The sequence below is a fragment of the Deltaproteobacteria bacterium genome (genome assembly GCA_016210005.1).
Classification (GTDB): Bacteria; Desulfobacterota; Binatia; order HRBIN30; family JACQVA1; genus JACQVA1.
This window is the reverse complement of sequence record JACQVA010000012.1, coordinates 57,672-114,912: the sequence shown is the minus strand read 5'-3', so window position 1 is coordinate 114,912 and position 57,241 is coordinate 57,672. Positions and strand designations below refer to the sequence as shown.

General features: G+C 66.1%; 51 protein-coding genes and 2 pseudogenes (1 of these 53 running past the window's edge). 28 read left to right on the top strand and 25 right to left on the bottom strand.

Annotated elements, in window-relative coordinates:
* Window positions 1-80: 80 nt before the first annotated feature.
* Window positions 81-701: an adenylyl-sulfate kinase gene (gene cysC, locus HY699_02400; GenBank protein MBI4514652.1), complete on the bottom strand. Its 621-nt coding sequence runs from the start codon at window positions 699-701 to the stop codon at window positions 81-83.
* 153 nt (window positions 702-854) lie between these two features.
* Here cysC and HY699_02395 point away from each other — a divergent pair, with 153 nt between their 5' ends.
* The 6 genes from HY699_02395 (at window position 855) to HY699_02370 (ending at window position 5,554) form a co-directional block, all read left to right on the top strand.
* Complete coding sequence (locus HY699_02395; protein MBI4514651.1) at window positions 855-1,430, top strand: peptidyl-prolyl cis-trans isomerase; 576 nt, start codon at window positions 855-857, stop codon at window positions 1,428-1,430.
* 48 nt (window positions 1,431-1,478) lie between these two features.
* Window positions 1,479-2,141, top strand: a complete 663-nt coding sequence (locus HY699_02390; protein ID MBI4514650.1) for an HAD family phosphatase — start codon at window positions 1,479-1,481, stop codon at window positions 2,139-2,141.
* Window positions 2,138-2,593 carry a hypothetical protein gene (locus tag HY699_02385; protein MBI4514649.1) on the top strand — a complete coding sequence of 152 codons (456 nt, stop codon included), beginning with the start codon at window positions 2,138-2,140 and terminating at the stop codon, window positions 2,591-2,593. The genes HY699_02390 and HY699_02385 overlap by 4 nt, the downstream gene beginning before the upstream one ends.
* A gap of 87 nt (window positions 2,594-2,680) precedes the next feature.
* The gene (locus tag HY699_02380) at window positions 2,681-3,448 is read left to right on the top strand and encodes an SDR family oxidoreductase (GenBank protein ID MBI4514648.1); all 768 of its coding nucleotides are present in this window, start codon (window positions 2,681-2,683) and stop codon (window positions 3,446-3,448) included.
* Window positions 3,445-4,785, top strand: coding sequence for a hypothetical protein (locus tag HY699_02375; GenBank protein MBI4514647.1), 1,341 nt, complete (start codon window positions 3,445-3,447; stop codon window positions 4,783-4,785). Before HY699_02380 ends, HY699_02375 begins: the two co-directional genes overlap by 4 nt.
* Window positions 4,786-4,996: 211 nt before the next feature.
* Window positions 4,997-5,554: a four helix bundle protein gene (locus HY699_02370; protein ID MBI4514646.1), complete on the top strand. Its 558-nt coding sequence runs from the start codon at window positions 4,997-4,999 to the stop codon at window positions 5,552-5,554.
* Here HY699_02370 and HY699_02365 read toward each other — a convergent pair.
* The gene (locus HY699_02365) at window positions 5,551-8,226 is read right to left on the bottom strand and encodes a DEAD/DEAH box helicase (protein MBI4514645.1); all 2,676 of its coding nucleotides are present in this window, start codon (window positions 8,224-8,226) and stop codon (window positions 5,551-5,553) included. The genes HY699_02370 and HY699_02365 overlap by 4 nt on opposite strands.
* A gap of 252 nt (window positions 8,227-8,478) precedes the next feature.
* Between HY699_02365 and HY699_02360 the strand changes: the two genes are divergently transcribed.
* The 4 genes from HY699_02360 (at window position 8,479) to HY699_02345 (ending at window position 13,694) form a co-directional block, all read left to right on the top strand.
* On the top strand, window positions 8,479-8,817 hold the full coding sequence (locus HY699_02360; protein ID MBI4514644.1) for a hypothetical protein: 339 nt from the start codon (window positions 8,479-8,481) through the stop codon (window positions 8,815-8,817).
* A gap of 18 nt (window positions 8,818-8,835) precedes the next feature.
* Window positions 8,836-9,390, top strand: coding sequence for an ABC transporter substrate-binding protein (locus HY699_02355; protein MBI4514643.1), 555 nt, complete (start codon window positions 8,836-8,838; stop codon window positions 9,388-9,390).
* Window positions 9,351-10,931, top strand: a complete 1,581-nt coding sequence (locus HY699_02350; protein ID MBI4514642.1) for a PAS domain S-box protein — start codon at window positions 9,351-9,353, stop codon at window positions 10,929-10,931. Before HY699_02355 ends, HY699_02350 begins: the two co-directional genes overlap by 40 nt.
* Window positions 10,932-11,021: 90 nt before the next feature.
* Window positions 11,022-13,694: a cation-translocating P-type ATPase gene (locus HY699_02345; protein MBI4514641.1), complete on the top strand. Its 2,673-nt coding sequence runs from the start codon at window positions 11,022-11,024 to the stop codon at window positions 13,692-13,694.
* Here the strand turns inward: HY699_02345 and HY699_02340 are convergent.
* Window positions 13,676-13,930, bottom strand: a complete 255-nt coding sequence (locus HY699_02340) for a hypothetical protein (GenBank protein MBI4514640.1) — start codon at window positions 13,928-13,930, stop codon at window positions 13,676-13,678. The genes HY699_02345 and HY699_02340 overlap by 19 nt on opposite strands.
* A 341-nt stretch (window positions 13,931-14,271) precedes the next feature.
* Here HY699_02340 and HY699_02335 point away from each other — a divergent pair, with 341 nt between their 5' ends.
* Window positions 14,272-14,724 (top strand): DUF3237 domain-containing protein, encoded by a 453-nt coding sequence (locus HY699_02335; protein ID MBI4514639.1) that lies wholly within the window; start codon window positions 14,272-14,274, stop codon window positions 14,722-14,724.
* A gap of 156 nt (window positions 14,725-14,880) precedes the next feature.
* On the opposite strand, the gene HY699_02330 is transcribed toward HY699_02335, so the two are convergent.
* Together HY699_02330 and HY699_02325 are read right to left on the bottom strand one after the other, a co-directional pair.
* Window positions 14,881-15,336: a universal stress protein gene (locus tag HY699_02330; GenBank protein ID MBI4514638.1), complete on the bottom strand. Its 456-nt coding sequence runs from the start codon at window positions 15,334-15,336 to the stop codon at window positions 14,881-14,883.
* Entirely contained in the window at window positions 15,330-15,968 is a 639-nt protein-coding gene (locus HY699_02325) for a response regulator transcription factor (protein ID MBI4514637.1), read from the bottom strand. Before HY699_02325 ends, HY699_02330 begins: the two co-directional genes overlap by 7 nt.
* A 223-nt stretch (window positions 15,969-16,191) precedes the next feature.
* Here HY699_02325 and HY699_02320 point away from each other — a divergent pair, with 223 nt between their 5' ends.
* Genes HY699_02320 through HY699_02310 form a run of 3 tightly spaced genes read left to right on the top strand, consistent with a single transcriptional unit; the run spans window position 16,192 to window position 21,048 of the window.
* Window positions 16,192-17,805, top strand: coding sequence for a hypothetical protein (locus tag HY699_02320; GenBank protein ID MBI4514636.1), 1,614 nt, complete (start codon window positions 16,192-16,194; stop codon window positions 17,803-17,805).
* 20 nt (window positions 17,806-17,825) lie between these two features.
* On the top strand, window positions 17,826-18,272 hold the full coding sequence (locus HY699_02315; protein MBI4514635.1) for a response regulator: 447 nt from the start codon (window positions 17,826-17,828) through the stop codon (window positions 18,270-18,272).
* 52 nt (window positions 18,273-18,324) lie between these two features.
* Window positions 18,325-21,048, top strand: a complete 2,724-nt coding sequence (locus HY699_02310; GenBank protein ID MBI4514634.1) for a PAS domain S-box protein — start codon at window positions 18,325-18,327, stop codon at window positions 21,046-21,048.
* Here HY699_02310 and HY699_02305 read toward each other — a convergent pair.
* From HY699_02305 to HY699_02270, 8 genes and pseudogenes are all read right to left on the bottom strand, one after another.
* Entirely contained in the window at window positions 21,023-22,213 is a 1,191-nt protein-coding gene (locus HY699_02305; GenBank protein ID MBI4514633.1) for a lipid-transfer protein, read from the bottom strand. The genes HY699_02310 and HY699_02305 overlap by 26 nt on opposite strands.
* 108 nt (window positions 22,214-22,321) lie before the next feature.
* Entirely contained in the window at window positions 22,322-23,323 is a 1,002-nt protein-coding gene (locus HY699_02300) for an aldolase catalytic domain-containing protein (GenBank protein ID MBI4514632.1), read from the bottom strand.
* Between the two features lie 287 nt (window positions 23,324-23,610).
* Window positions 23,611-23,844 (bottom strand): annotated as a pseudogene (locus HY699_02295) (GIY-YIG nuclease family protein).
* A gap of 117 nt (window positions 23,845-23,961) precedes the next feature.
* Complete coding sequence (locus HY699_02290) at window positions 23,962-24,903, bottom strand: alpha/beta hydrolase (GenBank protein ID MBI4514631.1); 942 nt, start codon at window positions 24,901-24,903, stop codon at window positions 23,962-23,964.
* 90 nt (window positions 24,904-24,993) lie between these two features.
* Window positions 24,994-25,710 carry a 3'-5' exonuclease gene (locus HY699_02285; protein MBI4514630.1) on the bottom strand — a complete coding sequence of 239 codons (717 nt, stop codon included), beginning with the start codon at window positions 25,708-25,710 and terminating at the stop codon, window positions 24,994-24,996.
* Window positions 25,707-26,357: a methyltransferase gene (locus HY699_02280; GenBank protein ID MBI4514629.1), complete on the bottom strand. Its 651-nt coding sequence runs from the start codon at window positions 26,355-26,357 to the stop codon at window positions 25,707-25,709. The genes HY699_02285 and HY699_02280 overlap by 4 nt, the downstream gene beginning before the upstream one ends.
* Window positions 26,358-26,365: 8 nt before the next feature.
* Complete coding sequence (locus tag HY699_02275; GenBank protein MBI4514628.1) at window positions 26,366-26,638, bottom strand: hypothetical protein; 273 nt, start codon at window positions 26,636-26,638, stop codon at window positions 26,366-26,368.
* A 15-nt stretch (window positions 26,639-26,653) separates the two neighbouring features.
* A complete protein-coding gene (locus HY699_02270; GenBank protein ID MBI4514627.1) occupies window positions 26,654-27,022 on the bottom strand; it encodes a metallopeptidase family protein in 369 nt (122 codons plus the stop codon).
* Window positions 27,023-27,099: 77 nt separating this feature from the next.
* Between HY699_02270 and HY699_02265 the strand changes: the two genes are divergently transcribed.
* The 3 genes from HY699_02265 (at window position 27,100) to HY699_02255 (ending at window position 30,219) form a co-directional block, all read left to right on the top strand.
* Window positions 27,100-27,870, top strand: a complete 771-nt coding sequence (locus HY699_02265) for a hypothetical protein (GenBank protein MBI4514626.1) — start codon at window positions 27,100-27,102, stop codon at window positions 27,868-27,870.
* A 69-nt stretch (window positions 27,871-27,939) separates the two neighbouring features.
* Window positions 27,940-29,013 (top strand): acyl-CoA dehydrogenase family protein, encoded by a 1,074-nt coding sequence (locus HY699_02260; protein ID MBI4514625.1) that lies wholly within the window; start codon window positions 27,940-27,942, stop codon window positions 29,011-29,013.
* A gap of 57 nt (window positions 29,014-29,070) precedes the next feature.
* Window positions 29,071-30,219, top strand: a complete 1,149-nt coding sequence (locus HY699_02255) for an acyl-CoA dehydrogenase family protein (protein MBI4514624.1) — start codon at window positions 29,071-29,073, stop codon at window positions 30,217-30,219.
* 137 nt (window positions 30,220-30,356) lie between these two features.
* Here the strand turns inward: HY699_02255 and HY699_02250 are convergent, their stop codons facing one another.
* Entirely contained in the window at window positions 30,357-31,868 is a 1,512-nt protein-coding gene (locus tag HY699_02250; protein MBI4514623.1) for an AMP-binding protein, read from the bottom strand.
* A gap of 338 nt (window positions 31,869-32,206) precedes the next feature.
* On the opposite strand from HY699_02250, the gene HY699_02245 reads away from it, so the two are divergent.
* From HY699_02245 to HY699_02195, 11 genes are all read left to right on the top strand, one after another.
* Window positions 32,207-32,611 (top strand): cytochrome c maturation protein CcmE, encoded by a 405-nt coding sequence (locus HY699_02245; GenBank protein MBI4514622.1) that lies wholly within the window; start codon window positions 32,207-32,209, stop codon window positions 32,609-32,611.
* A 78-nt stretch (window positions 32,612-32,689) separates the two neighbouring features.
* Window positions 32,690-34,219, top strand: coding sequence for a HAMP domain-containing protein (locus HY699_02240; GenBank protein ID MBI4514621.1), 1,530 nt, complete (start codon window positions 32,690-32,692; stop codon window positions 34,217-34,219).
* Window positions 34,220-34,225: 6 nt separating this feature from the next.
* Window positions 34,226-35,653, top strand: a complete 1,428-nt coding sequence (locus tag HY699_02235) for a sigma-54-dependent Fis family transcriptional regulator (GenBank protein MBI4514620.1) — start codon at window positions 34,226-34,228, stop codon at window positions 35,651-35,653.
* A gap of 158 nt (window positions 35,654-35,811) precedes the next feature.
* Window positions 35,812-37,059: a c-type cytochrome gene (locus HY699_02230; protein MBI4514619.1), complete on the top strand. Its 1,248-nt coding sequence runs from the start codon at window positions 35,812-35,814 to the stop codon at window positions 37,057-37,059.
* A gap of 129 nt (window positions 37,060-37,188) precedes the next feature.
* Complete coding sequence (locus HY699_02225) at window positions 37,189-37,878, top strand: hypothetical protein (protein ID MBI4514618.1); 690 nt, start codon at window positions 37,189-37,191, stop codon at window positions 37,876-37,878.
* On the top strand, window positions 37,859-38,803 hold the full coding sequence (locus HY699_02220; GenBank protein ID MBI4514617.1) for a 4Fe-4S dicluster domain-containing protein: 945 nt from the start codon (window positions 37,859-37,861) through the stop codon (window positions 38,801-38,803). The genes HY699_02225 and HY699_02220 overlap by 20 nt, the downstream gene beginning before the upstream one ends.
* A 9-nt stretch (window positions 38,804-38,812) precedes the next feature.
* A complete protein-coding gene (gene nrfD, locus HY699_02215) occupies window positions 38,813-40,105 on the top strand; it encodes a polysulfide reductase NrfD (protein ID MBI4514616.1) in 1,293 nt (430 codons plus the stop codon).
* Window positions 40,106-40,238: 133 nt separating this feature from the next.
* Entirely contained in the window at window positions 40,239-40,592 is a 354-nt protein-coding gene (locus tag HY699_02210) for a cytochrome c (protein ID MBI4514615.1), read from the top strand.
* A 131-nt stretch (window positions 40,593-40,723) separates the two neighbouring features.
* Entirely contained in the window at window positions 40,724-41,482 is a 759-nt protein-coding gene (locus tag HY699_02205) for a DNA-binding protein (GenBank protein MBI4514614.1), read from the top strand.
* An 82-nt stretch (window positions 41,483-41,564) separates the two neighbouring features.
* On the top strand, window positions 41,565-42,209 hold the full coding sequence (locus HY699_02200; GenBank protein MBI4514613.1) for a DUF1566 domain-containing protein: 645 nt from the start codon (window positions 41,565-41,567) through the stop codon (window positions 42,207-42,209).
* A gap of 293 nt (window positions 42,210-42,502) precedes the next feature.
* A complete protein-coding gene (locus HY699_02195) occupies window positions 42,503-43,183 on the top strand; it encodes a glycosyltransferase family 2 protein (protein MBI4514612.1) in 681 nt (226 codons plus the stop codon).
* Window positions 43,184-43,227: 44 nt separating this feature from the next.
* On the opposite strand, the gene HY699_02190 is transcribed toward HY699_02195, so the two are convergent.
* The 11 genes and pseudogenes from HY699_02190 to HY699_02140 all read right to left on the bottom strand — a co-directional run.
* A complete protein-coding gene (locus HY699_02190; protein ID MBI4514611.1) occupies window positions 43,228-44,112 on the bottom strand; it encodes a glycosyltransferase family 2 protein in 885 nt (294 codons plus the stop codon).
* A gap of 43 nt (window positions 44,113-44,155) precedes the next feature.
* Window positions 44,156-44,534: pseudogene (locus HY699_02185) on the bottom strand (GIY-YIG nuclease family protein).
* Between the two features lie 456 nt (window positions 44,535-44,990).
* Window positions 44,991-46,943, bottom strand: coding sequence for a hypothetical protein (locus tag HY699_02180; GenBank protein ID MBI4514610.1), 1,953 nt, complete (start codon window positions 46,941-46,943; stop codon window positions 44,991-44,993).
* 10 nt (window positions 46,944-46,953) lie between these two features.
* The gene (locus tag HY699_02175; protein ID MBI4514609.1) at window positions 46,954-48,120 is read right to left on the bottom strand and encodes a glycosyltransferase; all 1,167 of its coding nucleotides are present in this window, start codon (window positions 48,118-48,120) and stop codon (window positions 46,954-46,956) included.
* 24 nt (window positions 48,121-48,144) lie between these two features.
* Window positions 48,145-48,477: a hypothetical protein gene (locus HY699_02170; GenBank protein ID MBI4514608.1), complete on the bottom strand. Its 333-nt coding sequence runs from the start codon at window positions 48,475-48,477 to the stop codon at window positions 48,145-48,147.
* Window positions 48,464-50,302 carry a carbamoyltransferase gene (locus HY699_02165; GenBank protein ID MBI4514607.1) on the bottom strand — a complete coding sequence of 613 codons (1,839 nt, stop codon included), beginning with the start codon at window positions 50,300-50,302 and terminating at the stop codon, window positions 48,464-48,466. The genes HY699_02170 and HY699_02165 overlap by 14 nt, the downstream gene beginning before the upstream one ends.
* Window positions 50,242-51,300, bottom strand: a complete 1,059-nt coding sequence (locus HY699_02160; GenBank protein ID MBI4514606.1) for an SGNH/GDSL hydrolase family protein — start codon at window positions 51,298-51,300, stop codon at window positions 50,242-50,244. Before HY699_02160 ends, HY699_02165 begins: the two co-directional genes overlap by 61 nt.
* 39 nt (window positions 51,301-51,339) lie before the next feature.
* The gene (locus tag HY699_02155) at window positions 51,340-52,632 is read right to left on the bottom strand and encodes a glycosyltransferase family 4 protein (GenBank protein MBI4514605.1); all 1,293 of its coding nucleotides are present in this window, start codon (window positions 52,630-52,632) and stop codon (window positions 51,340-51,342) included.
* A gap of 22 nt (window positions 52,633-52,654) precedes the next feature.
* Window positions 52,655-55,660: an asparagine synthase (glutamine-hydrolyzing) gene (gene asnB, locus HY699_02150; GenBank protein ID MBI4514604.1), complete on the bottom strand. Its 3,006-nt coding sequence runs from the start codon at window positions 55,658-55,660 to the stop codon at window positions 52,655-52,657.
* A gap of 10 nt (window positions 55,661-55,670) precedes the next feature.
* Window positions 55,671-56,843: a hypothetical protein gene (locus HY699_02145; GenBank protein MBI4514603.1), complete on the bottom strand. Its 1,173-nt coding sequence runs from the start codon at window positions 56,841-56,843 to the stop codon at window positions 55,671-55,673.
* A protein-coding gene (locus HY699_02140; protein ID MBI4514602.1) for a glycosyltransferase crosses the window boundary here: on the bottom strand, window positions 56,840-57,241 show its 3' end. The gene runs 633 nt beyond the window's last position; 402 of the gene's 1,035 nt are visible here — the last part of the coding sequence; its start codon lies off the right edge, out of view — the gene reads right to left on this strand; the stop codon is at window positions 56,840-56,842. The genes HY699_02145 and HY699_02140 overlap by 4 nt, the downstream gene beginning before the upstream one ends.

Below are 57,241 nucleotides of genomic sequence, written 5' to 3'. Positions count from 1 at the left end.
GGCTGGGTTGAGAGCGCGGCGGCGGGCGCCGCAAAAGCTGTCGACCGGGCCGAGGTCATCGGCCCGGTCACGGGGCAGGATTAGCTTTGCGCGCCCGGCACGTAGCCGTTGCGCTCGAGGTAGCCGAGAATTACCCGCAGGCTCTCGGCCTCGGTCTGCGTTGCCGTGTTCACCGTGATCTCGGGCTGGAGCGGAGCTTCGTAAGGGGCGGAGATGCCGGTGAACTCGGGGATCTGGCCGGCCCGGGCTTTCTTGTAGAGGCCCTTGGGGTCGCGCTGCTCGCAGACATCCACTGGACAGTCGACGAAGACCTCGATGAAGTCACCGTTGGCCATAAGCTTGCGGGCAAGGTCACGATCGGCGCGGTAGGGAGAAATGAAGGCCGTGACGTTGATGACTCCGGCTTCGGTGAACAGCTTCGCCACCTCGCCGATACGGCGGATGTTCTCGTTGCGGTCCTCGGGTGAAAAGCCGAGATCCTTGTTCAGACCGTGGCGAACGTTGTCGCCATCGAGGACAAAGGTGTGCACGTCGCGATCCCACAGCTCTTTCTCGAGCGCGACGGCGAGGGTGGACTTGCCTGATCCCGACAGGCCGGTCATCCACACGGTACACGACTTGTGACCCAGGATGGTCTCGCGATCAGCCTTCGAGACGTTGCCCTGATGCCAGACGATGTGTTTCGACTTCGGTTCACTCATGTTTGATGGAGGCTCCTTCGTTCGGTTCGGTGACGCGCGCAGAGGCCGCTGTCATAGCGGAGCCGGCGCCGCGGCTCAAGGGCGGGCGGCGGCGGGGCTTGCGCCACTTGCGGGACTTGCTATGCATGCCGGCGAACGAAACGGAGGCTCATGATGAAGCGGTGGTTTCCTGCAATGACCGGGGCCATGTTGCTTGCCCTAATTACGACCGGCGCCTCAGCCGCAGAAGGGAAGAATCCGATGGTTCTCATGTCCACGTCGCTCGGCGACATCAAGATCGAACTGCACGAAGACAAGGCGCCGGCTACGGTGAAGAACTTCCTGGCCTACGTCGCAAGTAAGTTCTACGACGGCACCATTTTCCACCGCGTCATTCCCGGCTTCATGATCCAAGGCGGCGGCTTCGATCAGCAGATGCGCCAAAAGCCCACCAATGCCGCGATCAAGAACGAGGCCGCCAACGGCCTGAAGAACGATACCGGCACCTTGGCGATGGCGCGCACCGGCGACCCCGACAGCGCGACGGCGCAGTTCTTCATCAACGTGGTCGATAACGCCAACCTCAACCGCCCCAACCCCGACGGCCACGGCTATGCCGTGTTTGGTAAGGTGGTCGAGGGCATGGACGTGGTGCGCAAAATCGAAAAGGTCGCCACCACCAGCAAGATGCCGCACCAGAATGTCCCGGTGGAACCGGTCGTGATCAAGAGCGTCACCGTGGCGCAATAGCCCGGCGCGCGCAGCTTCTTGCCGCTGGCTTTGCCTGCCGTCGCCCGCATGTCCGCCGGCATCATCTTCGACCTCGATGGCGTGATCATCGACTCGGAAGGGTTGCAGTACCGTTCGTATTGCCGGGTACTGGAGCCGTACGGCGTGCGCATCTCGCGGGCGGAGTACGGCCGCGAGTGGATCGCGGCCGGCCGCGGTCCGGAGTACGCGGTCAAGACGTACAAGCTGCCGCTCGATGCCGGGGCACTGCGGGCGCTGAAGAATCCCGTCTATCACGAGCTGCTGCGCGCCGAGGTTACGCTCATGCCCGGCGTGGTCGAGGCGCTGGGCCGGCTCAGCGCGGGCTTCCCGCTGGCGCTGGCGACCAATTCATCGGCGCTGGACGTGTCGTTCGTCATGGACCGTTTCGACCTGCGCCGCTTCTTCGCCGCCATCGTCACGCGCGAGGATTACCGGGGCGCCAAGCCCGAGCCCGATGCGTTCCTGGCCGCGGCCGCCTGCTTGCAGTTGCCGCCGGCGCGCTGCGTGGTGATCGAGGACGCTTACAAGGGCGTCGTTGCCGCCCACCGCGCCGGATGCAAGTGCATCGCCGTGCCGCATGACTTCACGCTCGAGAACGACTTCTCCCTGGCGACGCTGGTGGTGGCCTCGCTGGCGGCGGTGACCGGCGACGTGATCGAGGCGTTGTTCAACCCCGGCGACGCGCCGTGAGCGGGCGTCGTACCGCCATAGCTGCCGCTGCCAAGCGGCGGGCGGTTAAGCGGGTTCTCCGCGCCGCTCTCGCCGCGCTGTTGCTGTTCGGTGCGCTGACTGCCGTCGCCTTGGAAGGCCGTGAGGTGGTGGTGTTGCGCACCTTCGACCAGAACGGCACAGCTCGTGACACGCGCACCTGGATCGCCGATGCCGAGGGCGCCGCCTGGGTCGAGGCGGCCAACGCCGAGCGGCCGTTTCTGCTCCAGCTCCGCAGCAATCCGCAGGTCGAGCTGCTGCGCGGCGGCTCCCGCCGGCGCTGTCGCGCCACCGTGCTGGCGAATCCCGACGGGCACCAGCGCATTCGCCGGCTGCTGTCGCAGAAGTACGGCTGGGCCGATTGGTGGATCGGGATGCTCGCCGATACCACGGGATCGCTGGCGCTGCGCCTGGAGTGTGCGGAAGGTGAGTGAGGGCGGGGATAGCGGACGACTGGCGGTTGCGGCGCGGCCGGCGCCACAGTAGAAGGCGCTAGTGCCCTTACCGGCGGGAGGACTCAGATGGGTGTTATTGCAGTGAGCGGATCGGCGTCCGGCATCGGCGCGGCCACGCGTGCGCGACTGGAAGTCGGTGGCGAGACGGTCATCGGTATCGACCTGCGCGATGCCGAGGTCATCGCCGACCTGGCCAGCGCCGCCGGGCGGGTGGCGGCGGTGGCCGCGGTGCTGCAGCTCTGCGGCGGCCGGCTCGACGGCTTGGTGGCCTGCGCCGGCGTCGGGCCCCAGGTCGAGCCGTGGTCGACGATCGTGTCGCTGAACTACTTCGGCGCCATCGCGTTGCTCGACGGCCTGCGCCCGGCGCTGGCCCAGGGGGAGGATCCTGCCGTAGTGGCGGTCTCGTCGAACTCCTCGACCATCCCGGGCGCCGACTCACCACTGGTGGAGGTTTGTCTGGCCGGTGACGAAGCCGAGGCGCGCCGCCTGGCGATGACGCTCGACGGGCACCGCTGCTACGCCGGCTCGAAGTTGGCGCTGGCGCGCTGGGTGCGCCGCAGCGCGCCCGGGGCGGAGTGGGCCGGGGCCGGCATCCGGCTCAACGCCGTTGCTCCCGGTGCGGTCATGACTCCGCTGTTGCAGGAAGGCCTGAATCACCCGGTGTTTGGCCCGGCGATTCAGTCGTTTCCGATCCCCACCGGCGGCTTTGGCGAGCCCGAGGAGATCGCTGCGGCGATCGTGTTCCTGCTCAGCCCGGATGCGTCGTTCTGCTGCGGCAGCGTGCTCTTCGTCGACGGCGGCACCGACGCCATGCTGCGGCCGGATTTCTATTGAGCGCACTGCCCCACAAGCGCCCTGGACGCGGGCGGCGACTGCTAGCCGCTGCGGCTGCGCTCCTGGGCCTGTGGCTGCTGCTCGAAGCCGCCGTCCGCAGCGCGCTCGAATGGCCGCTGGCCACCGATTTTTATAGCTCGATACCGCGCCATTTCGTGCGCCAACGCCAAGCCGGCTTCGGCTTGCAGCTCGCCGGCGGCATCGGCTGGGCCCACCTCGGGTGGATCGCTGATCCCGGGGCCGAGCAATACCGCGTCGAGCGGCGTACGGCGCAGGCCTGGGAACCGATCGGCCGCGCCAAATTCGGCTCGTACCTGCTGCGGCAGAGCGGCAGTTATCGCGTGTGGGCCGAGCCGGCCGATGCCGGCCCGGCGCGCCTGCTCGGCGAAGTCAGCGCCACGGTCGAAGCCGGCCAGGCGCCGGTCTTCGTCCCGCGCATCGCCGGGCCGTGGCAGACCCTGTTCCGGCCGCAGCGGCACGGCCGCTACATCAACGATCACACCGTCTATCAGGATGCCGGCGGTCGTTGGCGGGTGCTCGGCATCACTTCGCAGAGTGACGGCAATTACGCCGAGGAGAAGTATTTCGCCTCCGGCTCCAGTTCCGACTTCCCGCCGGCCGCGGGTATGCGCGAAGAGACGCCGGTGGCCGACTTCGGTGCACTCGCCTGGGCGCCGCATGTGCTCACAGATAGTGGCGGCTACTCGCTGTTCTGGTCGCCCCACCAGTTGCACCGCATGACTTCAGCGGACGGGATCACCTGGGCCGATCACCGCGTCGTCATGCCGGCGCCGATGCATCGGTTCTTTCGCGACGCGATGATCCTCAAGCTCGCGCCCGGGCAGTGGCTGCTCTACAGCACCGCGCGCGGCCGTTACTTCTCGCGCGTTGACCTCTACCAGTCGTTTGACCTCGAGGGCTGGCAATACATCGGTGCGGCCTTAGACAGCGGCTGGGGCAGCGAGCGCAACGCCATCGTAGCCTCGACCGAGTCGCCGGCCGTGGCCCGCTACCGGGGGCGTTACTACTTGGCGCTGACTTACAACAACGACTCGTTCTTCTGGCCGGCGGCGCTGCTGGCGGCCAAGGTCTGGCTCGACCCGCCTTCTTACAATGACACGCTGGTGTTCCATGCGGACAACCCCTACGATTTCGGCACTTACCGCGGCGTGCGGCGCTCGCCGTCGCTGTTGACGCGGCTAGCCGCGCACGCCGCCGAGCTGGTGTATCAGCCGCAGCAGGAGGCTTGGTACATCACTACCGCGGGCTGGCCGTGGGTGGCTACACTCACTAACGGTGAGGTAGCGGTGGCGCCGTTGGTGTGGGAGGCGGACTAGGGGGATGGTGAGGACTGCGAGGACTGCAAGAAGAAAAGGACTGCAAGGACAACAAGGGACTGCAAGGACAACAAGGGACTGCAAGGACAACAAGGACTGCAAGGACACCTTGGCGCCATTCCTGTCTTTGCAGTCCTTGTTGTCCTTGCAGTCCCTTGTTGTCCTTTTCTTCTTGCAGTCCTTTTCTTCGCTTGCTACCAAGGGCTAGCCCATGAGCACCGGCTTCATCCCGCGGCACGGTGGCTACAAGCGCCTGCGCTCTTACCAAAAGGCGGAGATCGTCTACGACGCCACTGTCTACTTCTGCGATCACTTCATCGACCGGCGCAGCCGCACGCATGACCAGATGGTCCAGGCGGCGCGCTCCGGTAAGCAGAACATCATCGAAGGCAGTATGGCGTCGGCCACCTCCAAGGAGACCGAGATCAAGCTGACCAACGTGGCGCGCGCCAGCCTGGAGGAGCTATTGGCTGACTACCGCGACTTCCTGCGCGTGCGCGGCGGGGCGGAGTGGCCGAAAGAGCATGCTTACGCACGCCGCTTGCGCGAGCTGAACCAAATCCCCGACGCCACCTACGAGACCTTCCGCAAGGGCATCGAGAGCGCCGATCCGCTGGTTGCGGCCAACGTTATCATCGGCCTGATCCGTGTGAGCAGTTACCTGCTCGACCGGCAGATTCGGCAATTGGAGCGTGCCTTCATCGAGGAAGGCGGCCTGCGCGAGCGCATGACTCGCGCCCGGCTCGCCGAACGGCGCCGCAGCGGCTAGGCGGCTGCCTGTGCGCGCAGCATGGTGGCCATGCCTTCGAACAGCGCGGCGAGTGTGGCGGCGGCCTCGGGCGGCGCCTCGATGGTGATGCCGCCGCGCTCGCTGCGGCGGATTTCGAGGGCGGCAAAGAGCGACTTCACATCGACCGCAGAAGGGGGCGCGGCACCCACAAGCAGTGTGCTGGCTGCCGCTGCGGTGGCGGCAGCGACGTCCTGCGACTCGTCGGCCGCACCCACCACTCCGTCCGTTTCGCGATCGGCGGCCTCGGTGTCGTCCGCGCCGTCGCGGTTCTCGGGCAGATCGGGCACCTGCACCGGCTCGACGATCTGTTCCAGACGCGCCAAGAACGAACCACTGCGGTCGAAGCGGACCTCGTCGCTGTCGCCGTCGAACAGGCCGGTGAAGAGTGCTCGCTTGCCTGACACCAACGCCGCGATCCGCCCCTCGATGCTGGCTTCGCTCACCAGATTGTAGACGTCGATCGGCTGCTTCTGCCCCATGCGGTAGATGCGTCCGATGCGCTGCTCCAAGACCGCGGGGTTCCAGGGCAGCTCGATGTTGATGCAGCTGCTGGCGGCGCGTTGCAGGTTGAGCCCGACGCCGCCGGCGTCGGTGGCGAACAGCACGCGCGTGTTCGGGTCGTCGTGGAACTCGACGATGTTCTGTGTCCGGCGCTGTTGCCCCTCGTGTCCGGTGAAGAACACCGCGCGCACTCCGCGCTCGCCGAGCAGGCCGGCAACGGCCCAATGGGCGAGTTGCAGCATCCTGCGCCACTGGCTGAAGACAACAACCTTGCGGCCCTGTTCGAGCGCGAGCTGGGTCACGATCTCGCGCAACTCGAGCAGCTTCGGGCTCGATAGGGTTTGCACCAAGGCGGCGTCGGGCTGGCGCACCTGCGAGATCGCCGGCCACACCGTGGCGAATTGCACCTGGCCCAGGCCGTTGGCGATGATGCGCTGGGTCGTCAGCAAACTCATCAGCCGCAGGAACTGGGCTTGCGCCAGCGGCCGGCGCCGGGCAATCGCCACCAGTTGGGCGATTGGCTGGATCAGGGCATCGTGCTCCTCACGCTGGGCCTCGGTGAGTTCGACGGTCACCGTGGTGTCAGTACGCGGCGGCAGCTGGCGCAATACCTCGCTGCGGACGCGCCGGACCATGCTCCCGGACAAACGCTGGCGCAAGGTGTCGAGGTGGCGCGCCCCGCCCACCTCCTTCTTGCCGTCGGTGTAGGTCGAGTGCCACGGCTGTAGCCGCCACTTCGGTTCCAAGGCGAAGTCATCGACCCAGTCGAGCAGCGAGGCCAATTCCTCGATCCGGTTCTCCATCGGGGTGCCGGTCAAAACCAGCCGATATTTCGGCCGCAGCTTCTTTACATAGGCCGCGGTCTTGGTCGCCCAGTTCTTGATGCGCTGGGCCTCATCGAGCACGACGAGGTCCGGTCGCCATCCATACATGTGCTCGAGGTCGCGCAGCACCTGCTCGTAGTTGGCGATCAGGAAACCCTTGGCCTGCTTGCGGTAGGCCGCCCAGCGCTGCGCCGGCCCGCCCTCGACGACGGCGATCGGCGTGTCAGTGAAAAGCTGCCACTCCCGCAGCCACTGCGGCTTGAGACTGGCCGGCACGATGAGCAAGCCGCGCTGCACCTTGCCGGTAGCCCACAATGCGTGACCCGCGGCGATGGCCTGCACGGTCTTGCCCAGGCCCATATCGTCAGCGAGCAAGAGCCGGCCCGCCGTCAGGAAGCGTTCGACGCCCTCGCTTTGGTACGGGTACAGCTTGCGCTTGAGAGAGTGCAAGGCCCGCTGAAACGCCGGCGCCGCAACCTGGTTGCCGATGATACGTTCCAGGCTTTCCTTTTCCGTTGCGAGTAGGAGACGTAGCGCCGGCTCCATAGCCACGCCGTCCCCACTGCGGCGTCGGGGTTGGGATGCTGCCAACGACAGGAGCGCATTCACCAGCCCGAGGCGGCCGCGGGGTGTGCCCGCGTGAGCGGGGTCGGGAATCAGTGCTCCCGTATCGCTGCGACAAAACCACTTGCTGAGATTGGCCGGCAATGAGCCGCCGTCCCCGCCGGCGATCAGGCTGACGCGTTCGAGCCAGTCGCCCTTGCCGGTCAGTGGGCGAACCGGATGCCAGTGCACGCAAGGCCGCTGCGGTGGTGGCGGCGCCGCTTGCCCGTTCGCGAGGCTGTGCCCGCGGCCGGCGAGATCGTCGAGCACGGTGAGCACGTGCTTGCAGATCCCCAGCGAGTTGCGCACGAAGTCGGCACAGTCGCAACTGGCGCGCAACGGTTCGAATCCTGCCAGTAACGTGGTGTACGGGCGCTCGCTCGAACCGGCGCGCTTGGTCTTGTACTGGCCGTACATGCCCTTGCCGGCCGGACGCGAAGCGACCTCGAGGGCGTCCTGCTTGGCGAACTTGCAGCGGCGCAGTAACGCCTCCATCGCCGCCCGTTGCAGCGGCCAGTCCCCCGCGCTGGTTACCGACAGCACGTGAGTGGCAAGTAGCGGTGCGGGAATCAGGCCCGTCTTGCGCTCCGCAAGCGACAGCAGCACCTGGAACGTCTCGCTCTGCCCGACCGGCGAGCTGAGATCCGCCAAGCGGGGAAGACCATCGATTCTACCACCGTTGCCGTGGGCGGAAGACGAAGGCGACAGATCGGATTGCGGCATGATAGCTCCTTGCTCCGAATGATGGCGTTGCCGGGCGTGGACCATAGCATTCAAGACGACCCGAAAGCACGCCCCGGCGGCAGTAAGTCCGACCTGCTGTCGGACTCGGCCGACGGGCATTTCTTCTTAGCTGCTGAATTCGTTCGCAGAACTGCCACTCGCCTAGATTCCTAGCGCGCCAAATCACCAGCCGTGATTGCGCGACCGCAACGGCATGAGTGTTGCGGCAGTCGGCCCCGGCTAGGACGATGCATGCGGGCATTGCCGAAACGCGCGGCGCTGGCCGGGGCGATTCTGACCGTGGTTAGCCGACTGGTGCTCGGGCAAGATGCCGGCTCGGCGGCGCCTCGGGTCTCGATCGAGGGTGTGGACTGGTCGCTGCGGCTAACCGGCAGCGAGTTCAACCTGGTCGTCGAATGGTACCCGAACGATTGGTTCTGGCTGAACGTGCTGCTTGGCTACTGCATCCCCGGCGACGCGCTGGCGCGCTCCGGGCTGACCAACTCGTTCGCCACCATCAACTCCGGCGCCACCGCCCTGGGCCGCCACGATTCGTTCGACACCGTGGTGGCGATGGGAGTGAGGTTTTGATTTCGGATTGGAATCGCGATGAAGCGTCTTGCACTTAGCACTGCCTTACTCGTCGTCCTCGCCATCGCCGCTGCGATCTGGTGGCGGTTCGGGGCGACGAGCGTGGAGCGCCCCCATACCACGGGCCTGTCCATGCGGCTTCCCCGCTACTACTGGCCGGGCGAATACTGGATCGAGATCGCCGACAAGAAAGGCTGGTTTGCCGAGGCGGGGCTGCCGGTCGAGTTGATCGATACCAACCCCGACTACGCCGCCTCGTTGCGCGATGTGATGGCCGGAAAGCTCGATTCCAACAGCTTCGCATTGTTCGATCTGATCAAGTTAGATCTCGAAGGCGCCGATCTGGTGTTCGTTATCAAGGTAGACGATTCCGCCGGGGTCGAGGCGATCGTGGCGCGTCCTGAGATCGGGCGGCTGGCCGATCTGTGCGGGCACAGCATCGGTGTCGATCGCGCGGGATCATCATTGCGGCGCGCACCGAACGGCGTGACGAGATCGGACAGCCGCTGCCGCCCGAACGCGCGCAGCGCCCGGTGCTCGCTCCCAACGCCTTCGGCGACACCGCGGAGCTGATCACCCCGGAAGCGGGCCAGCCGCTGATGCGAGCTGACGCGCGCCAGAGCGGCTACCTCGGCTATCGCGGCAGCGGCTGGCACCTCCTGCTCGACCAGCCCACCGCGCTCGCGTTTCGGCCGTTGACCGAGTTGGCGCGCACCATCACCGCCATCTTTGCCGCGGCAACGCTGCTGTTCGCGACGCTGGCGTTCGGCGCCGGGTGGCTTCTGGTCCGACCCATCACAGACTTGGCTCGAGTCGCTCGCCGTGTGCAGCGCGGTGATCTCTTGGCACGCGCCGTGCTCAGCAGCAGCAGCAGCAGTGAGGTAACCTCACTGCAAGCGGCGTTCAACGATATGCTCGAAGCGCTCAACCGCAGCAGCGAGGCGCTGCGCGGAAGCGAGGAGCGCTACCGTCAGCTGGTTGAGCTTTCTCCCGATGGCATCTCGTTGGTCGATGCGGAGGGCAACGTTTGCGCGCTCAACCGCCAGGGGGTCGCTATGTTCGGTTTCGCGAGCGCGGAGGAGGCGATTGGACGAAAGCTGTTTGAGTTGATTGCCCCGGAGGAAACGGCGCGAGTGGCGCTGGAGATGGAGAAGGCCTTCAGTGAGGGCACCCTCAGCGGCGGCGAGTACATCTTGCGCCGACAGGATGGCGGTGTTTTTCCGGCCGAGGTTAGGGCTTCGTTGCTGTATGACCGCAGCGGCAAGGTTCAAGGGGTCATCTCGGTGATTCGGGACGTCAGCGATCGGCGGATCAGCGAAAAGGAGCGTGCCCATCTGCTGGCCGAGCTGCAGCGCTCGAACGCCGAGTTGGAGCAATTCGCTTACGTCGCTTCGCACGACTTGCAGGAGCCGTTACGCATGGTCGCCGGCTTCTTGCAGCTGCTGGAGCGCCGCTACAAGCGGCAGCTCGACCGCGATGCGCAAGAATTCATCGGCTATGCCGTGGACGGCGCTAAGCGGATGCAGGTGCTGATCAGCGATCTGCTGAGATACTCGCGCGTTACCACCCACGGCAAGGAGTTTACTTCAGTCGACTGCGAGGCGGCGCTGAGCACCGCGGCCAGCAACCTGCAGGCGGCAATTGCCGAGAGCGGGGCGGTGATCAGGCGCGGTGCGCTGCCGACGGTGCCAGGTGACGGCATGCAGCTGGCGCAGCTGTTTCAGAACCTGCTCGGCAACGCGATCAAGTATCGCGGTGAACGCAAGCCCGAAATCCACGTCTCGGCCACGCGCGACGACCAGCCGGGAGCGGCCCAACCACCGACCTGGGTGGGCGCAGCCGAAGGCCAGTCGCCGCGTTGGGTCTTCTCAGTACGAGACAACGGTATCGGCATTGATCCACAGTACTTCGAGCAGGTGTTCGTGCTGTTTCGCCGGCTGCACCGCAGCGAGGAATACGCCGGCACAGGCATCGGCTTGGCGCTGTGCAAGAAGATCGTCGAGCGCCACGGCGGGCACATCTGGCTGGAGTCGGTGCCGGGGCAGGGCACGACCTTCTACTTCACCATCCCCGTGGGTGCCGGCTACGCGGCTACGGCTTTCCTATCCTCTTGATGGCGCTATCCGCTTGCCTCAACGTCGTGTTGTCGTGATTCTCTTGCTACCATGCCACGGCTTCACGGCCCGCGAGAACTTCCGCCCACTATGGCAACCGCGCCCTCCAGCACCTCCGCTTCAGCCGATCAGTCACCGGTTTGGCACGCGCTCTCGGTAGCGGAGGTTGCGGCCCGCTTGCAGGTCGATGTCGGCAGCGGCCTATCCGGCGATGAGGCCGGCCGGCGTGCGCTCGTGCACGGGCCCAACGAGATTCCCGAGCAGCACCGTCGCAGCCCGTACCGGATGCTGCTCGGGCAATTCACCGATTTCATGATCCTCGTCCTGATCGGGGCGGCGATCATCTCCGGTGCGATCGGCGATGCTGGCGATACGCTGGCGATCGTAATCATAGTGCTGCTCAATGGCCTGGTCGGATTCGTGCAGGAGTACCGGGCCGAGCGCGCGGTCGCGGCCCTCAAGCGGCTGGCGTCGGCGACCGCGACGGTGCGGCGAGACGGCAAAGTGCTGGTGCTGCCGGCGGCGCAGTTAGTGCCCGGTGACGTAGTGTTGCTGGAGGCGGGCAATTTGCTGCCGGCCGACTTGCGCTTGGTGGAAACCGTGCAGCTCAAGGTGGACGAGTCGGCACTGACCGGCGAGTCGGCGCCGGTGGAGAAGTGCACTGAAGCGTTGGCGGCGCTCGGGCTGCCGCTGGGGGACCGGCGCAACCTGGCTTACAAGGGCACGGTGGTGAGCTACGGCCGGGGAGCCGGCGTGGTGGTGGCGACCGCCGCGCAGAGCGAACTCGGCAAGATTGCCGATCTCCTGCGGGGCGCAGACGAGCACAAGACTCCGTTACAAAAGCGGCTGGCGCGCTTCGGCCGGCAATTGGCGCTGGCCGTGATCGCCGTCTGCGCCCTGGTGTTTCTGGTGGGCGTGCTGCGCGGGGAGCCGGTCGTGCTCATGTTTCTCACCGCCGTCAGTCTCGCGGTCGCCGCCATCCCGGAAGCCTTGCCCGCTGTGGTCACGGTGTCGTTGGCGCTCGGGGCTCGCACGATGGTGCAGAAGCAGGCGCTCATCCGGCGACTGCCGGCGGTGGAGACCTTGGGTTCGGTCACCTTCATCTGTTCCGACAAGACCGGCACGCTGACGCAGAACCGGATGCGGGTGGAAGAGTTCTACGCCGGCGGGCAGGTGTGGGCCGCCTCACCCGCGCCCGCCGATGGCGCCGAGCCGTGGCCGGCGCTCTACCGCGCGCTGGCGTTGAGCAACGATGCCCGCGTCGCCAGCGACGGCAGTGTTAGCGGTGATCCGACCGAAGTGGCGCTCTACTTGGCGGCGGCACGGGCCGGCTACGACAAGGCCACGCAAGAGCGTCTGGCCCCGCGTCTGGCCGAGCTGCCGTTCGACTCGGAGCGCAAGTGCATGACGACGTTTCATCGCGCCGGCGGCGCGGTGGTTTCCTTCACCAAAGGGGCGCCGGAAATGCTGCTCGGCCACTGCGGCAGCGTACTGAGCCCGGGCGGAGTCGTTGCGCTGGCAACCGCGACCATGCTGGCGCAGGCGGAGCGGATGGCCGCGACCGGCTTGCGGGTGCTGGCCGTGGCTTGGCGCCACTGGCCGGAGCTGCCGGCTGAGCTTTCGCCACCAGCGGTCGAGCGCGAGCTGAGCTTGCTTGCCCTGGTGGGGGTGATGGACCCGCCCCGGCCCGAGGCCGCCGCCGCGGTGGCGCTGTGCCGCTCAGCCGGCATCACGCCGGTGATGATCACCGGCGATCACGCGGCCACGGCCCGCTCGATTGCCGTACGGCTCGGCATCATTGCCGACGGCGACGCGGTCATGACCGGGCCCGAGCTTGAGCGCTTGTCGATGGTCGAGTTCGAGCGCTCGGTCGAGCGCATCAGGGTGTACGCCCGGGTGGCCCCGGAGCAGAAGCTCAAGATCGTGCGCGCGCTGCAAGACCAGGGCGAATTCGTCGCCATGACCGGCGACGGGGTCAATGACGCCCCGGCCTTGCAGCGCGCCGACATCGGCGTGGCGATGGGGTTGAGCGGTACCGACGTCGCCCGCGAGGCCGCCCACATAATCCTGCTCGATGATAACTTCGCCACCATCGTCAGCGCGGTGCGAGAGGGGCGGCGCATCTTCGACAACATTCGCAAGTTCATCAAGTACGCCATGACCGGCAACGCCGGGGAGATCTGGACGATCTTCCTGGCCCCGTTTCTGGGGCTGCCGATCCCGCTGCTGCCGATTCACATCTTGTGGATCAACCTCGTCACCGACGGTTTGCCCGGCCTCGCACTGGCGGCCGAGCCGGAAGAGCGGGAAGTCATGCAGCGGCCGCCGCGGTCGCCGCAGCAGAGCATCTTCGCGCAGGGCATGTGGCAGCACATCATCTGGGTCGGGCTGCTCATGGGCGGCGTCTGTTTGTTGACCCAAGCATGGGCCTATCACACCGGCTCGGCGCACTGGCAGACGATGGTCTTCACCGTCTTGACACTGTCGCAGCTGGGGCATGCGCTGGCTATCCGTTCGTACAAGGAGTCGCTGCCGCGGCTAGGGCTGTGGTCCAACCGGCCGTTGCTGGGCGCGGTGGTGCTGACATTTGCGCTCCAGCTGGCGACGATCTACCTGCCGCCGTTGAATCCGGTTTTCAAAACCACGCCGCTGAGTGCGGGCGAGCTGGGGTTGTCGCTGTTGCTTGCGGCGGTGGTGTTGGTTGCGGTAGAGGTCGAAAAGTGGCTGGTCCGCCGTGGTTGGATCTACCGCGAGTTAGGTTGACTCGGCCGGCGCTGATGCAGCGCGCTGCCGCTTTCGCCGTACGCTCGGTCAGGCCAGAAATAGGCCCCGACCGGGAATGCTGCCGCAGCGGGAGGGCAACCGTCGAGGGCGGCATTGACTGCTCGGACCAGCTCGTTGATGGTCACCCGCCCGTCAAGAGTGAAATCAAAGGCGCGGCAAACAGTAAGCGGCATCTCACCAAGAGCGACATTCACGCCGGTGACCAGCTCGGTCACGCTCAGCGAACCGTCACCGTTGCAATCGCCAGTGCAAGCGAGGGGCGCCGGCCTGGCAGCGGCCGCGAAATGAGGGCTGGGCGACTGCCCCCGCGCCGGGCTCAGGGCAACACTTGCCGACAATAGCATGCCGAGCCCCAAGCCGTGAGCAAAGACCGCCCTGCCACACGCCTTCATCAGGAATCGTGTACACCACCCGATAGAAATCCGCACGCCGGGCAAGCGCCGCTGCCATTGCCTGCTGGTTGCCGACGCGCGGCGCCGTTGCTCGGCCCTCGGTGTCCCGCGGGCGCGGGCTGTGGTATGGCGCGCTGGTGCTTGGCGTACAACGGAGGGACGGCATGAAGGTCGAATACGCATTCACTTACCACGCAACCCTGAAAGAGCCGGTGATGGTCGGGCCCGGCCCGTACGGAACGCGCGCCTTTTACGAAGTGATCGGCGGCCGGCTCGAGGGCGAAGGGCTGAAGGGCAATGTGCTCACTGGCGGGGGCGATTGGCTGCTGATCGGCCCCGACGGCTGGGGCCGGCTGGATGTGCGAGCACAGTTCATCACCGACGACGGCGCGGCCATCTATTTATCGTACTACGGAGTGCTCGAAATGAACGAGCAGGTGCAGCAGGCCATCGCCGCGGGCCACGCCACCGATTACGGCGACTTGTACTTCCGCACCAACCCGCGCTTCGAGACCGGCGACCCGCGCTACGCCTGGCTCAATCACACCGTGTTTGTGGCCGAGGGCCGCGTCTTGCCCGGACCTACGGTCGAGTATCGGGTCTACCGCGTGCTGTGAGCAACTAGCCGCGAAAGTCTTGGCGTGGCGCGACGATTTCACGGATCGTAGATTCTGGCGGGCGCCGGCCCCGCGGCGCGCTTCGCTTCAAGATCAAAGTGAGCGCGGTGCGGCGGGCCGAAGGACGTCCACCACCGCAATCGCAAACCGGCCCACTCAGCGCACCACCAGAACGGCGCAGTGGGCGTGGCGCAGGACTCGCTCGGCGACGCTGCCGAGGACGATGTGCTTCAAGCCGGTGTGGCCGTGAGTGGAGATGACGATGAGGTCGGCTTTGGCTTCCTCGGCGAGGTGGACGATCTCGCGCGCGGGGCTGCCATGAACGATGCTGAGCGAGAACGGCACCGCCGCCAGCGTGGCGTCCTGGGGCACACGCTGGCGTAAGGCGTCGCCGGCGTCCTGTTCGGCCCGGGCGCGCACCTCGGGGGTCAACAGATCCGTGGGGTAGTACTGCGCATAGAGCGGTACGGGCGTGATCACGGTCTCGAGCACGTGGCACATTATGACCTTGCCGTCGTTGTCGGCGGCAATGCGAAAGGCGTGCGGAATCGCGTGATCGCCGCGCTCGGAGAAGTCGGTGGTTACAACGATGGTCTTGAATCGTTCTAACATCTTGGCCTCCTGTTGGGGTTGAGCCGAGTTACGGTAGCGGCGCGGCCGGACAGCGGCAGGCCGGCCTGCTTGACGTAGCGCACGAGAGCCACGCGTTCGTGAATCCCGAGCTTGCGATAGATGTTGGTCAGGTGGCGCTTGACGGTGTCCTCGGAGATTTTGAAGTGGGCGGCAACCTCGTAGTTGCGCCGGCCGGCGGCCACTAACCTGGCAATCTCGTTTTCGCGCGCCGTGAGCCGGGGCGGCCGGGCCGAGCCCACCCGCGGTTGCGGCCAGTTGGCGAGAGTACGAATGGCGGCGGCGACCGCGCTGACGCTGGCGTCGAGCGTCACCAGTGACCAGGCCTCCAGCGGCAGCAGCTGCGCGCAGTACTCGCGCTCCGCCTCCGAGCCGAGGAACAATGCTCGGGTGCGCGGGGCGCGCTGGGGTAACGCGGCCAGGTCATCGCCATCTTCGTGTTCGAGCAAGCGTAGATCGAAGACCACGATGTCGGGCTGGCTCGTTGCCGCCGCGCGGCACAGCGCTGCAATGTTGCCGGCTTCGCCCACCAGTTGCACCCCCGTCTGCTGCATCAATAGCCGCTGCAAACCGCGCCGGAACATCCCGTGCGGGCTGGCCAGCAAACAGCGCACGGGCGGTCGCGAACCGGGCGGCGGTGGTACGATGGCACGAGTCCCACGAGACACGGCCGCACCCTAGCACGATCGGCCGGCCGCCTACTACCAGCTAGATTGCGGGGGATCACCGGCTGGGGCTAGAATTGCTCGCAATGGTGCCTGGGCGAAACGGCAGCCGCTCCAGACCCGGTCATCGCCGGTCGGCGAGATCTCGTGCGTCAAGCACGGTGGGTGGAGGATGAGGGCCATTACCGCTGAAGTCAGGGCGCGGCGCTGCCAGCACGCTGCCCGTATCGCAGGTGCGCTGGCCGCGGTGGTGGGCGCGTTGGTGCTGGCCGGCTGGGTGCTCGATGTCGGTGCGCTGAAGAGCGTGCTGCCCGGCCTGGCCACGATGAAGCCTAATACCGCCCTGGCGGTAATGCTCAGTGGCGTCGCCCTGCGCCTGCGCTGTCCACGGCAATCAGCAATCGGTAGTCCTCAGTCCGCGATTGCCGTCGCCGGCGCGGCGGTAGTGACCCTGCTCGGCTCGCTCACGCTGGCCGAGTACGCCAGCGGCTGGGATTTCGGCATCGACGCCCTGCTGCTCGCCGGCGGGCGGATGGCAGGGGCAACCGCCCTGTGTCTGGTACTGCTCGGGCTGGCGCTGTTGCTGCTCGATCTCGAAACCAAGTGGGCGTGGCGGCCGGCGGAGGCGCTAACGATTGGTGTTGGCCTGCTCTCGTTCCTGATGATCATGGGCTACGCTTACGGCGCGCGCGCGCTCTACGCGGTGGCGGCGTTCGGCTCCGTGGCGGTGCACACCACCGTGGTGTTCATGATTCTGAGCGCCGGGCTGCTGTGCGCGCGGCCGCGGCGCGGCGTGATGGCAATCGTCACCAGCGACGGATTCGGCGGGGTGACGGCGCGCCGCCTGTTGCTACCCGTGCTGGTGGTGCCGGCGATCGTTGGCTGGCTGCGTCTGCTCGGCCAACGCGCCGGTTACTACGAGACGGAATTCGGCCTGGCACTGATGGTGATGTCCGCCAGCGCGGTGCTGGCGCTAACGGTCTGGCTCAACGCCTGGTCGCTGGAGCAATTGGACGCCGCGCGGCGCGTGGCCGAAGAGCAGATTCGCACCCTCAACGCCGAGCTCGAACAGCGGGTAACGGACCGCACCGCGCAGCTGGAAGCCGCCAACAAAGAGCTGGAGGCATTCAGCTACTCGGTGTCACACGACCTGCGCGCGCCGCTGCGCCACATGAGCGGGTTCGCCAAGCTGTTGCTCAAACGTAACGCCGCGCAATTGGACGCCACCGGCGCCCGCCACCTCGGTATCATTGTCGAATCGGCGGTCAAAATGGGCCGGCTGATCGACGAGTTGCTGATGTTTTCCCGCACCGGCCGCACTGAGTTGCGTACCCGGCGGGTCGATCTCGATAGCCTGGTACGCGAGGCCCGGCAGGAACTGGCGCCGGCGATGGAAGAGCGCCGCATCGTCTGGGAGATCGAAGCGCTGCCGGCCGTTGCCGGCGACGCCGAGCTGCTGCGTCTGGTGTGGGTCAACCTGCTTGCCAACGCCATCAAGTACACCGCCCCGCGCCCCGAAGCGCGCATTGCTATCCGCGCCACGCCGGGCGACAATAGCGGCCAGGTGGTAATTGCCGTGCAGGACAACGGGGTGGGTTTCGACCCGCAGTACGCGCACAAGCTCTTCGGCGTCTTCCAGCGCCTGCACCGCGACGAGGAGTTCGAAGGCACCGGCATCGGGCTGGCGACCGTGCGCCGCATCATCCACCGCCACGGCGGGCGGATATGGGCTGCCGGCGAGCCCGATCACGGGGCGACGTTCTTCTTCTCTCTCAACCGCGCCTGAAGAACTGACGAGGAGGGCGTATGGAGGCGAAAAAGATATTGCTGGCCGAAGACAATGCCCACGACATCGAGCTGACGTTGACGGCGATGGAGGAGTACCGCCTCGCCAACGATGTCCAGGTGGTGCGCGATGGTGCCGAGGCCCTCGATTACCTTTACCGCCGCGGTGCTTTCGCCGGCCGTCCCGACGGCCACCCGCTGCTGGTGCTGCTCGATCTGAAGATGCCCAAGGTGGACGGAATCGAAGTGCTGCGCCAAGTCAAGAGTGATCCCGAGCTGAAGGTCATCCCGGTGGTGGTGGTGACCTCATCCCGCGAAGAGCAGGACGTGGTACGCGGCTACCAGTTGGGGGCCAACGCTTACGTGGTCAAGCCGGTTGACTTCGACGAGTTCGTCGAAGGTGTCAGGCAGCTCAATCTATTTTGGGTGCTGATGAACGAGCCGCCGCCGGGTGCGGTCACCCGCTGAGCGGCGACACAAGGGGGAACGGTCAGTGGCAGCCGCAGCTTCGAATCGTCCGATGGCCGCTTCCGCGCTCGGGCCGCAGACGGCCGCCGGTGGTTTGCGCCTGCTGCTCCTGGAAGACAACCCGCACGATGCCGAGTTGGTGGTGGCGACACTGGAGGATGCGGGCTACAAGGTGACCTGGGATCGCGTACAAACCCGCGGTGAGTTTCTGCGCCGCTTGCCGGCGCCAGACTACGATCTCATCCTCGCCGACTATGCCATGCCGGGCTTCGACGGTCTGACGGCGTTGTACCTGGCGCAGGAACAGGGGATCGAGATTCCCTTCGTCCTGGTCTCGGGCACCCTGGGTGAGGAGGTTGCGATCGAGAGCCTGAAGGCGGGGGCGACCGACTATGTATTGAAGACGCGCCTGGAGCGGTTAGTGCCGGTGGTGCGGCGGGCGCTGCAAGAGCGCGAGGTCGAGCGCAAGCAGCACGAGCTCGAAGCTGCCCTGCGTGCCAGCGAGCAACGCTTTCGCTCGCTGATCGAGAACGCCAGCGACCTGGTGTCGATTGTCGACGCCGGCGGGATCGTGCGCTACCTCAGCCCCTCGCACGAGCGCGTGCTCGGTTACGCTCCCGAGGAGTTTGTCGGCACCGATGTCTTCGAGCTGGTGCATCCCGATGACCTGGGGCCGGTGCTCGCTCATTTCCAGAGTGCCCTCACCGGCGCGGACAATGCGGTGCCCCTGGCCGTGCGCTTTCGCCATCGTGACGGCTCCTGGCGCGTGTTGGAGGGGACCGCCCGGAACTTATTACACGATCCCGCGGTGGCGGGGGTGGTGGTGAATACCCGCGACATTACCGAACGCACGCAGGCCGAGGCCGCCTTGCGCGCGAGCGAACAGCGCTATGCCACGCTGACCACGATTTCGCCGGTCGGCGTCTTCCACACCGACGAGCAGGGGCGCTGCGAGTTTGTCAACGAGCGCTGGCGCGAATTGGCGGGCCTGACGGCCGAGCAGTCGCTCGGCGAGGGGTGGATAAAGGTGATTCACCCGGATGACCGCGAGCGTGTCATCAAGGAATGGTACGACGCGGTTCGCGAATGCCGGCCGTATCGCGGGGAGTGCCGCATGGTGCACCCGGACGGCACTATAGTTTGGGTGCTCGGCCTGGGGATTGCCGACAAGTCGCCTGAGGGCAAGATGCTGGGCTACGCGGGTACCGTCACCGACATCACTGAAATCAAGCAGGCGCAACTGGCCGCGCAAGCCGCCAACGATAGCTTGCACCTGGTTATGGCGCAGATGCCGGCGGTGCTGTGGACCACTGATGCCGAGCCGCGACTCACCTCGTGCACCGGTAGGGGACTGGCGCAGATGGGGCTGAGGACAAACCAATTGGTGGGCAGCACTTTAGCCGAGTATCTCATGAGCGCGGATCCCGAATTGGCGCCCCTGGCGGCCCAGCGCCGGGCGCTGGGAGGCGAATCGGTGAATTACGACTTCGAGTTGCAAGGTCGCACCTTCGCTTGTCACATCGAGCCACTGTACGATAATGCTGGCGCCATTATCGGTACCATCGGGCTGGCGCTGGACGTCACCGAGCAGAAGCGGGCGGAGGCGAGGCTGCGCGAGTCGGAAGAGCAGTATCGCGAGCTGGTCGAATCGCTGAGCGAAATCGTCTTCGCGCTCGATGAACAAGGGCGGGTGGCGTACATCAGCCCGGTGGTACAAGAAGTCGGCGGCTATCAGCCGGCCGAAGTCATCGGCCGGCTGTTCGTGGAATTCGTCTTCCCCGACGACGTACCGGAGCTGCTGGCGGGTTTTCAGAAGGTCCTCGGCGGCGAACTGGAGCCGGGCGAGTATCGCCTGGTGAGCAAGTCGGGCGAGGTCCGTTGGGTGCGCAGCGCCAGCCGGCCGATCATTCGCGACGGGCGTGCGCTCGGGGTGCGCGGCACACTGGTGGATATCTCCGAGCGCAAGCGGGCCGAGGACGAGATTAGCCGTCTCAATGCCGAACTCGAGCAGCGCGTGCAGCAGCGCACCGCCCAGCTCGAAGCCGCCAACAAGGAGCTGGAGGCCTTCAGCTATTCGGTGTCGCACGACTTGCGCGGACCGCTGCGGGCGATCGATGGCTTCAGCAAGGTGGTGCTCGATGGGCACGCCGGCCAGCTCGACGAGGAGGGGCAGCGCTGCTTGCAGCGGGTGCGCGGCGCCACCCAGCACATGGGCGAGCTGATCGACGACCTCCTGCGGCTGGGGCAGGTCACCCGCAGTGAGATGCACTGGCAGCGCGTCGATCTCAGCGCCTTGGCCGAGGCCATCGCCGCTGAGCTGCAGAAGACCCAACTGCAGCGGCGGGTGACGTGGTCGATCGCGCCGGCGTTATCCGCCCGCGGCGATGTGCGCCTGCTGCGGGTGGCGCTGGAAAACCTGCTCGGCAACGCCTGGAAGTACACCGGCAAGCAGCCGGCAGCGCGGATCGAGTTCGGGACCCTACCGGTTGCGGATTCCAGGCTTAAGTCTCCGGCCGCCAGTCACCCCGACGAAGTCGTGTTCTTCGTCCGAGACGACGGTGCGGGCTTCGACATGAGCTATGCCGCCAAGCTCTTCGGCGCCTTCCAGCGCCTGCACCGCACCGGCGAGTTCGAGGGCACCGGCATCGGCCTCGCCACCGTGCAGCGAATCATCCAGCGCCACGGCGGCCGGGTATGGGCCGAAGCGGAGGTGGGCAGGGGCGCCACCTTCTACTTCACCCTCGGGCTGGTTACGCTGCCTTGCGGTACATCGTGACGACCGCGGCGCCGCCGAGGCCGAGGTTGTGCTGCAACGCGACCTTGGCAGCCTTCACTTGGCGCTTGTCGGCTTGACCGCGTAGCTGCCACGTCAGCTCGCTGCACTGCGCCAGACCGGTGGCGCCCAAGGGATGCCCCTTGGAGATCAAGCCGCCCGAGGGATTGACGACGACCTTGCCGCCGTAAGTGTTGGCGCCCGAGTCGACGAACTCCCCCGCCTTGCCCTCAGAGCACAGGCCGAGCGCTTCGTAGGTGATCAGCTCGTTGCACGAGAAGCAGTCGTGCAGCTCGACCACGTCGACATTTTCGGGGCCGAGGCCGCTCTGCCGGTAGACCTTCTGCGAGGCCTGTTTGGTGAGGTCGTAGCCGACCATCTTGATGCAGCTGCGCTCCTCGAACGAGCTGGTGAAGTCGGTGGCCATGGCCATGGCGACGATCTCGATGGCCTTGGGCTGCAACCCGTGCTTGCGGACGAAATCCTCGCTCGCCAGGATTGCGGCGCCGGAGCCGTCCGAGGTCGGGCAGCACTGCAGCTTGGTCAGCGGCTCGTAGACCATCGGGGCGTTGAGGATATCGTCGAGCGAGTACTCGGCCTGGAACTGCGAGTAGGGGTTGTTCACCGAGTGCTTGTGGTTCTTCCAGCCGATCTTGGCGAAATGCAGCGCGGTGGTGCCGTAGCGCTCCATGTGCTCGCGGCCGGCGTTGCCGAACATCTGCGGCGCCGCCGGCGCCGCAGCAAACCCGCGCAGATCGGCCATCAGTTGCATGTGGCGATCCATCGGATGGGTGCGATCGGTGTACTTGGCGCCGAGCGAGCCCTTTTCCATCTTCTCGAAGCCCAGCGCCAGCGCGCAGTCGGCGATGCCGCCCTCGATCAGCTGCTTGGCCATGAACAGTGCGGTCGAGCCGGTCGAGCAGTTGTTGTTGACGTTGTAAATCGGGATGCCGGTGAGGCCGAGGCCGTAGACCGCGCGCTGGCCGCAGGTGGACTCTCCGTAGCAGTAGCCCACCACCGCTTGCTCGACGGTATCGTAGGGAATGCCCGCGTCCTGCAAGGCTTTGGTACCCGCCTCCTTGGCCATGTCGGGATAGTCCCAGGCGCGCGAGCCCGGCTTCTCGAACTTGGTCATGCCGACGCCGATGACGAAAACCTTTCTGCCCATGGGGTGTCTCCTTGTTGTTCGGACTCGGCGCCGGCTGCTCCCGGTCGCCTGACGCGCAGTGTCATAGCGTCATCGCCGGCGTAAGGGAAGCCAGGGGGCCCGAAGCCGTTACTCCTCTTCGACCAGGGAGTCGAAGAACTTGACCAGGTTGCCGCGGTGCTCGGTGGTGTTGAACTCGATGGCGGCGCGCGGGTGGCGGTTGAGCAGGCCGGTCATCATGTACGGGATATCGAAGCCCCAGAGAAGCTTCTGCCGCATCGGCTCGATGTATTCCTGAATGCACTGCAGCACGGGCCGGAGCCGGTACTTGGGGTTGTGGAGGAAACCGATCAGCAGTTCGATCGGGCAGTTGCCGGCGCCGCGACCGAGACCGGCCATGCTGCCATCGAGCATGTTGGCGCCCAGGATGATGGCTTCGATGCTGTTGGCGTAAGCCAGCTGCTGGTTGTTGTGCGCGTGCATGCCGATGGTCTTGCCGCAGGGGGTGGTGTAGCGCAGGAACTTCTCCATCAGGTAGCGGACCTGCTCGCTGTAGAAGGCGCCGAAGCTGTCGACCAGGTAAATCGCATCGACTTCCGAATCCGCCAGGATCGCCAGCGCTTCGTCCAGCTCCCACTCCGGCACTGTCGAGGCGGCCATCAGGTTGAGGGTGGTCTCGTAGCCCTTGTCGTGGGCGTCCTTGATCATATCCAAGGCCACGGGGATCTGGTGGATGTAGGTGGCGACGCGGACCATGCTCAGCACGCTCTGGCCGCGCGGCAAGATGTCCTCGTGATAGTCAGTGCGTTCGGCGTCGGCCATCACCGACAGTTTCAAGGGGGAGTCGTTGTCCCCCACCACCCGGCGCATGTCGTCCTCGGTGCAGAACTTCCAGCAGCCGTACTGCGCCGGGACGAAGATCCGTTTCGAGGCCTTGTAGCCGAGTTCCATGTAATCGATGCCCGCTTGCACGCAGGCGCTGTAAACGGCGCGGACGGTGGCGTCGTCGAACTGGTGATTGTTCATCAGCCCGCCGTCGCGGATGGTGCAATCCATGATCTTGATTTCGGGGCGGTAGGACAGCCAGCGGCGGGCTGGTCCGTCGGGCTCTTGCTTCGCTGCTTTCTCCATGGCGCTATCTCCTGCGACAATAATGCTGGCCGGCGGCGCGCGGACGCGCACAGTGCCGGCGCCGAGCAATGACATTACGCCGCTGAAAAAGCAAAGTACCTTGCCTTCGCTACCGCCGCAGGGGTGTGCGACAAATCTGTGGGTAACGTGCAGCCGACCGGGCAAATCCTCAGCAGTCTGACAGTACGGTGTACTGACAGGCCGAGGCCCATGGCCGAAAGGGACGCAATTTGTCATTCCCGCGAAAGCGGGAATCCACGGCACCGGCTCGCTACGACCCGCCAGCGCTACACGATCTCGTCATCGAGGTCTCGCCCGTCCGGGTTCTGAGCTGCGATCAGCTCGATCTTCCAGGCGCGGCCCCACTTCTTCAGCTGCTTCTCCCGCACGATTGCGGTCTCTGCGCAGCCGTGCGCTTCGTAGTAGACCAGCTTGTCAACGCTGTGAGGTCACCCCAATGTACAGCGTGCCGTTCCGTTTGCTGGCGAGCGGAGGATGTAAACGCAGAACTGCTTGTCCATAGCGCCAAACGCCAAACTGGATTTCCGCTTTCGCGGGAATGACGGCCATAACACCGAACCACGTTACCCACAAATTTGTCGCGCACCCCCGCCGCAGCCGCGCGGGCAGCACCGGCCTCAGGCGCAGCGCTCCGGGCGCGGCCGCGCCAGCAGGTCGGCGCAGAAGTAGCGCAGCGCCTGGTTGAACACGTGGGCTTGCTCCCACTGGACGAAATGGCCGCAGTTGCGCAAGCGAAACGGCCCGATGCGCTCGAGAAAAACGCACTCGGCCATCCGGTCGAAGTCGGGGTAGATGATGTGGTCTTCGGGGCCGAACAGGATCAGGGTCGGCAGCGGGTTCTTGCCCCAGTGCGGCGGCTCTGAGAGCGGGCGCGTGCCCATCGCCGATTCGTAGTTGCCCCAGCCCGCGCGCAGCTTCGCGGGCTCGGCGAAGGGCGCGCTCATGAATGCCACCGCGGCGGCGGTAAAGGCCCCGGGGGCGGCCCAGAAGCGGTGGCCGTAGAACGAGGCGACGTAATCGCGCCGTTCGGCTTCGCTGCTGAGCTCCGCCAGTAGGCTGTCGGCGCCGGTGCCCTGGCGCAGATAGTAGTCGGCCGCCTCGAGCGCCGGCCGCGTGCGCAGGCCGCGATGCTCCTCGCGCAGATACGGCAGCGGTCCGTTGAAGAGCACCTGGCGCACGACAAAGCCGGGGAAGCGCAGCCCGAGGTCCTGTAAAATGGCGCCACCGAGATCACCGCCGGCGACAACCACACGCTGATGACCGAGTCGGTCGTGTACCAGGGCGTAGAGGTCACGCGAGTGCGCCGCTAGATCGAAGAAGCCATCGGTAGGAATGTCGCTGTCTCCGAAGCCGCGCAAGTCGGGTGCGATGACCTCGAAGCCGGCCTCTGAGAGCGGGCCGATGTTGCGATACCAGATGCGCTTGGTTTCGGGCCAGCCATGGATGAGTAACAAGGGCAACCCGCCCACGCCCGCCCGCACAAAGCTCATGTTGAAGCCGCGCACAGCCCCACGCTCGATCGTAAAGGCATCGGCGCGCAACAAATCCGAGTCCGGCATGTGACCCTCCTGGTTGCTCGACTGACTGCCTCGCGCTGGTGCCGCCACCATGGCACAGCCGGCCCACGCGCGAAATAGGCGCCAGCGGCCTCACAGCTCAGCGCGCCAAGCCGCGGCAGCGGCCCAAAGTGCTTCGAGCTGGGCTTGGCTGACGCGCCCGCGCATACGTTCGACGCGCAACAGCAAGAGGTAGGTCTGAATCACATCGCGGCGGCAATAACGGCTGATCGCCTGCGTCTCGCCGGCGCCCCACAGCGCCTCGACCTGCTCGCCGCGAACCGTGGTCTTACCTGGTAGACCGATCAGCTTGCTCAGCATGTCGAGACCACCGCGCAGCCGTACTGCGCCGGCGTTGGTGAGGAAGTCGTGCAGGTCGTACTGCTGATCGGAGTAGCGATAGCGTAACCCGTAGCGCTCGTTGAAATAGCGCGGGGCCGCGACCCCGTGCCGCAGCGCTTGCAGCTCCAACACCGGCAGATCGAAGCCGCGCCCGTTGAAGGAGACCAGCTTGGCGTCCATCGCCTCGACCTCGGCCCAAAACCGCCGCACTACCTCGGCTTCCGACAACTCCGCCACGCTATAGGTATCGACCGCGCTCAACCTCAGGTCATCGGACACCCGGCCCAGGACCACGCAGATCGGCACGTGGAACGGGACCGGAAAGAAGTCGCTGTCATACTCCTGGCGTAAGTGTTGGCGCACCCGCTCGTAGGCCTCTTCATCGCTCAGCGGCTCGTCTGGATGATACACGGCACGAACCAAGCCCTTGTCGATGCGCGTTTCGATGTCGAAGACGAGGTACTTCATGGCAACCGCCGCGCCCGCAGCACCCGCACCCAGACCCGGTGACCGTCCTCTGATTCGGCCACGCGCTGCTCGCTGAGCGCGAAGCGCGGCCGCAACAGGTCGGGCAGACGCTGCTCTTCAGTGCGAACGGATTCCGCGATCCAGGCTTCGCCGCTCTCACTCAGGTGCGCGGCGAGGAAATCAACCAGCGCGGGATTGGCCTCGGGATCATAGGTGACATCCGCTGCCAGACAGAGATCGAAGCCGCCACGCACCGCGGCACGTTGCCAGTCCATGGCGAAGACTTCCGCCTGCAGTGCATTGGCGCAGAGGTTGCGCCGGACAAAGCGCAAGGCATCAGGGTCGCGGTCACTGAAGCATACGTGCGCCCCACCGCGTGCCGCGATCAAGCCGGGCACGCCCAGGCCACAGCCCAATTCGAGCACGCGCCGGCCGCGCCAACGCGCCGCGGCGTTCGCAACCAGGCGGGCCAGCGTCAAGGCCGCGGCCCACAAGTGCGCCCAGTACGGCGGTTCCGGCGCGCCGGCATTCTGCAACAGCACGGCGCGATCGATGTATCGCGCCAGGTCGCGCACGCGAATGAGCCGCAGCGCGCCGCCCGGCAGATCCGCGAGGACTTCTTCTTCGACTGCTGCGGTGATCAGCACGGCGGCACTCACAGGTAGGGAGCAAACACCCGCATCGCCGACAACAAGGCCTCCAGGTCGGCATACGGCTCCAAATCACGGTAGAGCACCCGGTAGTATCCGGATGCCCGCGCGCGATCGGCCGGATCATCGGCAGCGGCCACGGCGGCCTCGAACATCTTTAACATCGCCTCGGCGTTGAGCTTGCTTTCGACCGGGATTTCCTCGCTCACCGCTACCAGCAGACGCATGCGCTCGCTCAAGCGCAACACCCGCTCCACATCGCTCAGCATCTCGGGCATGACGATCCGCGCTCGCTAGTAGCCCGCCGCCCGGATTTCGTCGTCATCGAGGCCGAAGAAATGCCCGACCTCGTGGACGACCGTCTTCTTGATCTGACGCCGGATCGCACCCGGGGTGTGGTAGGTCCGTACCAGCGGACGGTAGAAGATCGTGATGCGGTCGGGTAGCACCATGCCGTAGCCGGCACCGCGATCGCTCAAGGGAACGCCCTGGTAGAGCCCAAACAGGGTATCGCGGCGCGGATCGAGTTCCATTTCACGCAGCAGATCCGGGGCCGGCTCGTCTTCTACGACCACCTCGACGTTCTCCAGCCGGGCGGCAAACTCCTCCGGCAGTTCATCGAGGGCCTCCTCCACCAACTGCTCGAACCGGCTCCGATCCATGGCGCGATCATACACCGCGCGGCGCCGAGGCACCAACTTGACCCACTGGTCGAATCCTGACACAAGGCCGCCAGCTGATGAGTCTCGCCCGCCGTATCACCGCCATGTTCGTCGTGATCCTGCTAGCCGGTTGCGGCGAGTCGGGCACCAATCCGCTGCGCGCGCGCGAAGCCAACTTCCGGGTCAAGGGCGTCACCGGCACCCCGTTTCGCCTGGTCGAGATTTTGGCCAGCAACGGCCCGCCACATCTGTTCGATCCGCCGCGTGAGTTGTTGGCGCCGCATACCTTCATCTTGCTCAACGCCGGCCCGAACACCACGGATACTCCCGGCCTGCCCCCTGATCCGCAGGTGCGGGCAACATTTAGCGGCAACCCGACCGCCACCAATGACGTGACGATCGAGTTGCGCCTCGGCTTTGAAGAAAACTTGGTCGCGCCCCCGGCCGTTATCGCCGCCGGCACGGAGCAGGAAGTGAGCGTGGCGACTAACGGACCGCAGCCCGCGCTCGACGCTTCGGCACCGGAGATTCGCCTCGAGGTCTGCACCCAGACCAACCCGCCGAGCACGCTGTGCAGCGAGCAAACCGGCTCGCAGAACGAGATCCCGTTCACCGCCAATATCGGCGACGAGACCAGCACGTTTCTGCCCTGCGGGGATACCCGGCTATGCACGGCACCGACGATGTTCTACTTCGAGGCGCCGCAGCGCACCGTGAGTGCAATCATCAGCAAGGCGGTGCGCGACGATCAGGTCATCTTGGCCAACCTGTACCTCAACGGCACCTTCCGCAGCGCTGCCCGCGCCACTCGCGACGAACCCAACGCCCGCGTCCGCGTCGACCTCTGAGAGCCGCGGGGCTTCATCCCTGCGTCTGGCGCTGGCAGCAGGGGTGAGGTAGGGTCCGCTCGCCTGCCTATGGACGCCAGTCTGACCGAAGAACAGCAAGCACTACGCGACAGCGTCGCTCGACTGGCCGCTGATCTCGCTCCGCCATCGACCGCGCAGTTGCCGCCGGCCGGAGCGGGCGAAAGCGAATGGGCGCAGCTGGCTGAGATGGGTTTGCTGGGGATGCGGATTCCCGAGTCCGCCGGCGGAATGCCGGTCTCCGGGGTCGAGGTTGTCCTGGCGGCTGAAGAGCTCGGCAAGCGGCTGGTTCCTTTGCCGTTCATCGGCCCGGCGATCATCGCGAGCAGCCTGCTAGCCGCCGGCGGCGCGTCGGCCGAAGTACTGGAGTCGCTTGCCAGCGGCCAGCGGCGTCTGGCGCCGGTGCTCGATCCTACGTTGGCGCGGTTTGCGTCTCGCGGCGAGGCCGGCGTGGCCTGGGAGGCGAGAGGCGCAGAGGCGGGCCTGGTGATCGAGCGCGACTCGGGAAGATTGCTGGCGGTGCGCCCACGCGCCGATCGGCTCAACGGCGTCGATCTGACCCGCGAGTTGCGCGTGGTCGAGGCGGCAGCCGAGATCATCGATATCGGAGATCTCGGCGGCGCGCTGCCGCCGGAGGCTATGGAGCGGACGCTGGCCCTGGCGCTGGCGGCCATTTGCGGCGACCTTGTCGGCGTGATGCAGGCGGCCCTCGATCTCTCGGTGGCCTACGTCTCCACGCGCGTCCAGTTCGGCGTGCCCGTGGGCACGTTCCAGGCGGTGCAGCACCTGGCCGCCGAAGCGCAGGTATCGACCGAGGCCGCGCGCGGCTTGGCGTGGTACGCCGGCTGGGCGGTCGAGGAGCTGGACGCGCACGCAGCCCTGCTCGCAGCGCGCACGGCCAAAGCCTATTGCTCGGAGCATGCGCGGGAGGTGACCGAAACGGCGCTGCAACTGCACGGCGGGGTGGCGTTCACCTGGGAGCACATGGCGCACGTGCTGGTGCGGCGCGCGCTGGTCGGCCGCCAAACACTGGGTGACGAGCACGCGCAACTCGACGCGATCGCCGCTCTTCGGTCGGCCCGCTCTTACTCCCTCTCCTCCCAGGTCGGAGCTGGGGTGAGGTGATGAGATGTTCCGCGGCTCTCTGAGCTAGGCGTCCAGCTGTGAGCATCGATAACACAAATGGATTTCCGCGATAGCCCCGAAGAACGCGACTTCCGCAGCCAGTTCCGCGGTTGGCTTACCGAGCACGCCCCCGGCGAGCCGATCCCGGTGGAGCCCGAAGCGCGGGCGGCGTTTCTCTTGGCCTGGCATCGCCGGCTCTACGCGGCTGGGTACGTCGGCCTGTCATTTCCTGTCGAGTCTGGCGGCCGTGGGCTGCCCCCGACGTACGAGGCCATCTTCAACGATGAGCTGGGCGCTGCCGGCGCACCGCCGGGGCCGGCGTTCGGCCACATTGCCAACGCCATTCGCCTCCACGGTAGCGAGGAGCAGAGGCGGCGGCATTTGCCCGGTCTGCTGTCGAGCCAGGTCCGTTGGTGTCAGGGGTTCAGTGAGCCGGGCGCGGGTTCGGATTTGGCCAACCTGTCGACACGCGCGCAAGCGGTCGAGATGAACGGTGCCGTAACCGGCTACCGCATCACCGGGCAAAAGATCTGGACCAGCGAGGCGGTAGGGGCCGACTGGTGTTTGTTGCTGGCGCGTTCTGAGCCGGGGTCGTGCCGCCACCACGGCATCTCCGTGTTGTTGGTGCCGATGCGCACGCCGGGCATCGACTGCCGGGCGATCGTGACCGCCAGCGGCACGCGCGAATTCGCCGAGGTGTTCTTCGACGGCGCCGAGGTGGACGCGGCCAACCTGCTCGGCAGGCCCGGTCAGGGATGGGCGATCGCGATGTCACTGCTGGGCTACGAACGCGGGCCGGCCGACATCGGCTGGGTGTCCCGCTTTGCGCGCACGCTACGCCTGCTCGAAGACCAGGCGCGTGCCGGCAGCCTGCGGACCGAGCCGGCGCTGCGAGCGGCGCTGGCGAAGGCGTACGTCGATCTGCGCGCGCTCCAGGTGCAAGTGCAACGAACGCTGTCGAGTCGCATGGACGGATCGACCCCGGGGCCGGAGGGCTCGATCGACAAGCTGCTGATGACGCGCACCGACCAGAGCCTGCACCGGGCGATGATGGACCTGCGCGGTGCGGAGCCGCTGCTCGAAGACGGCCTCGACCTCGACCTCTATTTCTGGTCGCGCGCCCAATCCATCTTCGGCGGTACCTCACAGATCCAGCGCGACATCGTCGCCCAACGCGTGCTCAAGCTGCCGCGAGCCGGGAAATAGCGCGCCGAGCTGGCGCGGTTGCTCGGCGACGAAGCCGCGCACCGGCGCGAGCTGCGCGAAGCGCACCGGCTGTTCGTCGCGACGGGCGCCCCCGGGCACGCGGAGAGAACCAGCCGACAACTCAGCGCGAGCTGTTGTCAGATCCTGCGCTCCCGCCCTTTCCAATGGCGGTCGCGTAACCGGCGGGTGTAGAGCTTGCCGGTCGGATGGCGGGGGAGTTCGGCCTCGAAGTCAATCGAGCGCGGCACCTTGTAGGCAGCCAAGTGCTGGCGGGCGAAGGCCAGAATCTCGGCTGCCAATGCCGCAGACGGCTGGCGCCCCGGGGCCAGCTCGACGGCCGCCTTCACGCTCTCGCCCCATTCATCGTCGGGAATCCCGAACACGGCCGCGTCAGCTACCGCCGGATGCTGCTGCAACACCTGCTCGATCTCGGCCGGGTAGATATTGACGCCCCCGGCGATGATCAGGTTCGACTGGCGATCGGTGAGGTAGACGTAGCCGGCGGCATCGACCCGGCCTATATCACCGGTCGTGAATACGCCCGGTTCCAAGTAGCTCGCCGCGGTCTTCTCGGGCGCGCCGTGGTACTCGAAGACCGTGGCCAGATGCCGGTGGCGGCAGTAGAGGACCCCGATCTCGTCCGGGGGCAAGCGCCGGCCGTTGTCGCCGGCGGCAAACACCTCGAAGTTGGCCGTGGGCCGGCCGACGGTGCCGGGGTGCGCCAGCCAATCGGCCGAATCGACGAGCGTGCACACGCCGCCCTCGGTGGCACCCCAGTACTCGACCAGGACTTTGCCCCACCACTCGATCATGCGCCGTTTCACCGCCGGCGCGATCGGCGCCGCCCCGTGCAGCACCACGCGCAGTGAAGACGGGTCGAACTGGTTTTGCACCGCTTCATCGAGCCGCAGCAGCCTTACGAACATCGTCGGTACCATGTGGGTGTGTCGAATCTCGCGCTCCCGAATCAGGTGCAGCGTCGGCTCGGCATCCCAGCGCGGCATGATGACAATCGGGGCGCCATTGGCCTGGTCGTACATCGCGAACAGCAGCGGCGCGGCGTGGTAGAGCGGCCCGGTGACCAGATGAGGCCCGCTGCCGTCGAGTCCGAGCGCTCGGCCGGCGGCGGCGGCAGCAGCCAGCGCCGCTCCCAACGTCGCCGGGCGGGCGCGTTTGACGCCCTTGGGCCGGCCGCTGGTACCGCTGGTATAAATCATCGTGGCGCCGGCGGGGCCAGCGAGCGACAGCGGTTCGTCCGATACTCGCGCCAGCGCGCGATCGAGTTCATCTCCCGCCAGCACCACCGCCGCGGTTGGGGTTTGGCGAGCGATCGCTTCATGGTCCGCGTCGACAAACACCACCCGCGCCCCGGAGTCGGCGCCGATATAGGCCACTTCCTCAGCTTGTAGGTGGCGGTTGATGGGCGTCAGCCAGATGCCGGCGAGCATGGCTCCGAGGACCAACTCGATGAACTCGACGCGATTGCCCATCAACACGGCTGCGTGCTGATTCGGCCGCAAGCCGAATTCGTCGCGCAACAAGTGCGCCACCCGCGTGCTGCGATCGATCAGCTCGGCCCAAGTGCGCCGGCACGTCAGATCATCGAGTGCCACCGCACCCGGGCGTGCTCTTGCCTGCTCGAAGATCATCGGGCAGCGCCAGCCGGGGAAGCGCTCCCAAAACGTGGGCGAAGCTGGCTTGGTTCGAACACCGACACGGTGCTCCCATAGCGCGCTAGAGGACCATAGGCAAAATCGAATTGGCCGCCTGACAGGGTTATGAGAGACGGTTGTGCTCCACATAAGCCTTTCTCGGTTGTCATGCCGTGAAATTCGCCGTAAATGGATCGGCGGGCGATACGGGCGCTCCGATGCAAGCGATCTTTGCCCCCTTTTCCCGCACCCGAAGGGCAGAGGGGCATGGATCATCGCTGACCGAGGTAACGACATCGGCGATGTGCCCGTAAACGGGGAGGTAAAGCTAGGCCATGCACAGGCGGCTGAAGTTCGTTCTGGGTGGTGGGGGAATCGTTCTGGCGGTGAGCTATCTGGTATCCACCGCCACGCTCGACTCGGCCACGTATTATCTGACCGTCAGCGAGGCGGCCGAATCGGCGCATGGCGGGGCGACCGTGCGGGTCAAAGGCAAAGTCCAGGGCGGCAGCATCGCACGGCACGCCGAGGAGCCGCGGTTGGCGTTCGTCCTCAGTGACAGCCGGCAGCAGCTGCGCGTTCGCTACGACGGTCTGCTGCCGGACCTCTTCAGCGACGGCCGCGAGGTCATAGTTGAGGGGCGCCTCGACGGCGGCGAGTTGCGGGCGCAAGCGATCCTGGCGAGTTGCCCATCGAAGTACGATTCGCCGGATGGTGCGGCCCCGGCTCGTGATCGCTAGGAGCCGATCGGATCAATGGCTGCCGGGCGCATATCACTAGCCATCCGCGAGTCGGCGACGCGCACCTGACCGCCGCCGATGGGCTTCGCCACGCGGATAGCGGCTGCGATCGGCAGCAGCCTCAAGCTCAAGCTCAGCCTGTTCATCGTCACCATCCTAGCCCTCACCGTTGGAATCGCACCGTGGAGCGCGATCCGCACGCAAGAGCAGCAGCTGCAACGGGCGGCACAGGCGCGCCTGCGGGCGCTGCACGAGATGCTGGGTAAGACGATCATTACCACCTGCATGCTCGTGGGCGAACGAGAGTCCGTCCAGCGGGTGGTCGAAGTCACCACCGGCCACCAGGACATTCGGAGCGTGCGGCTCTTTGATGCGCACGGGGTAATCAAGTACTCGTCCGACGTGGCCGAGCTCGGCACACAACTGAGCGCGGCGGAGCTGACTCGCCACTACGGGCAAGTCGACCCCATCGTGGTCCGCGAAGGCGGCAACGTCAACCTGACGCTGGCGCAACCGCTGTTCAACCGGCCGGAGTGCGTCTCCTGCCACGACGCGACGCACAAGATCTTGGGCGTACTACAGGTCAGCCTTTCGCTCGACGGCATGCGGGCACAGCTGGCCGTCCTCAAACGCTCCGCGCTGGTGGCCACGCTGATCACACTGGGCGTGATAGCCATCGGCATCTGGCTGTCGCTGACGGTACTGGTCGATCACCCGCTGCAACAGCTGGTGGAGGTGATGGAGCGAGCTGAGCGTGGGGACCTCAGCGTTCGCGCCAACGCACGCAAGAGCGACGAGATCGGCTGGCTGGCGCGGCATTTCAACGACATGATTTCCAAGCTCGACATTGCCCAAGATCAACTCGAACGCTACCACCAGGAGCAATTGGCGCGGGCCGATCGCCTGGCCACGATCGGCGAGATGGCAGCCGCGGTGGCGCACGAAATCCGCAATCCCCTGACCGGTATCAGCGGCGTCCTTTCGGTCTTGAGCCGGGATTTTCCCAGCGACGATCCGCGCCGCGAGGTGGTTCGGCAAACCCACCACCTGATCGATCGCCTGAACAAGTCCGTGGAAGATATCCTTCACTATTCGCGCCCCTCGCAGCCGCAGCTCCACCCCGTCAAACTCGACGACATAGTCGGCCTGGCGCTGTCGCTGGTGCAGAGCGAAGCCAAGAAAGCACGGGTGCATCTCATCAAGCAGACCGCCCCGGGCGCGGAAGAGAACGGCAGTGCCGCAACGGTCAATGCCGACCCGTACCAAATCCAGCAAGTGCTGATAAACCTCATTCTCAATGCCATCCAAGCCACGGCCGCGGGTGGGCAGGTCGCGTTGCGCACGGAGGTGGCGAGAGACAACGGCGCTGCGGGCTTGGCTTGCATCGAGATTGAAGACACGGGCAAGGGCATGACCGCCGAAGAGGCGGCCAAGGCTTTTCTCCCGTTCTTCAGCACCAAAGCCCAGGGAACCGGGCTGGGGCTGCCGATCGCCAAACAAATCATCGAGCAGCATCGGGGGCGGATTTCGCTGCGCAGCGCCCCCGGCAGCGGCACCTGCGTCCGCGTCGAACTGCCCGCCCTTACCCCACCGAGTCAGGAGACGTAGCCCGCCATGCCCAAGGCCAAGGTGCTCGTCATCGACGACGAATCGATGATCCGGTGGTCCGTTGAGCAAACGTTGCGGGCCGCCGATTACGAGGTCGCCAGCGCCGAAAGCGCCGCCGAGGGTACGGCGCTGTTTCGCGAGCTCGCACCCGACGTGGTGTTCCTCGATCTGCGGCTGCCCGACGGTGACGGTCTCACCGTGCTCAAGAGCCTGAAGGACGAAGCCGGATCGGAAGTGGCGGTCATCATCATGACCGCTTTCGGCGAGATTCGTACGGCCGTCGAGGCCACCCGCTTGGGGGCGTACGACTACCTGAAGAAACCGTTCGACTTCAACGAGCTCGAAGTCATCGTCGAGAAGGCGCTGGAAACCATTAGCCTGCGCCGCGAGGTCGGCGAGCTGCGTCAGGAACGCAAGAAGGCGTACAGCTGGGAGAATATCATCGGCAAATCAGAAAGAATGCGCCAGGTCTTGGGGCTGGTGGAGAAGGTCGCTCAGAGCGATGCCGCCACGGTCCTGTTGCGCGGAGAGAACGGTACCGGCAAGGACCTCTTCGCCCGCGCCATCCATTACTGCAGCCGCCGGGCCGACGGCCCGTTCTTAGATATCTCCTGCACTGCCATGCCCGAGACCCTCTTCGAGAGCGAGCTGTTCGGCTACGAAAAAGGGGCGTTCACCGACGCCAAGGCCACCAAGCGCGGCCTGCTGGAGTTGGCCAGCGGCGGCACGCTGTTCTTGGACGAGGTCGGCGATATGCCCCTGGTTTCACAGGCCAAGTTCCTCAAGTTCATCGAGAGCAAGCAGTTCAAGCGCCTCGGCGGTACCGTTGACCACCACGTGGACATCCGCATCGTGGCCGCCACCAACGCTGACCTGGAGAGCGCCGTGCGCGAAGGTCGCTTCCGCGAAGACCTCTACTATCGCTTGAAAGTAATCCCCATCGTCTTGCCGCCCCTGCGCGAGCGGCGCGACGATATCCCGGCGCTGCTCCACCACTACATGGCCAAGTACAACGCCGAGTTCCGCAAGAGCTTCCGCAAGATTTCGGCCGAGGCGCTCAAGCTGTTGGTGGCCTACCCCTGGCCCGGCAACGTGCGTGAGCTGCGCAACCTGCTGGAGCGTATCTTGATCCTCGAAAGGGGCGACACCATTCTGCCTGAGCATCTGCCGCCCGAGATCACCACGCCGGGCGCACTCGCCGGCGCATCGGTACTCCCCCCGGGTAGTGACCCGGCAAGCGCAGCGGCGGTGTGGCCCACCAGCAACACCTATCGGCTGCCGCCCGCAGGGATCTCGCTGGAGGAGGTAGAAAAGGAATTTGTTAGGCAGTCACTGGAGATAGCCGAGGGCAATCAGACGCGGGCGGCCCAGCTTCTCGGGATCAGCAGAGATGCGTTGCGCTATCGGATGCAGAAGTTCGGATTCAGCAGCTGAGGGAATTCACGCAGCGGGGGATTTCCCCCAGTGGCGTGCGTGCTTTCCCGCAGTGGCGGAGTTAGAATGGAGCCTGTGTGGGGGCAGAGTACGGCGGCACGGCAGCGGCACTGCCGCGGCGCGGGAAAGAGCCGGCAGCGGCTCGAAGTGTGAGACGAATGGCAAATGCCAAGGGTTTGGCTCTCGCTTACACCAGTAGCAAGGGGTTACTGCAGGCCGCAGCTGTAGTGATCGGCACGCTCGGTCTGCTCGCTTGCGTGCTGCCGAAGCCGGGACGAGCGGGCGAGATCGAGCCGCCCAATCAACCGCTGATCGAAGGCCGGCCGCTATTCGAGAGCAAAGGCTGCGTTCGCTGCCACCGCCTCTGGGGCGAGGGCAACGCCGCGGTAGCCGGCCCCGACCTTGGACGCGAAGGCCCTTGGCGCGACGCCCTGCAGTTGGCCGGCAGTCTGTGGAATCACACACCGGCAACGATCGAGGCGCTGCGACAGCGCCAGGGCGAGCCGGTTCTGTGTTCACCCGAGGAGATGGGCAAGCTGGTGGCTTACCTGTTCTCCGTCAGGTTTGTCGGCGAGCTGGGCGATGCCGAGCGAGGGAAGCAGCTTTTCCGGCAACGCTCGTGCGCCCGCTGCCACCAGTTTCGCGGCCGTGGCGGCAACGTCGGCCCGCGACTCGACGAGTTGAAGGATTACGCGTCGGCTGCCTTCATGGCCCAGGCGCTGTGGAACCACGGTCCGGAGATGGCGGTCAAGATGACCGAGCTGAAGCTCGTGCGGCCCCGTCTCGAGGACGGCGATGTAAACGATATCGTCGCCCTCATCCGCGGCGAGCTGCGCGCGGCGACGGCCCTGGATCTCGCTTACACGCAGGCGGGAAACCCGCGCGCGGGTCAGAAGCTGTTCCGCGAGAAGGGCTGCATTAAGTGCCACGCGGTAGCCGGCGTGGGTGGCGCCGTGGGCCCCGACCTCGGCAAGCGAACCGCACGGCGTGCCGGAGGCCTGGCGGCGGCCTTTTGGAATCACGGTCCAGCCATGTGGGCGAAGATGAAAGAGTTGGGCCTGCCGGTACCCAAACTCGCGGAACCCGAGATGGCGGACCTTCTCGCCTACCTTTACTTCATCCAGTACACGGACGAGAGCGGCGACCCGAGCACGGGGGCGGTGCTGTTTCGGGAGAAGTCGTGCGCGCAGTGCCACAGTGCCGGCGCTGAGGGGTCGCAGACCGGGCCGGATCTCGCCGCTGCCAAAGCGCTGCGTTCGCCGCTGCATTGGGCCGCCGCCATGTGGAACCACGCTGCCGCCAGCACCAAGACGGCGGCGCAGCTGCCGTCGCCATGGCCGCGTTTCGATAATGACGAGATGCGCCACCTGGCCGCGTTCCTGCGATCGCCCGGCCGGAGCAAATGAGGTGAGGCCAGTGTCATGAGCGAAATCGAACCACCACGGCCGAGCCGAGAATCGGCGGGCGGGCAGAGCGAGGAGTTCGACCGCGAGTTCTCGATCGCCCGTTCGAACGCGCTCGTGCCGTTGCTGATAATGTCGGCGGTGACCGTGCTCGCCATACTAGTGGTGATCGTCCGGGCGAAGCCGGTGATTCCGCCTGAGGGAACCGCAGCCAACAAGGCCTTCAGCCCGGCGGACTTCCCGGCGGTGTTTGCCAAGGAGGAAGGGTTGATCGGAGCTGCCGGCGCAGGTGCAGCACCGCCAGGCGCCGGGGCCGTACTGTTCCCGGTTCCGGCCCCGCCCTTCAGTGAAGGGGTGTTCCCGTGCATGGAGTGCCATGGCAGCATTCCCGCCAACGGCGAGCGGCGCGTACTCGAAGCCATGCACGGCGATATCGTGCTGCACCACGACGAAGAACACCGCTGGTGCCTCGATTGCCACGACGCCGAGGACCGGGACCATCTGCGGCTGGCGAGCGGAGCGCTGGTGCCGTTCACCGAATCCTACCGGCTGTGCGGCCAGTGCCACGGAACGCAGTACCGCGACTGGCGCAGCGGCATCCACGGCAAGCGCACCGGTTACTGGCAAGGATCGAAGCGCTATCTGCTGTGCGTGCACTGCCACAATCCCCACAGCCCGCGGTTTGCCTCCCTCCAGCCCCTGCCGCCGCCGGTGCGGCCGCAGTTCCTACGTTCCGAAGACGCGCTCGCCGCCGCGGCCAGCGGCGGGCCCGGCACGGATGCGGACACCAAGGAGAACGGCGATGCCGGACCCGCGCACTGACGCGATCACCTGTGGTGATACCGAGGACGACGCCAAGGTCGACCCGGTCACCCTCAGCCGGCGTGACTTCCTTACGGCGGTAGGCATGGCGGCGGCCGGCTTCCTAGCCGGCTGCTCACCCGAAGTGCGCGAGGCCTACCTGCAGAAGCATTTCCTCGAGCTGTCGCCGCCGGAAGTCGAGGCGCGCCTCGGTAGGTTGCACGCCGACTACGCCAAGCGCTTCGGCACACAGGTGCAGGTCTCGGCTCTCCCGGCGCAGCCGGGCGTGGTCTTCGGATATGCCCTCGATCTCTCGCGCTGTATTGGCTGCCGGCGTTGCGTTTACGCCTGCGTCAAAGAAAACAACCAGTCGCGCAATCCCCAGATCCAGTGGATCCGCGTGCTCGAAATGGAGAAGAAGAAGGGCATCGATTTCGAGGCGGCGAACCCGTACTACAACCCCGAGCAAGTGCCCGACCCCGAGCACTTCTACTTGCCGGTGGCCTGCCAGCAGTGCCGCACGCCGCAGTGCACACGGGTCTGCCCGGTCGGCGCCACCTGGCAGGAGCCCGACGGCATCGTGGTCATCGACTACGACTGGTGCATCGGCTGCCGCTGTTGCATGTCGGCCTGCCCGTACGGCGCGCGCCATTTCAACTGGGGCGAGCCGGAGGTGCCGGCCGCCGAGTTGAATCCGAACATGCACGTGCTCGGCAACCGGCCGCGTCCGCGCGGCGTGGTCGAGAAGTGCACGTTCTGCATCCAGCGCGTGCGCGCCGGCCGCTACCCCGCCTGCGTCGAGATCTGCCCCGTCGGCGCCCGCAAGTTCGGCAACCTGCTTGATCCCGAGAGCGAGATCGCGCGCATCCTGCGCGAGAAGCGCGTCTTCGTGCTCAAGGCCGAACTCAAGACCGAGCCCAAGTTCTATTACTTCTACGGCATCTAGCGAGGGCACATGGGACCACTGCAGTTCATCGCAACCAGCGCTCGCTTCGTCCTTCGCGGCGGCAAGGCTTACTGGCTGTGGGTCGGATTTCTGGTGGCGCTGATCGTGTGGGGCGTGCTGGCGTACATCGATCAGTTCAACAGCGGCCTGATCGTGACCAACATGCGCGACCAGGTGTCGTGGGCGTTCTACATCGGCAACTTCACCTTCCTGGTCGGCGTCGCCGCCGCCGCAGTCGTTCTCGTCATCCCCGCTTACATTTATCATTGGGGGCCGATCAAGGAGGTGGCCCTGCTGGGCGAGATTCTCGCGATCAGCGCCATTGTCATGTGCCTGCTGTTCGTGGTGGTGGACATGGGCCGGCCCGACCGCTTCTGGCACCTCATCCCCGTCATCGGCCACATGAACTTCCCGAGCTCGGTGCTCGCCTGGGACGTAGTGGTGCTGAACATTTACCTGGTGCTCAACCTGGTGATCGTCACGCACATACTTTATCGCGGCATGCAGGGGCGCTCCTACAACCAGCGCCTGGTGGTACCGCTGGTGCTGTTCTCGATCCCGGCCGCGGTCGGCATCCACACCGTCACGGCCTTCATTTACGCCGGGTTGCCGGGGCGCCCCTATTGGAACGCCTCGATTCTGGCACCGCGCTTCTTGTGCTCGGCGTTCTGCTCCGGGCCGGCGGTCATGCTCGTGCTATTCCAAATCCTCCAGCGCACCACCAACATCGCGATCAAGGACGCCGCCATCTGGAAGGTAGCCGAGCTGATGGCTTACGCCATGTTCATCAACCTGTTCCTGCTGGGCGCGGAAATCTTCAAGGAGTACTACTCGGCCACCGAGCACTTGATCCATTTCCAGTATCTGTTCACCGGTATCCACGGACACCACGCACTGGTGCCCTATGCCTGGGCATTCGTCTGCTGCGGGATCAGCGCCTTCCTGTTGTTCCTCTTTCCGGCCACGCGCCGCAACGTGGTGACGCTGAACTTGGGTTGTCTGCTCATCTATGCCAGCGTGTACATCGAGAAGGGGATGGGGCTGGTGATGCCGGCATTCACACCCGACACCCTCGGTGAGATTTACGAATACACGCCGACACTGCACGAGCTCCGCATCGGCGCCGGCATCTTCTCGACCGGTTTTCTGGTGTTCACCGTGCTCTGCCGCATCGCCATCCCGATCCTGACCGGCCAATTCGCGGCGGTACACGCGCACGCCGGCCGCGATTCGCTGCGCGGCCGCCTCACCACCGCGCCCACTCCTCACCAGCCATCCGCCGCCGGCGGCCGTCATTTATGACCGAGCGACTGCTTGCGCCGCCGACCATGACCTCGGTCCGTGCTCCGCCCGGCGTCCGTCTCGCGAGAACGCCGGTGAGGTAACTCGACTAACCAACGGGCAGCTTGGGAATGCAGAAGGGAACGGAGGAACGATGAAGACACGGATACTGTTCAAGAGCGTGGCGACGGCCGCAGCGGGCTGTTTGCTGACCGGCCTAGTGGCGGCGACCGCAGGTGCCGCCGAAGACGGCAAGGCGCTGTACGACAAGAACTGCGCCTCATGCCACGGCCCCGGCGGCAAGGGGGACGGTCCGGCGGCGAAGATTCTGAAGCCTGCGCCCAAGGACTTGGCGACTGCGATCAAGGGCAAGAGCGACGACGATATCGTCAAGGTCTCGAAAGAAGGCGGCAAGGCCGTCGGGATGGCCGCCACCATGCCGGCATCCAAGCTGAGCGTCGACCAGATCAAGGCGGTGGTTCAGTACATGAAGGGGTTCGGGCAGTGACGGACCGCGCGAACTGAAGAATAGGATGGAGGCAGGGCAAGGGCGGCCGCGAAGGCGGCCGCGTCCTCGCCCTGTCTTGCCGCATGCACACCTGGTATAGGTCCGAGATCATGGACTTGGGAGGAATAACTGTGAGACGCCTGACACACGCGACCGTCGCCGCCGGCGTAAGCCTCGTGCTGGTTGCACGCATTACCTACACGCAACCGGCGCTAGCCCAGCCGGCTGCACCACCCGCCGGGGCGGCGCCTGCGGCCGCGGCGAGCACCAGCGGCAAAGTGGTCGAGACGATGGATGCCGGCGGTTACACCTACGTCCAGGTCGATGACGGCGGCAAGAAGATCTGGGCGGCGGCGCCGAAATTCGCGGTCGCCGTCGGCGACCAGGTGGTGGTGCCGGCGGGTGCCCCGATGCATGACTTCGAGAGCAAGACCCTAGGAAGAACATTCGACGTGGTCTATTTCGTCGCCGCCGTCCAGGTGGCCGGCCGCAGCGCGTCGCAACCGGCAGCGGCGCACGGCGCGGCAGCGCACGCTGCGCCAGGCCAGGGCGCCGCACCCGCAGCACTCGATCTCTCGAACCTCAAGAAAGCAGAGGGTGGCCACACCGTAGCCGAGCTGTTCGCCAACAAGGCCGCCCTCGCCGGCTCCGAGGTCGTCACTCGTGGCAAGGTGGCCAAGTTCACCGCTCAGGTCATGGGTAAGAACTGGCTTCACGTGCAGGATGGAACCGGCGGCGCCGGCACCAACGATCTCACCGTCACCACCAGCGCTACTGCCGCGGTCGGCAACACTGTGCTGGTGCGTGGTACGCTCAGTACCAACAAGGACTTCGGCTACGGCTACAAGTACGACATCATCATCGAAGATGCCGCCGTCGCGGTGGAGTGAGGTCAGCTCGACTGCCTTCGCTCGACCGGCTCGCCAACAGCTATCGGCGGCGTTCCAACACAACCTCGGAGGAGGCCCCAAAATGCGTGCAACCATCGTGGTGATTGCCACCGTCCTGCTGGCGCTCTGGCCCGGGCGCAGCCAAGCTCAATGCGACCAATGCCAGGGGGACTTCAACTACGACGGCCAGGTCACGATCGATGAGCTGGTCACCGCGGTGAACAACGCCTTGAACGACTGCCCGGCACCGGGGGCGCGTTTCCTCGACAACGGCGACGGGACGATCACCGACAGCAGGACTGGCCTGCAGTGGGAGAAGAAGAGCGACGACGCCTCCATCCACAACAAGGACAACACTTACACCTGGACTGCCGGTTCTCCCTATGATCCGAACGGCACCGCGTTCACCGTTTTCCTGGCGACCTTGAATCGCGAGCCGTGCTTTGCGGGGCACTGCGACTGGCGGCTACCAAGCGCCGCCGAGCTGCAAGGCTTGGTCGATCACACGCTCTGGGCCCCCGCCATCGATCCCATCTTCAACATGGCGTGCGCCCCGGGCTGCACGATTACAGCTTGCAGCTGCACGGTGTCGGACTTCTACTGGACGTCCACCCCAATGGCCGAACTCCCCGACTACACCTGGAGCGTGGACCTCAACTACGGCGTGGTCAACCTCTACGACAAGACCCTCCGCTATTACGTGCGGGCCGTGCGCAGCGGCTCGTAACTGGGGCTCTTGCAACGGATTAAGCTGGTTGCGGGCCGCGGAAAGGATTCTCGCAACGGATTAAACGGATTGAACGGATTCTACGGATCGGAGCACGCCAAGGCTTCAGCATCGGCATTCGCGAATGGTGCTTACCCGGTACTCATCCGATTCCGAATCCGCCCAATGCGTTTGATCTGTTCCCGTTGTAACCCTCCTTAGCTCGAAAGCACGAAACCGGAACTCGGTGCGGGGTGCCGGCCGTAACTCCGAGCCGGTTGACAGTCGCGGGCGGCCGCATCACGGTGGGGGCGATGGCGGACGTGGCGGTGCTGATTCCGGCGTTCAACTGCGAGCGTACCATCGGTGAGGTGGTGCGCGGGGCGGGCCGATTCGTTGCCGCGGTGCTGGTGGTCGACGACGGCTCCAGTGACGAGACCGCAGCGCGGGCCAGGGCCGGCGGCGCCGAGGTCGTCCAGCATTCGACCAACCGCGGCAAAGGGGCGGCGCTGCAAACCGGGCTGCAGCTGCTGGCGCGAGGCGGCGTGACGCACGTGCTCACAATGGATGGCGACGGACAGCATCTGGCCGAGGAGATCCCCGCGCTGCTGCAGGCGTCGCAAGCGGAACCGCGGGCTCTGGTCATCGGGGCACGCCGGATCGCCGCCGGCACAGTGCCGGGGTTGCGCTTGTTCGGTAACCGCTTCGCCAATCGCTGGGTGGAAATCGCCTGCGGGCAAGCGCTGCCGGACACGCAGTCGGGCCTGCGCATCTATCCGCTGCCTGCCGCCCTCGCCCTCGGCGCGCGTGCCGGCCACTTCGCCTTTGAAACCGAGGTGCTGATTCGCGCCGTGCGCGCGGGCATACCGATCCGCTCGCTGCCGGTCGCCGTGTACTACCCACCACCGGAGCAGCGTCTCAGCCATTACCGCCCGTTTCTCGACACTGTGCGGATCATCTTCACCGTCGTCGGCCTGATCCTGCACCGGCGCTGACCTGGGGCTGATGGGCGCGAACTCGAACGGTGAGAAGCGAGGGGTCACGCCGGTAGCAGGATGTAGTTGCGGTGCTCGCCGATCTTGAAGCCGAGCAGGCGCTGCTCGGCGAAGGTGAGCAGGCGTTCGGAAAGCCGGTCGTGGCGCTGCGTCGAGGCGGCACTGGGTGCGACGGTCCAGTTCTTCTGCGCGATGCGTGCTGCCATCACCGCCGGGTGGGTAGCGGTGAAGCGGGTGCGCCCCTTGAGCAGGCCGAAGTCGAAGCTCTGGTTGGCATCGGGGAACTTGTCCTGCGCGGTCTCGGCGCCTTCATGAATGGTGACGAAGGCGATGCGCTTGCGCGTCATCTGCTTGGGCGGGCGAACCCAGCCGTAGTGGTAAATCGCCGCGCCGGCGTGGGCCACGTGCAACTTGCTGCCGTCGTGCTTGCGAAACCCTTGCGCGCTTTTCCACGACCGGGCGCCGATGCGGTTGCGTACGATCCGGACCTCGCGGCGATACCAGGTGTGCGAGGTGTGGTAGTGGTCGTAGTCGGCGAAGAAGTGGACGTAGTCGAACAGCAAGCCCTCGACGCGGCCATCGTCGAGGTAGCTGCGCATGCGCTCGAGCAAGCCCGGCAAGTAGCGTTCGTGGACGACTTCGTCGGCTTGGACGTAGAAACACCAGTCGCCGGTGCAGGCGTCGAGCGCGAGGTTGCTCTGATAGGCGTTGGTGGCGCCACGCTTGAACTGGCTGCGCTCCCACACCGTGTCGATGATCTTGAGCTTGGGCTCGTTGAGCGAGCGCAGCAGCTCGGTGGTGCCGTCGCTGGAGTCGCCGGCGGCGATCACGAACTCGTCGCAAATCGGCAGGATCGAGCGGATTGACTCCACTACCGGGTAGTAAAGATCGATGGCGTTGCGCACGAAGGAGAAACCGCTGATCCGCATGCCGAGGCCTGAGGCGCGGCTGTAGCCCAGGGCGCCGGCGCGGTCAACGCGGCCGGGCCTTGCCGCTTTGCGGGGGGTGCGCGACAAATCTGTGGGTAACGTGCAGCCGACCGGGCAAATCCTCACCAGTCTGACAGTACTGTGTACAGTCAGGCCGAGGCCCATGGCCGAAAGGGACGCAATTTGTCATCTGCCAGGCGCGGCGCCACTTCTTCAGCTGCTTCTCCCGCACGATTGCGGTCTCTGCGCAGCCGTGCGCTTCGTAGTAGACCAGCTTGTCAACGCCGTACTTTGGCCGAAAAACCCTCCACTACCTTGCTCTTATGCTGCCACACCCGCGTTGCCAGCTGTGAGGTCAACCCAATGTAGAGCGTGCCGTTCCGTTTGCTGGCCAGGATGTAAACGCAGAACTGCTTGTCCATAGCGCCAAACGCCAAACTGGATCCCGCTTTCGCGGGAATGACGGCCCGCTTTCGCGGGAATGACGGCCATAACACCGAACCACGTTACCCACAAATTTGTCGCGCACCCGCGCTGCTCGCGTGGCCGCCCGAAGGCTTGCAACTGATTAAGCGGATTGGGCGGACTCGGATCGCCTCGCGGCCCTCTTTTCCCCGTGAACTCCGTTCCATCCGATCAATCGGCTGTTAGCGAAGTCCGGGCCCAGTGCCGCGTTCGCGGAGGGACTGGCCTGGTCTCGGCGACTCCGCGTCTCCGCGTGAGCCAACGCCCCTGGTGCCGAACGGCACCAAGACACACTACCGCCAGGGAGCAACAATCACCGAGTCTCGTAGGGTCAACTATGGAGGGAGTCGGCCGCAACGGCCACGGGCAGGCTAATCAGGCAGGACGTCGGGCGGGCAAGCTGTCGGACATGTTCATCGTCCGGCTTGTTGGTACGAAGGCGCGCGCTCACTTGGTGTGACTAGAGAGGCGGCTAACAGTGCTACGGCGGGCGAGGCGGGTTCAAGGGTCATGCGGAACTGGCGCAGCTGCGCGCCACAGAGTCGGCAAGCCGCAGCCGCGGCTTGGACGCGCTCGGGGGCGATCTTGGGGCTGGCGACGATCACTTGCTGTACACGGTGTTGCCGAATCATTTCGGCAAGCCGGTCGCTACCACCAAGCACCGGAACGCCGTTGACCTGGCGCCCCCAAAGGCTCGGTAGGTCGTCAGCAAACCCAACCGGATGCAGGCCCAGTGCCGGGTTCTGGACGATCTCCCGCAGCAGCGAGCTGCCGCCCGAGCCGGCACCATATATCAGCACCGGCGATGCCGGCGCCGCGCGCTGACTGCGAGCGGCGAATTCGAGCAGCCAGAACAACAACCGCGCCCCGACCACCAAGGTTGCCGTCAGGTACGAGTCGAGCACGAGCAGTGCCAGCGCGTGCTCGGGCACCCCGTAGCAGAGCACCAGCATGGCGATCGCCGCCGCTTGGGCTGCCATGACGCTCTTAAGCAACGCCATCACGTCGCCGGCGCTTGGGTGGCGATAGCTACGCTCGTAAACGCCGCTGTAGGCAAGCGCGATCAACTTCACCGCCGCCACCGCGGCCAGGCTCAACAGCGCGTAAGCGCGGGCACTGGGCGACAGACCGTTGGGAGACACCAGAAAGAAAGCCCCCAAGTACGCCGCCCCGACGAACCCGCCGTCGACCAAGGCATGGAACAGGCGCCGGTTGAACACCGGCAGCTCGAACAGCGGCAGGAGCGTGCCCCGGCGCACGATTTCGATCTCGTGGTAGCCGAGCTTACGGATGCCGGCAAACATGGCCGCGGCCACGACCAGGCCTACCACCGTGGTGTTGGCCCCAGACGTCAGCACCAGCAGCAGCGCGGCGCCCGCCAGGAGCAGGCAAGCACCGTAGAGCACCAGCACCGCCCGCCGATGGGTCAACCCCAGCGCTAACAGCCGGTGATGGATATGCTCGCGATCGGCGCGGAAGATCGAGGCCGAGCCGATGACCAGGAAGCGGTACTCGTTGCGCGAGCGGTCCGACTGCACCACGCGCAGGGCACCCAGGAGCCGGCGCAGCATCGCCAGCAGCGTATCCATGATCGGCAAGCCCAAGGTCAGGATGGGCACCAAGATGACGACCGCGGTCGCGCCCTTGTGCGAGGCCCGGATCGACAGGGTGGCCAGCAGATAGCCGAGCAGCAAACTGCCGCAGTCGCCGAGGAAGATCGAGGCCGGGTTGAAGTTGTAGTACAAGAAGCCGGCCAGCGCTCCCGCCAGTGCCACTGACAACAGCGCCACCTCGATGCGGCCGCCGGCAACTGACATCACGAATAGCGTAGCCGAAGCGATCAATGCGACCCCGGCCGCCAAACCGTCGAGACCATCAATCAGGTTGAAGGCATTGGTGATGCCAACCACCCACAGCAGTGTGACGGGCGCGGCCAACCAGCCCAGCGCGATCGGCCCGCCGCCGAAGGGGTTGCTCACTGCGCTGATGGCGTAGCCGCCGGCCAGCGCAATCGCCCCGGCAATTATCTGGCAGCACAGCTTCGCCAACGGGCCCAGGCTGCGCACGTCGTCAACCACTCCGGTCGCTACCACGACCAACGCCCCGGGGAGCAGCCAGGCCCAGCCCCAGCCGTAGCCTACGAAGACGTCGAAGAACAGGAGGTCTACGGCACGCCCGACAGCCAGCGCGCCGGCGAGCGCGCCGAGCACGGCGAGCCCGCCCAGGCGCGGGACCGGCTGGTGGTGGACATGGCGTCCGCCGGGCTCGTCTACGGCTCCGAGCCGCAACGCCAGCGCTCGTATCCCGGGGGTAATCAAGAGCGCGAAGGTTACCGCGGTCACGCCGAGTACGATGTACTTCAACACCAGGCCTACCTCACGATTCTACGACGGCTGAGGCGTCGCACGCCGGCTGGGCGGCGAGTACCTCGCGGTAGAGCTGCGCCGTGCGCTCGACCATGGTCTCGACGCTGAAGTCTTCCTGCACTCGGCGCCGCGCCGCCGCGCCACAGCGCGCGCGCAGTTCTTTGTCAGCGAGCAGCAGATTAATGGCATCAGCGAGCGCATCGGGATCTTCCGGCGGCACCGTCAGCCCAGTGCGGCCGTTGCGGGATACGAACGGCACGCCGGATTTCAGCCAGGTGTTGACCACCGGCACTCCGCTCGCCATCGCTTCCAACTGCACGATGCCGAACGCCTCACTGCGCGCCACCGACGCCAGCACGAAGACGTCGGCGGCGTGGTAGTACGGACGCACATCGGGCACGGGGCCGAGGAAGATCACTCGGTCGCTGACCTCGAGGGCCGCGGCCTCTTGCTCGAGGATGGCACGCAGCGGGCCGTCGCCGACGATGAGCAGCCGCGCCCCCACCTGGCCCATGGCGCGGATCAAGTAGGGCAGCCCTTTGTAATAGACGAGACGCCCGACGCTGAGGATGAGCGGGGAGCCGTAGCGCTGCCTAATACCGTCCACCTGCCGCTCATCGCTCTCCCGGAAGTCGGCACCGGCGATTCCGTACGGAATCACGCGGCAGCGCTGGCGGTGGCGCTGCAGGACCGGAGAGCTGTCGAGGTAATTGGGCGAGGCTACGATTATGGCCACGCAGCGCCGCAGGAAGCGCTGCAGGAACGGAGCGAAGCCGCGCCCGAGAACTTTCTGGCGCACGATGTCGCTGTGATACGAGGCCACCAAGGGGAGGTTCCGGCCGCTGGCCAGGTAGGCGAGGACGGCGGCCGGGTTCGGCAGATGGAGATGAATGATATCCGCCTGTGTGGCGCGAATACCGCGGACCATGCCCGGGCACACCGGCGCGGAAGCGACATCCATCATGGTGGCAACCCGGGTCACGGGCACGCCGTCGACGGCCTCTTCGCGGCTGGTGCCGTCTTCGCTCGCGACCATGATCTCGACGTCCACCAGCCGCCGCAACCCGCCACAGAGGGCAGAGAGGTGGGTCTCGATTCCGCCGGCGTGCGGCGGGTAGTACTTACCCACGTGCAGCACCCGGAGCCGGCGCCGGCCGTTCACGGGAGTGTTATTCATAGCTCGGGCTACCGCTCGCTGCCTTCAGTACATGGTGTAGATGAATGGTGATACGTCAGCCGCCTGCTCATCGTCGAATTCTAAGTCTCGGGCCAGGCGCATCAGCTCAGCCGCCAGCAAGGCCAACTCGGGCAGACCCTGACGCTGCCACAGCGCGCGCAACTGGCGCTCGCAATCACCCGCTTCAATCTCGCTGAAGTCCGGCGCGCCGCGCTCTGCATCCGCGTACCAAGAAGCCAGCTCGGGTTCCGGCGCGAGCAGTAGCAGCTGGACGCCGCGAGCACGGAGTGAGGCGGCCACCGGCACCAGGGTTTTGGCGAAGAACTTGCGCAGCGCCCGCTCATCAGTCGAGTTCATAGCGTTGCTGCCACTGGCCGTCGGCGGGCGCCGGCGGCTGCTGTTCCTTGTAAAGCAGGCAATCCTCCAACACGAGCATATCCATCTCCGTGCGCATGAAGCAGCGGTAGGCGTCCTCGGGCGTGCACACGATCGGTTCGCCACGCACGTTGAACGAGGTATTGACCAGCACGCCGCAGCCCGTGCGCTGGGCGAAGGCGCTGACAACCGCGTGAAAGTCGGGATGGACGGCGCGCTCGACCGTGTGCACGCGCGCGCTGTGATCGACGTGAGTCACCGCCGGAACATCGCTGCGCGCCTGCCGCACGACCGCGAGCAGGTCGTCATCGCCGGTGCTGACGCCGGTGCCGTTCACGGCTCGCCGGCGCTCGCGGCGCACCGGGGCGACCAGCAACATGTAAGGGCTATCGCGGTCGAGCTCGAAGTACTCCTGACAGCGCTCAGCCAGCACCGACGGGGCAAAAGGGCGAAAGGATTCGCGGTACTTGATCTTGAGGTTCATCTGCACCTGCGTCTCGGGCCGGCGCGGGTCACCGAGAATGGAGCGAGCACCCAAGGCGCGCGGGCCGAATTCGGCCCGCCCGGAAAAGAAGCCGACAACCTTGCCGTCGTCGAGAGCGCGGGCAATCCGTTCGGCGCGCAGTGGGACGTCTTTGACGGCTTCGTACGGGTATCCGTTCCAATCCAGGAAGGCGCGCACTTCCGCGGGCGAGTAAGCGGGGCCGAGGTAGCTGCCCTGCTGCGCGTCGCGCCCGCCAGCGGGAACTTGGCGCGGCACCCCGAAGCGCTGGTGTGTAGCCGCGAGAGCCGCCCCCAGAGCGCCGCCGGCATCACCCGCGGCCGGCTGAATCCAGATGCGCTCGAACACGCCCTCGCGCAACAAGCGCCCGTTGGCCACACAGTTGAGGGCCACCCCGCCGGCCAAACAGAGGTCGCGCATGCCGGTGAGCTCCCGGGCGTGGCCAGCCATGCGCAGCACCACCTCTTCCGTGACCTGCTGCACCGAGGCCGCCAGATCCATCTCTCGCCGTGTGATGCGCGTCTCGCGCCGGCGCGGCGGCCCGCCGAAAAGAGCGGCGAATCGCTCGTTGGTCATCACGTCGCTGTCGAGATAGCCGAAGTAATCGAGGTTGAGCCGGAACGAGCCGTCGGGCTTCACCGCAATGAGATGCTCGCGAATCAGGTCCGCGTAACGTGGCGTGCCGTAGGGCGCCAGGCCCATGAGCTTGTACTCGCCCGAGTTCACCTTGAAGCCGCAGAAATAGGTGAAGGCGCTGTAAAGCAGGCCGAGTGAGTGAGGGAAGCAAGTCTCCTTCAACGTTCGGATGGTTTCCCCCGCACCCACGGCAATGCTGCCGGTCGCCCACTCTCCGACGCCATCCAGCGTCAGAATCGCCGCCCGCGCGAACGGCGAGGGATAGAACGCCGAGGCGGCATGGGCGAGATGATGGCGCGTGAACAGGACGGGGACATCGACGTTGAGGCACCGGCGGATGTGACGCGCCACAAACAGCTTCACTCCCAACATCGAGCGCGCGGCCTGCACCCACTGGTCTCGTCCCTTGGGCGCCACGCTCAGCAGGGTTTTGAGAACCCGGTCGAACGTCAGCAGCGGGTTGTCATAGAAGACCACCGCGGTCAGCCGCTCCGGCTCGACGAAGGCCTCTTCCAGACAGTAGTTGACCGCGTGGCGGGGAAAGCGCGGGTCGTGCTTCTTGCGCGAGAAGCGCTCCTCCTGCGCCGCGGCAACGATCCTGCCGTCTCTCACAATGGCGGCGGCGGAGTCGTGGTAAAAAGCCGAGATGCCGAGAACGATGGCCGACACTGGATCTCCTGGCCAATGAACGAGTGCACTACAGCGCCGAGGGATTCGGCCAGCACGCGGTGGCCGGCGGCGGTGAAGTGCGGATCCTGGCGAAAACGCAACTGGCTGCGCTCACTGCGGCTGAAGTGATGAAAGGCCGGCAAGGGATCGTGCACCGTGACAAGGGGCGGACCGTGTAGCTCGCCGAAGCGCGCCCGGTACGAGGCGGCGGAGGCGGTCTCGTCGATGTGCTGGGACAGCGGTATCGGGCAGATCACCACCGGCACGGTTGCCTCGGTGATCCATTGCGCGAGAATGCGCTTCATCAACTGCCAGGCTGGGCTGTTGCTCTGGCCGTATGCCGGCAACGGTTGATAGCGGGTTAGACGCTGCACCAGATCCTTGGCGCCCGGCCCCAGCCGATTGACCGTATCGCGCAGCCACGTCAGCCGGCCGCCCTGATCGAAGTGACGCCACTCGCTGCGCGGCAGCACTGCGGGACGAATCGGGCCTTTCGGCACCGGCACGTGGTGCAGCCGCAGGTGACCATCGTCGTCGATCTGGAAGTACGGCTTGAAGAAGACCAACACCTCGCCGTCGTGAGTGACCCAGGGGCGGTAACGGGCCGTCACCCGGCGGATGTTTTCGACGAACACGCTGATGACGATGAGATCATGCTCGATGTCCGCCGCCATCTGACGGAAGATCAGGTACTGCTGATCGGTTCCGGTCCCTGAGAGACCGAAGTTGTAGACCTCGAGGTCCGCAATGGCGCGCTCCATGAGGTTGCCGTAACGATAGCGGTTGCTCACCCCGTCACCGGCGGTGTAGGAGTCACCGAACAGCAGGACGCGAAACGTACCGGGCCGCTTGTGCGGCACGAACTCGTGGTCGCAACGAAAGCCGGCCTGGTTGACCCGCACGAGATAGCCCCCGCCCTCGTGCTCCACGCGGGCCTTCACTCCCGGGACGAAGTGATAGCCGATGATCGGGTGATACTGGTGCAGTTGCCGGTGCATCCTACGCCTTGGCGGTGATGCTACAACGGATTGAACGGATTAGGCGGATTGACCGGAGCGTTCGGATCCTCTGAGATCCGGTGAGATCCGCGCCCGGGTCTCTCCGCAGAATCCGTTCGATCTGTCTAATCCGTTGTACACACACCTGGTCTTACTATCCGCTGCCGCCCGTAGCACTGAAGCAATGCTGGCCGCGTAGCGTTCGGGTGAGAAGCGCTCGACGGCCGCCGCTCTCGCCGCCACACCCAAGCGGAGCCGCTCGCGCGGATTGCTCAAGAGCATGACCACGGCATCGGCGAGGGCGCGGGCGTCGCCCATGGGATAGAGGAGACCATTTTGTCCATGGCTAACCAACTCGGGAATTCCACCGGCACGGGCCGCCACCAGCGCGCGGCCGCAGGCCATCGCTTCCATCACCGTGCGGCCGAACGGCTCGGGTCGAGTCGAGGCGTGCACGCAGACGTCCAGCGCGCGGTACCATGGCGCCATGTCGCGTTGGAAGCCGGTGATAACAACCACTTCATCCAGCCGGCGGCGGGCGATCTCGCCCCGCAACTCGCGTTCATAGCCCCATTCGCTGGTGGTGTCGTAGATGCTGCCGCCGATGATGAAGAACAGGGTGCCGGGGCAGTGCTGGCGGATGCGCTCGACGGCATCGAGGAACAGGAGCTGGCCCTTCCAGCGCGCCAGCACCGCGGGCAGCCCGACACGATAGGGGGCCGGGTAACGCATTGCCGCACTGCTAGACCGCCCGGCCGGCGAGAACTCGTTCAAATCGACGGCGTTGTGGATGGCGCAGACCTTGTGCGGCTGGCGCATGCCCCGAGACAGGTGCGCAGCCACGGCTTCGGAATTCGCGATCACCCGCTGTGGCACTTTGTCCGCAAGGCGCGTCAGCAGCGGCCCATCGAGGAAGTCGCGCACGTGCCACACCACCGGCACGCCGAGCCACGGTCCGAGCGCGCTTGCCAGCAAGTGCGCCTTGACGCCGTTGGAATAGAGCACGTCCGGAGCTTCGGCGCGGATTGCCGCCGCCAGCCGTGCCAGATAGCGCGGTACCGCTACCGGCAACAGCGTCGCCATCGCCAGGCTGACCGGATGTAGATGCCGAGATTGCCGCAGCAGTGCCCGCGGCGGCTGCACGACCCTTCCTTGCCGCCCTTGCGACGCCAGCGCCAGCGCCAAGGCCCCGCCGCGCGGCAGGATGACCGAGGTCTCAAGCCCGTACGCCCCGCTGGCTTGCAGAAACGCCAGCAAGCTTCTCTCCGCACCGCCGAGTTCCGCACCGGGCGACATCACCGTTACGCGGCAGCCGCCGGCGGGTTTGGACATCGGCGGCTCGACGGCGGATGTCTCAGTGATTGAGAAGTTCTTCATAGAGCGAGGCCACGGCGGCGGCCGTGCGCTGCCAGGTGTACTGGCGCGCGTTGCCGAGGCCGCAATCAACCAGACGTTCACGCCGGTCCCGACTTTCGAGGAGATCGAGCATGGCGGCGACCCACGTACTTGGCTGCTCCGGATCGAGGATCACTGCGCCGTCCCCGGCGACCTCCGGCAGCGAAGCGCGGTTGCTGCAGAGCACGGGCAGACCGGCTGCCTGCGCTTCGAGCACGGGGAAACCGAAGCCCTCGTACAAACTGGGCAGGAGTAGCGCGTCCGCGGCGCGGTAGGCCAACAGGAGATCCTGCTCGCTCACCTGCGGATGCTGCTGCACCACCCCCTCAAGCTGCAACTGCGCGATCAGAAGCAGCTGCGCGGCTGAGAACCGGCCGCCGATCTGCAACAGGCGCGTCCGCGGGCTGATTCGGCGAAGCTCAGCGACAATATGCAGCAACCCCTCGATGTTCTTGCGAGCGTCGCAGCTCCCGACGTGCAGCAGGCGCGGCGCCGCCGCCGCAAACACCCGCTGGGCAAATTCCTGCACGCGCGCAGCCGCTATGAGTGTAAGGAATGCGCCGTCAAGCCCAAGCGGTATGACACGAACGCGCTCCGGCGGTATGCCCGCGAGCGCGCACGCTTCGCGCTTGGAAAAGCCGGAGTCGGCACACAGGAGCGTGGCGGCGCGCATTCCCTCAACCATCCGGCGGGTCAGCTCGTCAAGGACGAGTTGGCGAGCGGAGCGCTGCCGCTCGCGGCGCAAAGGCCAGAGGTCGTGGATGGTCAGCAGGCTCGGGCAGCCGGGAAAGCGCGCCAGGATGTGGGCGTAAGTATGATCGAGGACGTGAACTGCATCGGGCCGGTAGCCGCGCAGACTGGACGGGTAAGCCACCAGCCGGTTCCAGTAGCGCCGCGGTGCGCTCACGGGGGCGGCCCCGTTGTGGCCGTTGACCGGTGCGGCCGACACCACGTAATCGCGCCCGACGCCGTCAAGATGCCCCAGCAACGCCTGCGCATACCGATCCATGCTGGGCCAGCGCTCGCACGGTAGATCGGCCACGACCAACACCCCGCGCTCCCGCTGGGCACCGGCTCGGCTTTCGTCAGCCCGCCGTTGTGGGCCAAACCATTGAGCGTACCAGAGCTCAGCGCACAGCAGCGTCCACAACCGTTGCCCGTTGGCGGCCGCTCCCATCACGTGATCCGCGATCATGCCCTCAACGGCACGGTGGTCGAGGAAGCTGCGGCAAAAGGAGCCGCCGGCGCTCGCCACCTGGGCAAGCCAACGGCCAAGATCGGCTCGGAACCACTCGTCCAGCGGCAAGCGAAAAGCGGTCTTGCCGCGAGCCGCGGTTTCCGCCGGCAGCCAATCGCGGAACGCCGCGCGCAGCACGGCCTTACCGCGCCCCCGGCGCAGCTTGTACTCGGGGGCCAGCTGCGCGGCGTACTCGACCAAACGGTGATCAAGGAAAGGCACGCGGGCCTCGACCGAGGCGGCCATGCTCATCTTGTCCACCTTCATCAATACGTCATCGACGAGCCACTGGCGCAGGTCCCAGTACAACAGGCGATGCAGCCCATCTCGCGGTGGCGTGTCGTTGCAGTAGGGCCAAGCGGGGCTATCTGGATCAGCCAGAACAGCGGGTTCCTGACCGCCCCGCAAGTGCGCCACCTCGGCGGGAGAGAACACGCCCGTCCACAAGGCATTGCGAGCCAGCGGGTCGTCAGCAGCATACGCCAGCTTGCGCCAGGCATTGCGAGCGCGCCCATCGGGCATGAGCGCGGCCAATGCCCCAAGCACGGCCTGCCGGGGGCGAGCGGGAAGCCGGCAAAGCCGGTCGGCAATCCGGCTGAGCCAGTACCGCGGATAGCCCGCGAACAGCTCGTCACCCCCTTCGCCGGTCAGCAGCACGGTGACGTGCTGGCGCGCCGCGTTACAGATTGCATAAGTCGGCAGTGCGGCGGCGTCCGCCAGCGGCTCGTCGAGGTGCGAAGCCACCCGGCGAAGGAGATCGGCGGCAGCGAGCGACACCTCTAGCTCCGTGTGCTTCGTCCGGTACTGGGTAGCGACCAGGCGCGCATAGCGGCGCTCGTCGAGCGCCGGCACTTCGGGGAATCCGACGGTGTAGGTCCGCACCGGCTGCCGGTTGAGCTGAGCCATGACCGCCGTGACAATCGCCGAGTCGAGGCCGCCGGAAAGCAGACAGCCAACGGGCACGTCACTAACCAGGTGTGACTGCACCGCCTCAATCACCTGCTGGCGCAAGGCGGCAGCGGCGGCGCCAAAAGCAGGCCCATCCTGGCCGCCGCCGAACGAAAGACACCAGAACGGCCGCAGCGACGGTGCCCCGCTCGGGTCCAGTCGCAGGTAATGTCCAGGAAGCAGCTTGTTGATCCCTTCGAAGAAGGTCTCCGGTGCCGGCACGTACTGGCGCAGGAGATAGGGAGCGATGGCGTTGCTGTTGACCGCGCGTGGCACGCCGGCACAGGCGAGCAGGGCCTTGATCTCGGAGGCGAAGAACCACTGCCGGCCCACTTGCGTGTAGTACAAGGGCTTGATCCCCAGCCGATCGCGGGCGGCGAAGAGCTCCCGCCGCGGCGCATCCCAAAGCAGTAGGGCGAACATGCCGCGCAGACGTTCGAGGCAGCCGTCAATGCCCCACTGCTCGTAGCCGTGGACGATGACCTCGGTATCACTACCGGTGCGAAAGACGTGCCCGTGCGTCACCAGCTCGCCGCGCAACTCGGCGTGGTTGTAAATCTCTCCGTTGAACACGATCCAGACAGCGCCGTTCTCGTTCGATTGCGGTTGTTGTCCGCCGGCCACGTCGATGATGGCCAGCCGCCGCATGCCGAGTGCCACCCAGGGGTCGCTGAAGGAGCCTTCCCCGTCGGGGCCGCGGTGCACCAGGGCGTTGACCATGACGCCAACCTGTTCGCGGGCGCCTGCGCCCCCGCCGAGGATTCCTGCGATGCCGCACATGCAAGTTAGCTCAGGCAGGTTCCTTGCCGCCGCTGCCAATGGGGCTGAAGGGGCTGTCCGCAGCCGCCTCGAGCGGCCATTTGGGCGCGCGTAGCAGCTCGCCCCAGCGTAGTCTCAAGCCGGCGTACTCGAAGCGCTCACTCAGGCTGTGGTTGACGGCGGCAGCGAGCTGACGCAGCGCGGGACGAGCGGGACGGGCCGGCAAGCCATCGATGCGCTGCGCCAACCTGGCGAAGTACTGCTCGTCCCAGGCGCCTTCGTACGGGACGGTCATGGCATCCGGCAGTACGCGGGCGGCTTCCCCGACGCGGCTGGCGAGGATGTAGACGCCGGCCGCGAGATATTGCACCAGCTTGCCGCTGGTTCGGCACTGGCCGACCGCGTCGTTGGTCTGCGTCGACAGGCCGACATCGAAGCCGCGAATCTGTTCGTAAACCGCGTAGCCGTCGAACGGGGTTTCGAAGACGACGCGGTCCGCCACGCCCAGCTGCGCCGCCAGCTCGCGCAATCGCGGCACGCCGTTCCCGCGCACGATCAGGGCGCCGCGCACCTCGTCTCGTTTCGTTCGCGCAACCGCCTCGATGACATCGCGGCCGTAGCACCAGTTCAGGCGCTCGTTCCACACGGCAGAACCAATTACGCCCACGACCAGGTGCGCCGCGCTCCATCCCCACCGGCGCCTGCTCTCATCGCCATTCGCGGCGGGCAGCTGCGCGCTATCGAACCCGTCCGGTATCACCACTACGGGCTTGCGGCTGAGCGAGCGCACTCGCTCGGCAAGGCCTGAGGATCGGGCTACGACGGTTGTGGCGAGAAGGTAACCGGTCTTCTCCAGCAGCGATCCCAGCGTGCCGCCGATCAGGTTACCCCGCGCCAGCTTTGCCCGCAGTGGACCAACCGCATCTCCGCTGTCGAGGATGAACTGGCTGCCCCACAGGAGGCGACCGACCAGGGCACCGCAGACGACCGCGAGCGCGTTATCGATGCCGTAAACGGTCTCGGGTCGTTCGCGGGCAACCGCGCCGCAGAACCCGGCGATGGCCTTGAGACGGCCTTGCTCTCGGTGCAGGACCTTCGCCGGCGCGGCCGCACGCGCGACTTGCAACCCGCGCTCACTCAGCGCAGTACCCGCCGGGCTGTTGACGAATACCAGGATATTTCCTGCCGCAGGCGTCATCGTCATAGATTGGCGGCAATCGTTTGCGCGCGCTCGGTGTACTGGTGGCCGGCAGCGAGCGCGAGCGCGTTCTTTCGTAGCCGTGCGGCCCAAGGCCGGTCGCCCCGGATCCGCTCGATCTTGTCATCGATCTCCGCCGGCTCGCGGTAGTAGAGCGCTGCTTGATCTTCGGGAAAGAACTCGGCTTGCTCGGCCGTGTAGGTCGACAGCATGAGGCCGCCGCTGCCGGTGATCTCGAAGGTGCGCATGTTGTGTCCGGGCATGTTGAGGTCGTCCACGACGTTCAGCGCCAGGGCCGCGCTCGAGTAAAGCGCGGCGCAATCGGCGCCGAATACCGCTCCCTGGTGAATGCGCGCTTGCCCGTTGAGGGCTGCTGCTGCGCGCTGCCAACGACTTCCCCACAG

What these genes read in the sequence shown, in the direction of transcription:
- HY699_02360 (MBI4514644.1), top strand. Translation starts at nt 8,479, where the DNA reads ATGCGGGCATTGCCGAAACGCGCGGCGCTGGCCGGGGCGATTCTGACC.
- HY699_02190 (MBI4514611.1), bottom strand. Translation starts at nt 44,112, where the DNA reads ATGCGGATCAGCGGTTTCTCCTTCGTGCGCAACGCCATCGATCTTTAC.
- HY699_02345 (MBI4514641.1), top strand. Translation starts at nt 11,022, where the DNA reads ATGGCAACCGCGCCCTCCAGCACCTCCGCTTCAGCCGATCAGTCACCG.
- HY699_02210 (MBI4514615.1), top strand. Translation starts at nt 40,239, where the DNA reads ATGAAGACACGGATACTGTTCAAGAGCGTGGCGACGGCCGCAGCGGGC.
- HY699_02145 (MBI4514603.1), bottom strand. Translation starts at nt 56,843, where the DNA reads ATGACGATGACGCCTGCGGCAGGAAATATCCTGGTATTCGTCAACAGC.
- HY699_02285 (MBI4514630.1), bottom strand. Translation starts at nt 25,710, where the DNA reads ATGAAGTACCTCGTCTTCGACATCGAAACGCGCATCGACAAGGGCTTG.
- HY699_02305 (MBI4514633.1), bottom strand. Translation starts at nt 22,213, where the DNA reads ATGGGCAGAAAGGTTTTCGTCATCGGCGTCGGCATGACCAAGTTCGAG.
- HY699_02170 (MBI4514608.1), bottom strand. Translation starts at nt 48,477, where the DNA reads ATGAACTCGACTGATGAGCGGGCGCTGCGCAAGTTCTTCGCCAAAACC.
- HY699_02365 (MBI4514645.1), bottom strand. Translation starts at nt 8,226, where the DNA reads ATGCCGCAATCCGATCTGTCGCCTTCGTCTTCCGCCCACGGCAACGGT.
- HY699_02160 (MBI4514606.1), bottom strand. Translation starts at nt 51,300, where the DNA reads ATGCACCGGCAACTGCACCAGTATCACCCGATCATCGGCTATCACTTC.
- HY699_02195 (MBI4514612.1), top strand. Translation starts at nt 42,503, where the DNA reads ATGGCGGACGTGGCGGTGCTGATTCCGGCGTTCAACTGCGAGCGTACC.
- HY699_02370 (MBI4514646.1), top strand. Translation starts at nt 4,997, where the DNA reads ATGAGCACCGGCTTCATCCCGCGGCACGGTGGCTACAAGCGCCTGCGC.
- HY699_02380 (MBI4514648.1), top strand. Translation starts at nt 2,681, where the DNA reads ATGGGTGTTATTGCAGTGAGCGGATCGGCGTCCGGCATCGGCGCGGCC.
- HY699_02335 (MBI4514639.1), top strand. Translation starts at nt 14,272, where the DNA reads ATGAAGGTCGAATACGCATTCACTTACCACGCAACCCTGAAAGAGCCG.
- HY699_02315 (MBI4514635.1), top strand. Translation starts at nt 17,826, where the DNA reads ATGGAGGCGAAAAAGATATTGCTGGCCGAAGACAATGCCCACGACATC.
- HY699_02310 (MBI4514634.1), top strand. Translation starts at nt 18,325, where the DNA reads ATGGCCGCTTCCGCGCTCGGGCCGCAGACGGCCGCCGGTGGTTTGCGC.
- HY699_02390 (MBI4514650.1), top strand. Translation starts at nt 1,479, where the DNA reads ATGTCCGCCGGCATCATCTTCGACCTCGATGGCGTGATCATCGACTCG.
- HY699_02240 (MBI4514621.1), top strand. Translation starts at nt 32,690, where the DNA reads ATGGGCTTCGCCACGCGGATAGCGGCTGCGATCGGCAGCAGCCTCAAG.
- HY699_02260 (MBI4514625.1), top strand. Translation starts at nt 27,940, where the DNA reads ATGGACGCCAGTCTGACCGAAGAACAGCAAGCACTACGCGACAGCGTC.
- HY699_02265 (MBI4514626.1), top strand. Translation starts at nt 27,100, where the DNA reads ATGAGTCTCGCCCGCCGTATCACCGCCATGTTCGTCGTGATCCTGCTA.
- HY699_02355 (MBI4514643.1), top strand. Translation starts at nt 8,836, where the DNA reads ATGAAGCGTCTTGCACTTAGCACTGCCTTACTCGTCGTCCTCGCCATC.
- HY699_02175 (MBI4514609.1), bottom strand. Translation starts at nt 48,120, where the DNA reads ATGAATAACACTCCCGTGAACGGCCGGCGCCGGCTCCGGGTGCTGCAC.
- asnB (MBI4514604.1), bottom strand. Translation starts at nt 55,660, where the DNA reads ATGTGCGGCATCGCAGGAATCCTCGGCGGGGGCGCAGGCGCCCGCGAA.
- HY699_02250 (MBI4514623.1), bottom strand. Translation starts at nt 31,868, where the DNA reads ATGATCTTCGAGCAGGCAAGAGCACGCCCGGGTGCGGTGGCACTCGAT.
- HY699_02320 (MBI4514636.1), top strand. Translation starts at nt 16,192, where the DNA reads ATGAGGGCCATTACCGCTGAAGTCAGGGCGCGGCGCTGCCAGCACGCT.
- HY699_02290 (MBI4514631.1), bottom strand. Translation starts at nt 24,903, where the DNA reads ATGCCGGACTCGGATTTGTTGCGCGCCGATGCCTTTACGATCGAGCGT.
- HY699_02220 (MBI4514617.1), top strand. Translation starts at nt 37,859, where the DNA reads ATGCCGGACCCGCGCACTGACGCGATCACCTGTGGTGATACCGAGGAC.
- HY699_02275 (MBI4514628.1), bottom strand. Translation starts at nt 26,638, where the DNA reads ATGCCCGAGATGCTGAGCGATGTGGAGCGGGTGTTGCGCTTGAGCGAG.
- HY699_02235 (MBI4514620.1), top strand. Translation starts at nt 34,226, where the DNA reads ATGCCCAAGGCCAAGGTGCTCGTCATCGACGACGAATCGATGATCCGG.
- HY699_02330 (MBI4514638.1), bottom strand. Translation starts at nt 15,336, where the DNA reads ATGTTAGAACGATTCAAGACCATCGTTGTAACCACCGACTTCTCCGAG.
- HY699_02230 (MBI4514619.1), top strand. Translation starts at nt 35,812, where the DNA reads ATGGCAAATGCCAAGGGTTTGGCTCTCGCTTACACCAGTAGCAAGGGG.
- nrfD (MBI4514616.1), top strand. Translation starts at nt 38,813, where the DNA reads ATGGGACCACTGCAGTTCATCGCAACCAGCGCTCGCTTCGTCCTTCGC.
- HY699_02200 (MBI4514613.1), top strand. Translation starts at nt 41,565, where the DNA reads ATGCGTGCAACCATCGTGGTGATTGCCACCGTCCTGCTGGCGCTCTGG.
- HY699_02245 (MBI4514622.1), top strand. Translation starts at nt 32,207, where the DNA reads ATGCACAGGCGGCTGAAGTTCGTTCTGGGTGGTGGGGGAATCGTTCTG.
- HY699_02155 (MBI4514605.1), bottom strand. Translation starts at nt 52,632, where the DNA reads ATGTCCAAACCCGCCGGCGGCTGCCGCGTAACGGTGATGTCGCCCGGT.
- cysC (MBI4514652.1), bottom strand. Translation starts at nt 701, where the DNA reads ATGAGTGAACCGAAGTCGAAACACATCGTCTGGCATCAGGGCAACGTC.
- HY699_02225 (MBI4514618.1), top strand. Translation starts at nt 37,189, where the DNA reads ATGTCGGCGGTGACCGTGCTCGCCATACTAGTGGTGATCGTCCGGGCG.
- HY699_02270 (MBI4514627.1), bottom strand. Translation starts at nt 27,022, where the DNA reads ATGGATCGGAGCCGGTTCGAGCAGTTGGTGGAGGAGGCCCTCGATGAA.
- HY699_02395 (MBI4514651.1), top strand. Translation starts at nt 855, where the DNA reads ATGAAGCGGTGGTTTCCTGCAATGACCGGGGCCATGTTGCTTGCCCTA.
- HY699_02255 (MBI4514624.1), top strand. Translation starts at nt 29,071, where the DNA reads ATGGATTTCCGCGATAGCCCCGAAGAACGCGACTTCCGCAGCCAGTTC.
- HY699_02300 (MBI4514632.1), bottom strand. Translation starts at nt 23,323, where the DNA reads ATGGAGAAAGCAGCGAAGCAAGAGCCCGACGGACCAGCCCGCCGCTGG.